The following is a 56,651-nucleotide window of genomic DNA, read 5'->3' as shown; positions in this document are numbered from 1 at the left end:
CGAGCGCCAGCGGCCCGCGGCATTGCGGCCCTGCGCCACGTCGTAGTTGACGCGCGAGGCGAAGAAGCCGGGGAAGCCGTCGCGCACGGCCTGGTGGTAGCGCCGGGCCTGGTCGATGGCCGTGCGCAGCGGCGTGCTCAGGTCGCGCGCGGCAAGCAGGTCGTCGAAGCCGCCGCGTGTCAGCATCAGGTCGGAACCGCCGTAGACCGCGAGCCCCGCGTTGTCGCGCGTCATGCGCTGGCGGCCGTGGTAGCTCACGGTGAGTTCGTCGACCACGACCTGGCCGACGCTGAAGGTGTCGGGATCGCGCAGGTTCTCCTCGAGCACCACGCCGTGGGCGGCGAGCTCCCCGGCGTCGAGCGCATCGAGCTGGCGGTCGAGCTCGGCCGTGTCGTGCGCCACGGTCTGGCCGCGGCCGCCCGTGGCACGCACCGGCTTGACCCGCACCGCGCCGGCCTCGAGCAGGCGCCGTCCGGCCCGGCGCGCCTCATCGGGCGAGAAGGCCGAGAAGCCCGCGAGCACCGCGCCGGCGACGGCAGCTCCGAATTGCGTCGACCATCCCGCGGGACGCGCGGCGCCGGCATCGGGCAACGGGTGCGTGATCGCCTTGGTGGCGACGAAGGCGAATTCGACGACACCGCCGAACAGGTCGTCCGCACCCGCGATACCCATCGCGCGGGCGCGAACGGGGTCTGTCACGGTGCCGCTCGGGACGAAATAGACATGCCCGCCATAGGTCCTTGGCGCGTCCGCGCGCAGGCTCGGCCCCGCGCGACCGCCGCAGTCGCCCGCGTAGGCATAGCCCTTGAGTGCGGCGAGCCGCCGCGCGAAATGAGCGCGCGTCTCGCGTTCGTGCGCGCTGCAGTAGGCGCCGGGCTCGACGTCCCACGTGACCACGCTGCCGAATGGAAGGCTCTCGAGGCTGGCCGCTGCCGCTGTCATGGACTCCATCGTGCGATGGCAGGCGGCGCGAAGCGTAGGACGATGGCACCGCCCGGCTGTCGGCATGGGCGCAATGGGAAGCGGCCATGGCGGAAGATTCGTGACGACCCACGGCTCGAGGAACCGCTGCCAGAGCGGGTGCCGAAGCGACCTCTACCAACGCCTGAGGACCGTCGACGCCAGTATCGGCCGCCAAACTTAAGCCGGCCTGAATGAATGGACGATCGCTCAGGAAGCCCGCTGCGAACGCACCGCGGTGGCGATGGCCTTGTCGAGCAGCTCGAGGCCGAGGTCGATCTCGCTGTCGCTGATGGTGAGCGGCGGCGCGATGCGGAACACGCCGCCCATCGAGGGCAGCTTCACGATGTTCATGCTCAGGCCCAGCTTCATGCATTCGCGCGTGACCGCTTCGCCGAGCTCGAAGGCCGGCTCGCGCGTGTCGCGGCTCTTGACCACTTCGAGGCCGAGCAGCAGGCCGCGCCCGCGCACGTCGCCGATGCATTCGTGGCGCGACTGCAGCCGGCGCAGCCCCTGCTGCAGCCGTTCGCCCGCGACGCGCGCGCGCTCGACCAGCCCGTCGCGCTCCACCACCTCGAGCACCTTCAGGCCGACCGCCGCGGGCAGCGGGTCGGAGACGTGCGTGGTGTAGAACAGGAAGCCGCGCGCATGGGCCTCGTCCTCGATCGCGGCCGTGGTCACCATCGCCGCCAGCGGCAGGCCCGCTCCCAGTGTCTTCGACAGGGTCAGGATGTCGGGCGCCACGCCGTCGCGGTCGCACGCGAACATCAGGCCGGTGCGGCCCACGCCGGTCTGCGCCTCGTCCACGATCAGCAGCATGCCGCGCTCCTCGCACTTCTTCTTGAGCGCCGCCATGTAGCCCGGCGGCAGCTCGAGGATGCCGCCGCTGCTGAGGATGGGCTCGGCGATGAAGGCCGCGAGCGCGCCGGTCGACTGGCGGTCGATCTGCTCGAAGCCGTCGTCGAGTTCGCGACGCCAGTCGAGCTCGCCCTCCTTCGTCGTGAAGCGCGGCCGGTAGGCATTGGGCGCCGGGATCGCGAACGAGCCGGCCGCCGCCGGGCCATAGCCCTTGCGGCCCGCGCTGTAGGTCGCGGCCGCCGCGCTGCCGGTCATGCCGTGCCACGACTGCGTGAAGGCCACCACCTCGTGGCCGCCGGTCACCAGCCTGGCCATGCGCAGCGCCGCCTCGTTCGATTCGGCGCCGGTGCTCAGCAGCAGGCAGCGTTCGAGCGCACCGGGCGCATGGCGCGCGATCTCGGCGGCCAATGCCACCACCGGGCGCGACAGCATGCCGCTGAACAGGTGGTCGAGCGTGCGCACGTGCTCCGACACCACCGAGACGATCTCTGGATGCGCATGCCCGAGCAGCGCGCTCATCTGGCCCGAGGTGAAGTCGAGGATGGCGCGACCGTCGGCGTCGTAGACGAAACAGCCTTGGGCGCGCTCGATGATCAGCGGCTCGAAGCTGCCGCCGTAGCGCACCAGGTGGCGCTGTGCCTGTTGCCAGAACTGGGGGTCGTCGTTCCTGCTCATGCCGATGGTTCCCGATCAAAATGCCCACGTTACGCGGCGCCGCGCGCGCATGGAAGCGAATTGTTTTGAGATCAGCTATCAAGGGAACTCATGCCGTGAGCCAATCGCTGGACATCGACCTGCTGCGCAGCTTCGTCGCCATCGCCGAGACCGGCGTTCTGGGCCAGGCCGCCCTGCGCGTGGGCCGCACGCAGTCGGCGCTGAGCATGCAGATGCGCAAGCTCGAGGGCATCGTCGCGCAGCCGCTGCTGCACCGCACCGGCCGTGGCGTGACGCTCACCGCGACCGGCGAGCGCCTGCTGGTGCGCGCGGGCGAGCTGCTGCGCCGGCACGACGAGGCACTGGCCGAACTGCGCGGCCAGCAGCTCTCGGGCGTGCTGCGCTTCAGCTGCCCCGACGACTACGCGGTCGTGTTCCTGCCCTTCCTGCTGCAGGGCTTCGCGAGCCTGCACCCGGGCGTGCAGCTCGAGGTGATGTGCGCGCCCACGCCGCGGCTGCACGAACTGCTGGCGCGGCATGCGGTCGATCTCGCGCTGGTGTCGGTGGCCGGCGATGCCGCGGGTGCCGACGCGATCCGGCACGAGCCGCTGGTGTGGGTCGCGCGGCGCGGCAGCACGGCCGTCGCCCTCGATCCGCTGCCGCTGGCGCTCGGCGCGCCCGATGCGCTCGACCACCAGTTGCCCCGGCGCGCGCTCGAGGCCGCGGGCCGCGCCTACCGGCTCGCCTATGCGAGCAGCAGCCTGTCGGGACTCGTGGGCATGGCGCGCTCGGGCCTGGCCGTCACCGTGCTCACGCGCACGGCCGTGCCCGAGGACCTGCAGATCCTCGGCGCGGACGATGGCTTTCCCGAGCTGCCGAGCGTGGGCGTCACGCTGGCCCTGGCGCGCGAGGCACCGACCGCCCTGACCGCGGCCTTCGCGGCGCATGTGCGGAAGTTTCTGCCCCTGGCCTGAACCGGCACGCCCCAAGCATTTCTACCAAAGTGGTTGAAGTTCAACCGATTTGGTTGAATAATCCGGTGCTCCCTCCAAGGAACACCGCATTGACCTTCCTCCTCGCCACCCGCTCGATCCTCAAACAGCACGGGAGAGCGCTCGCCGTGCTCGGTCTCGTGGTCGGCGGGCTGGCCGGGGTCGGCGTGTCCTTCGCGGCCTTCATGCCCGAGTTGCGCGTGTCGGTGAGCATGGGCTATGGCGTATTCGCGCCGAAGCTCAGCGGGATGATCGGCGGCCTGTGAGGCACCGCCCCGGAAGGGAAGGCTAGGCGCGCTTGCGTGCCGGGCGCTTCGGCTTGCCAGCGTGGCCGAGCGCATCCATGGCCGCCTCGACGATGGGGCCGCGCCATTCGCGCTGCAGTCCCACGTGGGCCGCGACCATCGCCGAAGCGCCGAGGCCCGAGAGCGCGCTCGTCACGCGCACGATGCGCTCCATGGTGGTGGCCTGCAGGTCGATGCCGAGCGCCTTGTAGACCATCAGCGCCATCTCGGTCAGCGCGGCATCGGTGCCCTTGCCGTTGTCGGCCAGCCGGTTCGCGAGCGCCGACACGCCGGGCCATTCGTAGGTCTGGTCGACCGAGGCCTCCACCACCACCCGTTCGCGCGCCGCGCCCGGCGGCAGGTGCTCGACGGCATCGAGCAGCGCCTGCGCCTGGTCGCGGCAGGTCTGCAGCGCCGCGTCGTAGATCGCCTGCTTGCTCGGGAAGTGATGCAGCAGCCCGGCCTTCGAATAGTTGACCGCATCGGCGATCTGCTGGAGCGAGGTGTGGTCGAAACCGTGCTTGGCGAACAGGCCGGCGGCGCGGTCGATGATTTCGGCGTCGATCTGGGAGCGGGTGGGCTTGGGCATCGGGTTGCAGTCTATCGCAGGCGCTTACCGGATCGGTCGATATTCGACTGAATCGGTCGAACCCAACCCAGGACGACAGCGCCCGCCGAATGGAAGGGTTGCCGACATTGCGCAGACGTCATCGGGCTGTGCGCCAACTGTTATTCGCGACACGGAGACTCGCCTTCATCGCCCAAGCGGCGGTCCTTCAAAAAGTCTTCATTCATTCCTTTTTTTTCGATCGGGAGATGTCGTGAAAAATCAGTGTCTTGCCTTCGCCGCATTGCTGGGTGCGGGAGTCGCCCAGGCCCAGTCTTCCGTCACGCTGTTCGGCGTGGTGGACATGGGCCTCAGCAACTACTCGTCCAAATCGCAGGATGCGGGCCGCGCCGCATTCGCCAATCCGTTCTACCTGAACCAGGGCACGCGCACCCTGAGCCAGAGCGCGCTGAGCTCGGGCAACTACTCCTCGAGCCGGCTGGGCTTTCGCGGCACCGAGGACCTCGGTGGCGGCCTCGCGGCCAGCTTCTGGCTCGAGGCGCCGATCAGCCCGGACGATGGCAGGACCGGCATCGCGAGCTTCCAGCGCCGCTCCACCCTCAGCCTGTCGGGCAACTTCGGCGAGATCCGCCTGGGCCGCGACTACACGCCCTCGGCCTGGAACGACATCGTGTTCGACCCCTTCGGCATCGTCGGCGTGGGCCGCAGCCTGATCTATACCGCCGCCAACACGAACACCGTGCCCGGCGGTTCCGGCGGCTTCGGTGGCGACCTCAACTACAACCGCGCCAGCAACTCGATCGGCTATTTCCTGCCGCCGAACCTCGGCGGGGTCTACGGCCAGTTCATGTATGCGCTGCACGAGAACACCAAGTACGACCCCGGCACCAGCACGCCGCCGGGCCTCAATGCCGTGGGCGCGCTCAATGCCGGCAACGTGGCCACGACGCGCGCGGGCCGCTACCTGGGCGGCCGGCTCGGCTATGCCACCGGCCCGTTCGACATCGCCGTCTCGTACGGCAACAGCACGGCGGCCGACAGCTTCTACGCGGGCACCACCGACTCGGTGAAGACTTTCAACCTCGGCAGTTCGTACGACTTCGGCCCGGTCAAGCTGTTCGGCGAGCTGTCGCGGATCAAGAGAACGCGCGACTACGCCACGGCGCCCGCCTTCGGCGGCGTTTCCGACACCGACCTGACCGGCTACCTGATCGGACTGACCGCGCCGGTCGGCCCGGGCCTGATCCGCGCCGCCTACTCGCAGGTCAAGTACGACCTCAATACCGCGAGCCTGCCGTTCGCCGCCAATGTCGCGGACCCGAAGGCCAACAAGCTGGCGCTGGGCTACATCCACAACCTCTCGAAGCGCACCGCGCTCTACGCCACCATCGCGCGGATCAGCAACAAGAACGGCGCCGCGCTCACCGTCGGCGGTCCCGCCTTCGTGAACAACGCGGTGTTCGTGCCCAAGACCTCGACGGGCTACGACTTCGGCCTGCGCCACTCCTTCTGACCGCGGCGCGGGCCCGCGGATGCGCGAACGGTCGGGGGCACCGCCGCCTGCGGTCGTTCCGATGTCTCCAGGGAGAGCCCGTCATGCGGGTTCGTTCGGTCCGCCTTCGCGCGGACCTTTTTTCGTGCATGCGCCGTTCGAGCGGCGCATGGCCCGGACCGCTACAGCCCCTGCCCGAGTTCGGAAATCAGGCGCGCCGACAGATAGAGCCGGCGCGGGATCGCCGAGATCTGCACGTATTCCGCGTCGCTGCTGTGATGGTTCGCACCGATCAGGCCCAGGCCCTCGACCACCGGCTTGCCCGAGAGCGCGGCCCATCCCGCATCCGATCCGCCGCCGGTGCGCATTTCCAGGATCGCCAGCTTGCCGCCGACCTCGGTGTAGATGGACATCGCCTTGTCCATCGCTGCACGGCTGGCGGGCGTTGCGTTGTAGGGCGGGATCAGGCGCGTGATCTGCAGATCGATGCTCGTGTCTTCCAGGCGCTTCTTCTGGACGCGTTCCCGCAGCGTGGCTTCGAAGGGCGCGAGATCTTCATTGCGACCGTAACGCATGTCGGCCGTGACCACCGTCAGATCGGGAATGATGTTGGGCGCTGTACCGCCCCGGATCACCGTCCAGTTGAACGCCCGCTCCTGCTTGCGGTCCTGCAGGTCCTGGGTGCGCAGGATCAGGTCGGCCGCCTCGGTCATCGTGTTCACCCCCTTTTCGGAGGACGTGCCGGCATGCGAAGCCTTGCCCCGGATCCGGGCTTCGACGAAGGCCACGCCCGAGGTTCCGGAGACGAACAGCTCGGTCCCTTCATAGATGCCGCCGGGCTCGTAGGACAGCACCACGTCGCTCTGGGATGCGAGCCTCTGGATCACTTCGTTCGACCCCAGCGAGCCTCTTTCCTCGTCGGGGTTGAACATCACGGTGATCGTGCCGAACTGCTGGAAGTTCTCCGCTTTCAGCAGCGCCAGCGCGTGGAGGATGGCGGCGACACCTCCCTTGGCATCGGCGATGCCGGCGCCGAAGACCTGGTCGCCCTCGATGCGGAACGGCGCCCTGACCAGCGAACCGCGTACATAGACCGTGTCCATGTGCGCCATCAGCAGGATGTTCCGGCCGCCACGACCCCTGAACTGACCGACGATGACGTCGCCGACCACGCCGCCCGTGGCGGGCGTCCTCGTGACCTCGGCACCGAGCGCCTTGAGGCGTCGTTCGAGGTAGTTGCCCATTTCGGGAATGCCGATGGCGTCATTGGTGCCAGTTTCGATATTGACCAACTCCTCCAAGGTCTTGAGCACCGCGGGCTGCTCGTCCTTCGCTCTCTGGTCCAGCGTGCTGCTGTAGAAGAACGCGCTTGCATTTCCATCCGAGCAGCCGCTCAGGACAATGGACAGCATCAACGCCAAATAGAAATGAAAAGATCGTGATTTCATTTACCCCCCTGATGAATAAACGCTACATCGAAATCGATCCAATAGCGGGGGCGATGCTATGAATGCCGCGTATCGGGGTCAATAATTATTGCGGGCTCATGAAAATTATTCTTTCCGATATTCGCAAGTGAAGTTCTCGGTTGATAACTGCCCAAATAGCGATCTCGCACTCACAACCGCGCGCCGGGCATTGCCGCGGAGATGGCGACAGCGACGACCGCTGCCGCTGCCGCTGCAAGCGGGAGCCCGCTCCAGCGCCCCGCCGGGCATCGCTCATGCCATGCCCGCGGAGAACGGCGCGCAGGCCACCGTCCAGATGCCGAGCAGCATGAACACCGCGATCGCATAGTGGGAAATCGGCCGCACGCTCCATGCGTCGCCCAACCGAAATGACGGGCCGGCACGAACACCGAGTCGACATGCGAGGCAATAAAGAAAGCCGGATGGATGCCCGATACCAGTTGCAGCACATCGAAGAGGTCCTCCTTCCTGCGCGTCTTCGGCAACCTCGACGACCGGATCACCGATTTCACCGCCGGCCGCATCGACGTCAGCTTCTGCAACGGCCGCCTGCCTGGGGAAATTCCTTAGACCGCACGACAACTGCATACAAGCGCGTCGCGCGACCGCTTCCTAGACTGATTCGGATGCATACGGCGTTGGATCGCCCGCAGCGCATTCCATTCAGTTCCAAGGAGATATCGATGCAGAGACAGATGACAGAATCCGGCACGCGATCGGCGCCATTCCATTGGAGTCCGAGGCTGGGCATTGTCGGCATGGCCGTCGGCGCGCTGATCGCGGGCTGCGGCGGCAGCGGCGGCTCCAGCAACGTGCCCTTCATTCCCCCGGTGCAGACACAACCGCAACCGCAGCCCGAGACGCAACCCGAGGTCGAACCGCAACCGGAAGCCACCACGTCGAAGGTGCCCAACCCGGTCGTGACGGGTCCCATCGCAAAGGGGGCGATGCCGGGCACGGCGCAGGGGCACAAGGAACACGACTATCCATGGCTGGCCACCATGCACAACCTGGCGGCCGTCGGTTACGTCGAAGAGGAATACTTCATCGAGGGCAACGCGAACACCTACAACTTTCCCGCGTCGTACAGCGCCGCGAACAGCGCCACGACGGTCGGCGTGCCGGCCACCGTGGCGACGACCGGCAACCGCTACAAGACGCGCATCCTCGTGCGCCGCCCGGCGTCGGCGGACAAGTTCAATGGCACGGTGATCGCCGAGTGGCAGAACGTCACCGCGGGCTACGACCTCGATGCCCTGTGGGGCTCCGGGTTCGAACACATGATTCGCGAGGGCTATGTCTATGTGGGCATCTCGGCCCAGCCCGTGGGCGTCAATCAGCTGAAGAAATGGAGCGCGAAGGCCGACGGCTTCAGCGGACGCTACGACTCGCTGGATGTGGGCGGCAGCTCCAGCACACTGGGCAATGCGATCTCGCACGACGTCTTCCTGCAGGCGCTGCAGGCCATCCGGTACCCCGGGAAGGGCATCAATCCCCTGGGCCCGCTGCGGGCCAAAAAAATGATCGTCACCGGCGTGTCGCAGTCGGGCGGCTACCTGCAGCGCATCATCAACAGCCTCGATCCGATCTATGGCAACGCACGCACGCCCGACAACAAGGGACCGATCGACTCCTACATGGTCTACATCGCGGGCGGCTACCTCAACCGGAACCTCACCGTCCCGGTCTGGAAGGTGATCTCCGAGACCGATGTCGCCGGCCAGGTGGCCTCTCGTCCGACGGGCACCGATGAAGCAGGCAACTACCGCAGTTGGGAAGTCGCTGGCGCCACCCACTCGGGACGACGCACCGCGCTGAATTCCCGGCCGCTCGCCGCACGCGACGACTGGCCGCTCACGGGTGTCGATTGCGTCTACCCGGTCCATCCGCGCGTGCCCGTGCAGCACGTGACCAATGCCGTCTACGACCATCTCGTCAAGTGGATGGACAACCCCTCCTACAACCCGCCGCGCATGCCGGCGATCCTCACCAGCGGCACCACGATCGTCCGCGACACCACCCCGGGCCACGAGGACAAGAACTCGCAAGGCGGCGTGCGCCTGCCCGAGATGCTGGTTCCCACCGCATGGAACGCCGGCACCGGCAACAGCGCCAGGCCCGGCGGCGAGGGCGGCACCTTCTGCAGCCTCTATGGCAGCTACTACCCCTTCTCTCCGGCCTACACGGAGCAGCTCTACCCGTCCCGCGGGCAATACACCGATCTGGTCTCGCTGGCGATCGATGACAGCGTGAAGGCCGGCATCCTGGTTCCCGAGGATGCCAGGCACACGAAATTCGTGGCGGACCGGCTGGAATTCGATGGCGGAACGACACGGCCGGAGAACACCGCGGCCTACATGGCCGCGCAGGATCTGCTGGAGATCACCTACTTCTACCTCTGGACCACCCCGGATCAGCTCGACGCCTACATGGATCAGGCGGCCCGCATCGCGAAGAACGTGGCACTCGCGGACAAGAGCAGCGGCTCGCAGTTCGTCTACGACTCGATCCGCAACGACTTGAAGAGCTATGCCGACGGCGTGGAGGCCTTGCGCAAGGCTGGCAAGGTCTCGGATGTCAGCGCCAAGGAGCTCGCGGACGGCGTGAAGCTGGTGATGGACGGGTTACCTGCCCTGTGACGCCGAGGCCGGCGACGGCCTTCGGCGGCCGGCCCCCTTCGTGGCGGGGGCCACGCCTGCCGGGTCTCCGATGGCGAACAGGCAAAAAAATAGCCCCTTGCGGGGCCATTTCTGGAGGAGAGGGAGGGATTCGAACCCTCGGTACTATCGCTAGTACGCCTGATTTCGAGTCAGGTACATTCGACCACTCTGCCACCTCTCCGGTCGCTCTGTCGAGCCTGCGATTATAGCCAGGAAAATCGACACAACCACGCCGTGCAGCGATTTCCCTGTCGTTTTTTCGTCAGCCGCGCAGCACCTCGGTGCCGCCCAGGTAGGGCCGCAGCGCCTTCGGCACGTTGATCGAGCCATCCTCGTTCTGGTGGTTCTCGAGCACCGCGACCAGGGTGCGGCCGACCGCCAGGCCCGAGCCGTTGAGGGTGTGCACCAGCTCGTTCTTGCCCTGGGCGTTCTTGAAGCGCGCCTGCAGGCGTCGCGCCTGGAAGGCCTCGCAGTTCGAGACCGAGCTGATCTCGCGGTAGGTGTCCTGCGCGGGCAGCCAGACCTCGAGGTCGTAGGTCTTGGTCGAGCCGAAGCCCATGTCGCCGGTGCACAGCAGCACGACGCGGTAGGGCAGCTCGAGCGCCTGCAGCACCACCTCGGCATGGCCGGTCATCTGCTCGAGCGCCTCGTAGCTCTTCTCGGGATGCACCACCTGCACCATCTCGACCTTGTCGAACTGGTGCTGGCGGATCATGCCGCGGGTGTCGCGGCCCGCGCTGCCGGCTTCCGAGCGGAAGCACGGGGTGTGGGCCGTGAGGCGGATCGGCAGCTGCGCCTCGGGCACGACCTCGTCGCGCACGAAGTTCGTGAGCGGCACCTCGGCGGTCGGGATCAGGTAGAGCGCCGACAGGTCGGGCGCGGGCTCGCCGTCCTGGCCGCCCTTCTTCGCGGCGAACAGGTCGCCCTCGAACTTGGGCAGTTGGCCGGTGCCGCTCAGGGTGGCGGCATTGACGATGTAGGGCACGTAGCACTCGGTGTAGCCGTGCTGCTGCGTCTGGATGTCGAGCATGAACTGGGCGAGCGCGCGGTGCAGCCGCGCGATCGGGCCCTTCATGACGGTGAAGCGCGAACCCGAGAGCTTGGCACCCATCTCGAAGTCGAGGCCGAGCGGCGCGCCCAGGTCGACGTGGTCCCTGGGCGTGAAGCCCAGCGGCGTGGCCGAGGCGCCGGCGCCGCCCTGCGGGCTCCAGCGGCGCTGCTCGACATTGCCGGTCTCGTCCTCGCCCAGCGGCACGCTGGCGTGCGGCAGGTTGGGCACGGCGAGCAGCAGCGCCTGCAGCTCGGGCTGGATCTCGTCGAGGCGCTTCGATTGCGATTCCTGCTCGGCCTTGAGCGCGTTGACCTCGGCCATCAGCGCGTCGACCGATTCGCCCTTGGCCTTGAGCGGGCCGATCTGCTTGTTGAGCGTGTTGCGGCGCGCCTGGATCTCCTCGGTGCGGGTCTGCAGCGTCTTGCGCTCGGCCTCGAGCGCGGTGAAGGCCGAGACGTCGAGGTAGGGCTGGTTCTTCTTGCGTTTTTCGAGGCCGGCCACGGCGGCGGCCAGGTCTTTGCGGAGCAGGGTGATGTCGAGCATCGCCCGATTTTAGGTGGGCGCGCCCGCACCCCGCCCCGCGCGGGGCTGGTTCAGCCGACGGTGGCCGGATCGACGTTCGCGCCGCAGACGATCAGGCAGACCTTCTCGCCCGCGCGCGGCACGTAGGCGCCGGTCTGCAGCGCGGCCAGCGGCAGCGCGGCGGCCGGTTCGACGGCCAGCTTCATCTCCTTCCACAGCCACTGCTGGGCGGCGCGGATCGCCTCGTCGGACAGCAGCAGCGCATCGGCGACGTGGCGCTGCGCGATGTCCCAGGCGATGGCGCCGATGCGGCGCGCGCCCAGCGAATCGGCCGCGATGCCGCCGACCTCGACATCGACCGGCGCGCCGGCCTCTCGGGCCCGGAACAGCGTGGGCGCGCCCTCGGGCTCGAGCGCGATCACGCGCGCGCGCTGCTCGAACCAGCCGGCGAGGCCGCCGATCAGCCCGCCGCCGCCCACGCTCACGAGCACGGCATCGGGCAGGCCGCCCTCGGCCTCGATCTCGCGGCCCAGCGTGCCGGCGCCGGCCACCACCTCGGGCTGGTCATAGGCATGGGTCAGCAGGGCGCCGGTTTCGGCCTGGCGCGCCAGGCAGGCGGCCAGTGCATCGGGATAGAGCTGGCCGACCACCACCACCTCGGCGCCCAGCGCGCGCAGGCGCGCGCGCTTGGCCTCGGGCGAGACGCCGGGCAGGTAGACCTCGCAGCGCACGCCGAGCGCGCGCGCCGCGGCGGCGGTGGCGATGCCGGCATTGCCGCCCGAGGCGACGATCACGCCGCTCTCGGGAATGGCGTTGGCCAGCAGCCGGTTCATCATGCCGCGCGCCTTGAAGCTGCCGCTGACCTGCAGGTGCTCGAGCTTGAGCCAGACCTCGGCCCCCGGCGCCGCGACGCCAAGCGCCGCCGCGGGCAGCTTCCACAGCGGGGTCTGGCGCAGGAAGTGGCCCGAGCGTTCGTTCAGGCGTTGCCAGGCGCTATCGATTTCGGAGCGCCATTGGGTAGGTACGGCAAGGGTCAAGAGATGTGTCCAGGAGGAGGAATGTCGGCCAGCTTGAGGCCCTTGGGCAGCGGGAACTTGATGGTTTCCTCGATGCCGTCCATCTTGCGCACCGAGACCGCGCCGAACGCGCGCACGCGCTCGATCACCTCGCGCACCAGCACCTCGGGCGCCGAGGCGCCGGCGGTCAGGCCGATGCGGGTCTTGCCCTCGAACCATTCGGGCTGGAGCTCGTCGGCCGAATCGACCATGTAGCTCTCGGTGCCCAGGCGCTGGGCCAGCTCGCGCAGACGGTTGCTGTTGGAGCTGGTGGGGCTGCCGACCACGATCACGAGGTCGACCTGCGGGCTCATGATCTTCACCGCGTCCTGGCGGTTCTGGGTGGCGTAGCAGATGTCCTGCTGCTTGGGCTCGCGCACGGCCGGAAAGCGCGCGCGCACCGCGGCGGCGATCTCGGCCGCGTCGTCCACGCTCAGCGTGGTCTGCGTGACCACCGCGAGCTTCTCGGTCTGGCCCGGCGCGACGCGCGCCACGTCCTCCACGTCTTCCACCAGGTGGATGCCGCTCGAGAGCTGGCCCATCGTGCCCTCGACCTCGGGATGCCCCTTGTGGCCGATCATGATGAACTCGTAGCCTTCCTTGGCGAGCTTGGCGACCTCGACGTGCACCTTGGTCACCAACGGGCAGGTGGCGTCGAAGATCTCGAAGCCGCGGTCGCGCGCCTCCTGCTCCACCGCCTTGCTCACGCCGTGCGCGCTGAACACCAGCGTGGCGCCGGGCGGCACGTCCGACAGTTCCTCGATGAAGATCGCGCCCTTGGCCTTGAGCTCGTTGACCACGTAGGTGTTGTGCACGATCTCGTGGCGCACGTAGATCGGCGCGCCGAACTTGGCGATGGCGCGCTCGACGATCTCGATCGCGCGGTCCACGCCCGCGCAGAAGCCGCGCGGCTCGGCGAGGATGACTTCCTCGATGCCTTCGTTCATCGTGCCTCCCCGGCCGCGGTGTCGCGGGCCATCACAACACCCCGATCAGTTGCACTTCGAAGGTCACGGGCTGGCCTGCGAGCGGATGGTTGAAATCGAAGCGCACGCCGGTCTCGTTGGACTCGATCACCGCGCCGGCATAGCTGCCGGTGCCGTCGGGCGTGGGGAACTGCACCACGTCGCCCACGGCGTACTGCTCGTCGGGGTCGCCGATCTGCGCCAGCAGCTTCTTCGCGACCCACTGCTGCATCTCGGGATTGCGCTCGCCGAAGGCCTCGCCGGCCGGCAGCTCGAAGGTGGCGTGCGCGCCCTCCTCGAGGCCCAGCAGGCGCTGCTCGACGGCGGGCGAGAGCTCGCCGGTGCCCAGCGACAGCGTGGCGGGCTTGTCGGCGAAGGTGTTGATGATGTCGCCCGCGGGCCCGGACAGCCGGTAGTGCAGGGTCAGGAAGGAGCCGGGGGTGACGACGTGGGGCGCTTGGGACATGGGGGCAGCAATGGTTGACAAAGACAAGACGGGTGTCCCGATAAACTGGGCTGCATTTTAAGGACGGGCGCTTCCACCCGCCCCGTTCAAGGTTTAGCAGGCTCTCCATGGCTTTCAAGGATCTCCCCGAACATGCCCGCCCGCGCGAGAAACTCATCGCGCGCGGCGCCGCCGCGCTGGCCGACACCGAGCTGCTCGCGCTGCTGCTGCGCACCGGCGTGGCCGGCAAGAACGTGCTGCAGCTCGCGCAGGAACTGCACGAGCGCTTCGGCGGCCTCGCGGGCCTGCTGCAGGCCAGTCCCGAGCAGCTGCGCGGCGTGCGCGGCATGGGCGGCGCCACCAAGCGCGCCGAGCTCGTCGCGGTGCTCGAGCTCGCGCGCCGCGCCATGGCCGAGCAACTCTCGCAGCGCGCCGTGTTCGACGCGCCCGAGGCCGTGCGGCAGTACGTGCAGATGCACATCGGCACGCGGCCGCACGAGGTGTTCGCGGTGCTGTTCCTCGATGCGCAGCACCGGCTGATCGTGCTCGAGGAGCTGTTCCGCGGCACCCTCACCCAGACCAGCGTCTATCCGCGCGAAGTGGTGCTGCGCGCGCTGCACCACCATGCGGCCGCGGTGGTGCTGGCCCACAACCATCCGAGCGGCAGCATCGAGCCCTCGCGCGCCGACGAAACGCTCACGCAGACGCTGCGCGCCGCGCTCTCGCTGGTCGACGTGCGTGTGCTCGACCACGTGATCGTGAGCACGGGCCGCAGCTTCTCGATGGCCGAACGGGGGTTGCTCTGATGGCCGCCGCACGTCCGCCCGCCACCAGGAGCCTGAAGAACCTGGCCGACCTCAAGCAGGTGCAGCGCCAGCTGGCCGAAACCCGCGAGCGCGAGGCGGCCGAGGCTGCCGAGCGCGCCGCGGCCGAGCGCAAGCGCGCGGCCGAAAAGGACCTGTTCGCGCGCGCCGTCGGCGCCACCGAGCCGCTGCGCCAGAAAACGCGCACCGTGCCGCTCGCGCCCGAGCCGCCGGCGCCGATCCCGGTGCAGCACCAGCTCGACGAGCAGCGCGTGCTGCGCGAATCGCTGTCCGACGAGTTCGACGTCACCACGCTGCTCGACGTCGACGACGCCATGAGTTTCCGCCGCCCCGGCATCGGCACCGACGTGACCGCGCGGCTGCGCAAGGGCGACTGGACGATCCAGGCCCAGGTCGACCTGCACGGCCTGCGCAGCGACGAGGCGCGCGAGGCGCTCGGCGGCTTCATCCGCAACGCGCACAAGCAGGGCCTGCGCTGCGTGCGCGTGGTGCATGGCAAGGGCCTGGGCTCGCCCGGCAAGCAGCCGGTGCTCAAGACCAAGACGCAGCGCTGGCTGATCCAGAAGAACGAGGTGCTGGCCTTCGTGCAGGCCAAGCCGGCCGAAGGCGGGGCCGGGGCGCTGGTGGTGCTGCTGGCCCCCGTCAGGCGCTGAGCGGCTCCCTCCGGCAGGAGGGAGCCACCCCCTCACTTGCCCAGATCGAGCTTGTAGACCGAGCGCCCCTTCCCGCTCCCGTCGTCCGCCGTCAGCAGCGAGACGTTGTCCAGCCCCGCCGCCGTCGCCGATGCGAGCTGGCCCTGCCCCGAGGTGAACACCACGTTGCCGGCCGTCGCGGCCTTGGTGAAGCGCCAGCTGCGCGCCGCGCCGTTGGCCGCGCGCGTGATGGACTTCTTCGCCTTCACGTAGGCGATCAGCACGTCGCGGTTGGCATCGGGCGAGGCGTAGATCGTCGCGCGGCCGTCGAGCGCCGGGATGAAGCTCGCGCCGCTGGTGGCGCGGTAGTTGTTGGTGGCGATCACGAACTCCTTGGCCGGATCGATGGCCGCGCCCAGATAGGTGAGGTTCCGGATGCGGCTGCCCACCTCCTGCGTCACGTCGATCTCGTACTGCACGTCGGGCGTGGTGAACATGTCGAAGTTGTAGCCCGGGAAGGTGCTGATCAGCTGCTGGTCGGCCGTGGCCGTGGTGCTGATCTTGTTGAAGCGCTTGGCCGCGGCCTCGAGCCAGGCCTTGATCTCGGCGCCCGTGACCTTCACCGCGTACACGGTGTTCGGGTACAGGTAGAGGTCGGCCGCGTTGAAGATCGCGAGGTTGCCCACGGCCACGTCGGTGTAGTCGCGGCCGCCCTCGTAGCCCGACTTGAAGGGCGCGCTGACCGACAGCACCGGCAGGCTCGCGTACTGCGGCAGGTTGGCCTGGATGTAGCTCTTCACGTAGTCGGCCTGGGCCTGGTTCACGATCTGGATCGCGCCCGGGTCGCCGACATCGGCGAAGTAGGTGTTCATGCGGAAGTCGGTGCTGCCGATCGGCGTCTTCACGTAGTCGATCGCGGCCTGGTGCTGGGTCTCGATCAGCGGCGCGATGGCCGGGTCGGCGTCGACGTAGACCGCCTTGCCCGCGTCGTCCTTGCCGGTCTGCGTGGAGCGCGCCTCGACCGCGGTCTTGCTCTTGTCGATGGCCCAGGCCTTGCCGTCCCACGACAGCTCGAGCTTGATCACGCCCAGCGCCTTGCCCCACGAGCTCGGCATCACGGCCGGCACGCCGTTCACGGTGCCGGCGGCGTTGTCCACGCCCGGCTGCTTGAAGCCGGGGCTGGCGCCGCGGTCGGGGAACACGCCGTGCTGGTGGCCCATCAGCAGCGCGTCGATGCCCGGCACCTTCGACAGGTGCAGGCCCGGGTTCTCCATGGTCGGCGTGTAGGCCGCGGCGTCGAGGCCGCCGTGCTGCAGCGCGACCACGATGTCGGCGCCCTTGGCGCGCAGCTCGGGGATGTAGCGCGTGGCGGCTTCCACCGCGCCCTCGGTGCGCAGCTTGCCCTCGAGATAGCGCTTGTCCCAGTTCATGATGCCCGGCGTGGTGAAGCCGATCACGCCGACCTTCAGCGGCACCGTCACGCGCGAGCCGTCGGGCGCGGTGGCGGTGAAGCTCTTGTTGACGATGGTGTAGGGCGCGAGCAGGGGCTTGCCGCTCTTCACGCTCTGCACGTTGGCCAGCACCAGCGGGAAGTTCGGGCCGGCGCACTTCTTCGTGCCATCCACGCCCTCGACGTCGAGGCCGCCGCCGATCGCCTGGTTGAGGAAATCGAGGCCGTAGTTGAACTCGTGGTTGCCCAGCGTGCCGGCGTCGAAGCCGGCGGCATTCATCGCCTTGTACATCGACAGCGGCTGGGTGCACGGGATGCGGCTCACCAGCGCCTCGTAGTCGGCCAGCGCGGTGCCCTGGATGGTGTCGCCGTTGTCGAACAGCAGCGTGTTCGCGAACTCCTTGCGCGCGGCCGCGATCAGCGTGGCGGTGCGCTCGTAGCCATAGGACTTGTCCTCGGCGAGCTTGAAGTAGTCGTAGCTGCGCACATTGAAGTGCAGGTCGGTGGTCTCGAGCAGCGCGACGGTGGCGCGCGTGCCGGCCGCGATCGGCGCGGGGGCGGGCGCCGGGGACGGCGCCGGCGCGGGCGGCGGCACCGGCAGGAACACGCCGCCGCCGCCATCCCCGCCGCCGCATGCGCTCAGCATGGCGGTGGCGATCAGTGCGGCACAGGCGGTCATGGACGCGGTGCGTGGAAAGTGGGTGTTTGCGAGTGGCTTCATCGAAAGGTCTCCCTCCTGTTCAAGGAAGACCAGTCTCCGAAGCCGAGGTGACAGTCCGGTGAATGAAGCCTGAAATGCAGCCGCGTTGCGACAAGCCGTGACCGGATGTTTACGCGAGGTGATTCTTAAGTGGTACCGAAGCGTCCGCGACCGCCGCGGGATCGGGGCTGCGGCCCGCGTCGAGCAGCTTGCGGCTCATCATGTGGTCGACCGGCGCGTTCACCGATTCCACGCACGCGAGCTGCCCGTCGACGTAATGGAACAGCGAGAAGGCATCGGGCTTCGGCCCCGCGCGGCGCACCGTGACATGGCCCGGCGTGCCCTCGGCCGGCACCAGCCCCACCATCTGCAGCCGCATGCCGCCCTGGTCGGACCAGAACCACGGCACCACGTCGTGCGCGCGCGCCGTGCCCAGCAGCGTGGCGACCGCGGTGCGCGCCTGGTCGTTGGCGTTCTGCACCGACTCGAGCCGCAGCGCGCGGCCCGCGCGCCGGTCGGGGAAGCGCGTGCAGTCGCCGACCGCGAGCACGCCGGCCGCGCTGGTTTGCATGTGCTCGTCGACCACGATGCCGTCGGCGCACTCGATGCCCGCGGCCTGCGCGAGCGCGGTCTCGGGCACCGCGCCGATGCCCAGCAGCAGCAGGTCGACCGGCTGCCGTGCGCCGTTCACGCGCAGCGACACCAGCCGGACGCCCTCGACCTCGAAGCCGTCGGCGGTCGCGCCCAGCACGATGTCGATGCCGGCGGCGCGGTGCGTGGCCAGCACGTGGTCCGAGAGCTCGGGCGAGACCGCGCGGCCCAGCAGGCGCGGCGCGCTCTCGATCACCTGCACCTCCTTGCCGAGCGCCTTGGCGGTGGCCGCGACCTCGAGGCCGATGAAGCCGCCGCCGAGCACCGTGACGCGCTGCGCCTCGGCCAGCCGCGCGCGCAGCCGATGCGCCTCGTCGGCCGCGCGCAGGCTCGCGACGTTGACCAGGTCGTGCGAGAGCGCGGCGATCCGGCGCGCGCGCGTGCCGGTGGCCAGCACCAGCGATTCCCACGGCAGCACCGCGCCCGAGCGCAGGGTCACGTTGCGCGCCTCGCGGTCGATGGCCACGGCCGCATCGCCAAGGTGCAGCGTGATGCCCGCCTCGCGGTACCAGTCGGCCGCCTTGTGCGGCTGCGTGGCTTCCTCGGCGCTCTTGAGGAAGGCCTTCGACAGCGGCGGACGGTGGTAGGGCTCGCAGGCCTCCTCGCAGACCAGGTGCACGCGCGCGCCCTGCCCCGCCTCGGCGAGGCCGGCGCACAGCTGGGCCGCCGCGTGGCCGCCGCCGATGATGACGATGGAATTCATGAAGTGAGTCTTTCGAAAATCGTTGTTCTCAGCCGCCGCGGTTGCGCATCCAGTCGGCGGTCTTGAAGAAGGAGTCGCGCAGCCGCGCGCGCAGGTCCTCGGGCACCTCGGTCTCGCCCATGGCCTGGTCCATGCACGCCAGCCACTGGTCGCGTTCCTTGATGCCGATGCTGTGGCCGCCGATGCTCTGCGGCAGGTGGCGCGCGCGCAGCATCGGATGGCCGAAGCGGTCGGTGTAGTACGCGGGGCCGCCGAGCCAGCCGCAGAGGAACCAGAACAGCCGCTGGCGCGCGTTGTCGAGGTCGCTGCCGTGCACCGCGCGCAGTTGCGCGTAGCCGGGCTCGAGGTCCATCAGGTCGTAGAAGCGCTCGACCAGCGCGCGCACTTTCTCCTCGCCGCCGATCCATTCGAAGGGCGTGTCGAAGGGCGGCTTGTCCTGGATCTGCATCGCTCAACCCACCTGCACGAGACCGGGGATCGGCACGTCGGGGTTGGCATCGGCCGCGTAGTCCACGTCCGCGATGCCGAAGCCGAACAGGCGCAGGAACTCGGCCTTGTAGCCCGCGAAGTCGGTCAGCGCCTGCAGGTTCTCGCTCGTGACCTGCGGCCACAGTTCGAGCACGCGCGCCTGCACCGCGGGCGCGAGCTCCTTGCGGTCGGCGCGCAGCCGGCCTTCCTCGTCGAGCGGCGGCGCGCTGCCGTAGAGGCCCTCGCGGAACAGGCCATCGACCTGCTCGATGCAGCCCTCGTGCGTGCCCTCTTCCTTCATCACCTTGAACAGCAGCGAGAGGTACAGCGGCATCATCGGGATCGCCGAGCTGGCCTGCGTGACCACCGCCTTGAGCACCGCCACGCGCGCATCGCCGCCGCCATGGGCCGCGAGCTTGGCGCGGATCGCGGGCACGGTGCGGTCGAGGTCCTTCTTGGCCGCGCCGATCGAGCCGTTCCAGTAGATGTCCTGCGTGATCTTCTCGCCGAGGTAGGTGAAGGCCGTGGTCTTCGCGCCCTCGGCCAGCACGCCGGCCTCGTGCAGCGCGTCGATCCACAGCTGCCAGTCCTCGCCGCCCATCACGGCCACCGTGTTGTCGATCTCCTCCTGCGTGGCGGGCTCGAGCACGGTCTCCTTGACCGTGCCGCTGTCGGTGTCGATGCCGCGCAGGCTCACCGCCTGGCCGATGGGCTTGAGGGTGGAGTTGAAGACCTGGCCGGTCTTCGGATGGGTGCGCCGCGGCGCCGCGAGGCTGTAGACCACGAGGTCGACCTGGCCCAGGTCCTGGCGGATGGTCTCGATCGTCTGTTGCTTCACGGCATCGGAGAAGCCGTCGCCGTTGATGCTCTTCGCATAGCGGCCCTCGGCCGTGGCGAGGCGCTCGAAGGCGGCCGTGTTGTACCAGCCGGGCGTGCCGGTCCTGGTGGCGCTTCCGGCGCGCTCGAAGAACACGCCCAGCGTGTCGGCGCCGCCGCCGAAGGCCGCGACGATGCGCGCCGCGAGGCCATAGCCGGTGGAGGCACCGATCACCAGCACCCGCTTCGGCGCGCCCGCGACCGGGCCCTGGGCCCGCACGTGCTCGATCTGTTGCCGGACATTGGCCTCGCAGCCGACGGGATGGGTCGTGACGCAGATGAAGCCACGCACGCGCGGTTGGATGATCATGGGGAGGAAGGCAGTCTGGGAAAGAAAAAGGACGGGTGGCGCGCGAGGCGCCGGGCACCGGTCTCTTGACGGGCGCGCGGGCGCGAATTTACCGCACGTTCATTCCCATGCGGCCATGTACATATATGGATTGACCATTTAATGAACCGAAGTTTTGTTGATAAGGTGCCGCCCTTGCATTCCCAGAAGGAGAAGAAACACATGCGCCCGAACATCCTCGCCGCGGCCCTCGCCGCCTCCGCCCTGCTCGCGGGCACCGTGGCCCACGCCGACCAGCTGGCCGACATCAAGAAGAAGGGCGAACTCGTGGTCGGCGTGCTCGGCACCGACGAGCCCGCCACCTTCATCGACCCCAAGACGCGCCAGATCGTGGGCTACGAGGTCGACCTCGCCAACGCCATCGCCAAGAAGATCGGCGTGAAGACCACGCTCAAGCAGATCGCCGTGGCCGCGCGCATTCCCGAGCTGCAGCAGGGCCACGTCGACCTGGTCGCGGCCGGCCTCACGCACAACAAGGAACGCGAGGCGCAGATCGATTTCTCGCTGACCACCTTCGTGACCGGCCAGAAGGCGATCGTGAAGAAGGACAGCGGTATCGCCGAGGTATCGCAACTCGGCGGCAAGAAGGTGCTGACCATCCGCGGCGGCACCCAGGAACCCAACATCCGCAAGGCCGTGCCCACGGCCGAGGTCGTGACCTTCGACACCAGCCAGCAGGCCTTCCAGGCGCTGCAGCAAGGCAAGGGCGTGGGCTACGTCGACGACGAGGCCGCGCTGCTGCGCAGCTACGCCAAGCTCGGCCCGCAGAAGGCCCAGTACGTGGTGCTCAAGCAGAACCTCAGCACCGAGGCGCTGGCCATCGGCATCAAGAAGGGCGAGAGCGGCCTGAAAGCGGTGGTGGACGACACGCTGCGCGAGCTCGAGAAGTCGGGCGAGGCCGAGAAGATCTTCGTGAAGTGGTACGGCCCGAACACCGCCTCGGGCTTCCAGACGCGCGACTTCAAGTTCGAGAGCGACAAGATCGACTGATCCCCGAAATCGGGATCGGGCAACCGGACGCAGAGGACGCGAAGGTTTCGCAAAGGACGCGAAAAAGAGAAAGAAGGAAAGTCTTCAAGGTTTTCTTTCGCGCTCTTCGCGTCACCTTCGCGTCCTCTGCGTCCGGATGTCCGCATTCGGCAGCCGCCCCATTGCCCGCCGCGCTCACGGGTAGCGCGCCGACTCCTCTCGCGGCAGCGATACTGTCGCCCCCATGCCCCTGTTCGACTATTCCTTGCTGCTGACCGGCAAGTACCACGACATGCTCGTCGCGGGCTTGTGGCTGTCGCTGCAGCTGCTCGCGGCCTCGCTGGTGTGTGCGCTGCCGATCGCGCTCGTGGTGGCCATGCTGCGCCTGTCGCCGCTGGCGCCGCTGCGCTGGCTCGGCTTCGCCTACGTGGAGTCGATCCGCAACATACCGTTGCTGGCCCACATGCTGTTCTGGTATTTCGGCGCGCCCGAGCTGCTGCCCGAAGGCTTCAAGCAATGGCTCTACGCGGGCCACATCGAGGCCTACAGCGCGATCGTCGCGCTGTCGCTCTACACGGCCGCCTTCATGGCCGAGGACATGCGCAGCGGCATCCGCTCGATCCCCGCGGTGCAGTTCGAGGCCGGCCGCGCGCTGGGCTTCGGCTGGCTCGCGACGATGCGCCGCGTGGTGCTGCCGCAGGCGCTGCGCGTGACCGTGCCGCCGCTGATCTCGCAGACCCTGAGCCTGTGGAAGAACACCTCGATCGCTACCGTGATCGGCGTGGCCGAACTCATGTACCAGGCCGGCCAGGTCGAGAGCGCGACCTTCCGCAGCTTCGAGTCCTTCGCGTTCGCGAGCGCGGCCTACCTCACGGTCTCGCTCGCGATCACGGCGCTCGCGAGCTGGTACCACCACCGCTTCCCGGTGAGGACGCTGTGATGCGCGCGGAGGCTTCGCGATGATCGAACTGATCCAGGACTACTGGCTCTACTTCCTGATCGGCCAGTACCCCAACGGCCCGCTCGGCGGGCTGGTGCTGACCCTGCTGCTGGCCTCGTGCGGGCTGGTGCTCGCGCTGCCGCTGGGCATCGTGCTCGGGCTGGCGCGCGTGAGCCCGTGGCGCTGGCTGCGCTGGCCGGTCAGCGGCTTCGTGTTCGTGGTGCGCGGGCTGCCGCTGTTGATGGTGATCTTCTGGGCCTACTTCTTCCTGCCCAGCGTCACCGGCGTGAAGACCGACCAGTTCGCCACCATGCTGATCGCGCTGGTGGTGTTCGACGCCGCCTACCTGGCCGAGATCGTGCGCGCCGGCATCCAGGGCCTGCCGCGCGGCCAGATGGAGACCGCGCGCGCGCTCGGCCTGAGCTGGAGCCGCGCGATGCGGCTGGTGGTGCTGCCGCAGGCGCTGCGCAGCATGCTGCCCTCGCTGGTGAACCAGTTCGTCTCGACCATCAAGGAGACCTCGCTGGGCTACATCATCGGCCTGGCCGAGGTCTCGTTCATCGCCACCCAGATCAACACCCAGGTGTTCACCAAGCCGGCCCAGGTCTTCGGCATCCTCGGGCTGACCTATTTCATCCTCTGCTTCGGCCTCTCGCGCTTCGCCTACTGGCTCGAGCGCCGCCTCGCGCGGCGCGGCCTGCCGGTGGTCGCGGTCACCGAGGGCCGGGCCGCCGCCCGCAAGGCTTCCGCATGATCGAACTCCAGAACGTCAACAAGTGGTACGGCAGCTATCACGCGCTCGTGGACGTGAGCGAAACCATCCACAAGGGCGAGGTGGTCGTGGTCTGCGGCCCCTCGGGCTCGGGCAAGTCCACGCTGATCCGCACCTTCAACCGGCTCGAGGCCATCCAGTCGGGCCGCATCCTGGTCGGGGGCAAGGACATCCACGCGCCGGGCACCGACGTGAACGCCTTCCGCTCGCGCATCGGCTTCGTGTTCCAGCAGTTCAACCTGTTCCCGCACCTCACGGTGCTGCAGAACTGCACCATGGCGCCGATGCAGCTGCACGGCCTCTCGCGCGCGCAGGCCGAGGAACGCGCCATGGCGCTGCTCACGCGCGTGGGCCTCGCGAACAAGGCCCGGGCCTGGCCCGGCGAGCTGTCGGGCGGCCAGCAGCAGCGCGTGGCGATCGCGCGCGCGCTCGCGATGCAGCCGCCGGTGATGCTGTTCGACGAACCCACGAGCGCGCTCGACCCCGAGATGGTCGGCGAGGTGCTGCTGGTGATGCGCGACCTGGTGCGCGACGGCATGACCATGGTCTGCGTGACGCACGAGATGGGCTTCGCGCGCGAGGTCGCCGACCGCGTGCTCTTCATGGACGAGGGCAAGGTGCTCGAGCGCGCCACGCCCGACGACTTCTTCAACCGCCCGCAGCATCCGCGCGCGCAGCAGTTCCTGTCCGACATCCGCTCGCCCTTCGCACGCATCCCATGACCCACACCGCTTCCCTCCAGACCCTGCCCGTGATCGACGTCGCGCCGCTGGTGGCCGGCGACGCGCCGGGCCGCGAGGCCGTGGCCGCGCGCATCGGCGAGGCCTGCCGCGCGCACGGCTTCTTCTACGTGACGGGGCATGGCGTCGACCCCGCGCTGGTGGCGCGGCTCGAGACCCTGAGCCACCGCTTCTTCGACCTGCCCGAGGCGACCAAGATGCAGTGGCGCATGGCGCTCGGCGGGCGCGCCTGGCGCGGCTACTTCCCGCTCGGCGGCGAACTGACCTCGGGCCGGCCCGACTGGAAGGAAGGGCTCTACCTCGGCACCGAGCTGCCAGCCTCGCACCCGCTGGTGCAGGCCAGGACGCCGGTGCACGGGCCCAACCTCTTTCCCGATGCGCCGGGCCTCGAGGACTTCCGCGACACCATCCTCGGCTACATGGCGGCCGTGACACAGCTGGGCCATCGGCTGATGGAAGGCATCGCGCTGAGCCTGGGCCTTGCGGCCGACTACTTCGCGGCGCGCTACACGGGCGATCCGCTGATCCTGTTCCGGCTCTTCGACTATCCCTCGCAGCCGGTGCCCGAGGGCCTCGACGTGCAATGGGGCGTGGGCGAGCACACCGACTACGGCCTGCTGACGATCCTGCACCAGGACAGCGTGGGCGGCCTCGCGGTGCACACGCCCGCGGGCTGGATCGATGCGCCGCCGATCGCGGGCTCCTTCGTCTGCAACATCGGCGACATGCTCGACCGCATGACCGGCGGCCTCTACAAGTCGACGCCGCACCGCGTGAAGCGCAACACCTCGGGCCGCAACCGGCTGTCGTTTCCGCTGTTCTTCGATCCGAACTTCGAGGCGCGCGTGCAGCGCATCGAGGGCCTCGCGGGCGCGGTGGCCGTGGACGACAGCGCCGAGCGCTGGGACCGCGCCAACGTGCACGCCTTCAGCGGCCGCTACGGCGACTACCTGCTGGCGAAGGTGTCGAAGGTGTTCCCGCAGCTGCGCGACGAAGTGCTCTGAGGCGTGCTCGCGGGAAGGTCGAGGAACTCGTCCTCCCAGCGCCCGACGTCCGCGCCGGGGTCGGAGATCGGCACCAGCTTGTCGCTGCGGCAGTAGAAGGTCCAGCCCTCGAACAGCACGTCGTAGTAGGTGCCGGGCAGGTAGCGCTCGCTCGGCGCTTCATAGGGCGCCGAGACCACCTCGACGATGCGGCCGACCGCGCGCTCGGTCATCGGCGACGCGAGGCAGCTGTCGAGCACGTGGCACAGGGTGCCGATCCTGATCACGGCCGCACCATCTCGCCGGGAAACCAGCGCGGCAGATGCGCGTTCGCGTCGTGCAGCGACTCGAGCACGTGGAAGGCCTGCTCGACGATCGCGGCCGGCGGGTGCTTGAGGTCCGGCACGATCACCACCCGCAGGCCCGCGGCCAGCGCCGCCTTGGCGCCGTTCTCGCTGTCCTCGAAGGCGATGCACTGCGTCGGGTCCACGCCCAGGCGCGAGGCCGCGAGCAGGTAGAGCGCCGGGTCGGGCTTGGCGCGCGGCACCTCGTCGCCGCCCGCGAAGGCCTCGAAGTGATGCAGCACGCCGAGGCTGCCGAGGCAGGCCTGGATCTGCCCGCTGGTCGAGGACGAGGCCACGGCGCAGCGCGTGCCGCGCGCGCGCAGGGCGCCCAGGAACTCGGCCGCGCCGGGCTTGATGGGGAACAGCGGCGTGCCGTCGGAGCGTTCGAGCGCCAGCGCCTGGCGCACGTGCTCGAGCGCATGGCGGAAAGCGGCCTGGCCGCCGAGCAGGCCCGAGAGGATGATCTCGGACTCGGCGGTGGCCAGGCCCACCACCTGCAGGTACTGGGCGTGGCTGAGCTCGACGTCGAGCGTGCGGGCGGCCGCCATCCAGGCGGCCATGATGGGCCGCTCGGAATCGATCAGCAGCCCGTCCATGTCGAAGATTGCGGCGGAGAACATCGACGCGATCCTACCCCCGAGCCCCGCCCCGAATGGCGAAGGGGCCGCAAGGGCCCCTTCTCGTGCACCGGATGCGACGGCGCGCGCTCAGTCGCGCACCAGCGCCCGGTTCAAGCCCAGCGCCGCGAGCGTTCCCGCCGCGCCCGACAGCAGGTACACGCTCACGTAGGCCAGCCCGAAGTGGGCCGACAGCCCCAGCGCGACCAGCGGCGCGAAGGCGGCGCCGATCAGCCAGGCCAGGTCGGTGGTCAGCGCGGCGCCGGTGTAGCGGTACTTGGCCTCGAAGTTGCCGGTGACGGCACCGGCCGCCTGGCCGTACGACAGGCCCAGCAGGATGAAGCCCAGCAGGATGAACACGTCCTGCCCGATCTTGCCGCCGTCGAGCAGCGTGGGCGCGAAGCCGCTGAACACGGCGATCAGCGCCGCCAGCCCGCCCAGCGTGAAGCGGCGGCCGATGCGGTCGGCGATCAGGCCCGAGGCCACGATGCCGCCGGCGCCGAGCACGGCGCCGATCATCTGGATCACCAGGAACTCGGTGATGGCCTGGTTCGAGTAGAGCGTGATCCACGACAGCGGGAACACGGTGATCAGGTGGAACAGCGCATAGCTGGCCAGCGCCGCGAAGGCGCCGATCAGCAGGTTCGAGCCCTGCGAGCGCACCAGCTCGACCACGCTGGTGGGCTGCAGCTCGCGCTCCTCGAGCAGGCGGGCGTACTCGTCGGCGGCCACCAGGCGCAGGCGCGCGAACAGCGCCACCACGTTGATCGCGAAGGCCACGTAGAAGGTGTAGCGCCAGCCCCAGTCGAGGAAGTCCTCGAGCGTCAGGCTCGAGTAGAGGTACGCGAACAGCGCGCTGGCCACGAAGAAGCCGATCGGCGCGCCGAGCTGGCCCAGCATGGCGTACCAGCCGCGGCGGTTGGCCGGGGCGTTGAGCGCCAGCAGCGAAGGCAGGCCGTCCCACGAGCCGCCGAAGGCCAGGCCCTGGCCGAAGCGGAAGATCGACAGCAGCACGATCGAGGTGAAGCCCAGGCTCGCATAACCCGGCAGGAAGGCAATGCCGGCGGTCGAGGTGCCGAGCACGAACAGCGCCAGCGTGAGCTTGGTCTCGCGGCCGAAACGTCGCTGGATCTCCATCGAGATGACAGTTCCGAACGGCCGTGCGATGAAGGCGAAGGAAAAGACCACGAAGGCCCAGAGGGTTCCCTCGAGCCGCTGCTCGAACGGGAAGAAGACCGCCGGGAACACCAGCACCGAGGCGATGCCGTAGACGAAGAAGTCGAAATATTCCGAGGCGCGGCCGATGACCACGCCGACGGCGATCTCGCCCGGATCGATGCGCGAGTGGTCGTCGTCCGGGGCGGCGGTGTCGGACGTGTGCGGCACGGGCGATGCGCCTTGCGGGCTGATGCTGGACGTCGTCATTGGGTTATGTAATTCGGTTGTCACGAAGCGTGACAAAGGTAGGCCATGAAACAGGTGCCAAGCGTCTCACCGAACGAGGATTCCCGCCATAGGACAAAACGTCCAATAGCCTGCGGGAACCTTTGGTCGTAGATTGTGGGGTCTTTCGCGCGGCCCTGGCCACCCTTCCGCCCTTCCGTCTCTCGGCATGCCCATCCTCCACACCCTTCGCCGATGGCTCCTGCTGTTGCCCCTCGCCTTCCTGGCGGGCTGCAACACGGTGCTCCTGAATCCCTCCGGCGACATCGCCAACCAGCAAGGACGGCTGATCGTCGTCTCGACCGTGCTGATGCTGATCATCATCATCCCGGTGATCGCGCTGACGGTCTTCTTCGCCTGGCGCTACCGCGCCTCGAACAAGGAAGCCATCTACAAGCCGAACTGGGACCACTCGACCCAGCTCGAGCTCGCGATCTGGGCCGCGCCGCTCCTGATCATCATCGCGCTCGGCGCGATCACCTGGATCAGCACCCACACGCTCGACCCCTACCGCCCGCTCAGCCGCATCGACGCGCAGCGCCCGATCACGGCCGACGTCAAGCCGCTGACCGTGGAAGTGGTGGCGCTCGACTGGAAGTGGCTGTTCATCTATCCCGAGCAGGGCTTCGCCACCGTGAACGAACTCGCGGCCCCGGTGGACCGTCCGATCACCTTCAAGATCACCGCCTCGTCGGTGATGAACTCCTTCTTCATCCCCGCGCTGGCCGGCCAGATCTACGCCATGCCCGGCATGGAGACCAAGCTGCACGCGGTCATCAACGCGCCCGGCGAGTTCGACGGCTTCTCGGCCAACTACAGCGGCGCCGGCTTCTCGGGCATGCGCTTCAAGTTCCACGGCCTGAGCAACGCCGACTTCGACCAGTGGGTGCAGAAGGTCAAGTCCAGCCCCGAAGGCGAACTCAGCCGCGAGCGCTACCAGAAGCTCGAAGTGCCGAGCGAGCGTGAGCCCGCCAGGCATTTCGCGAGCGTGTCGCCCGACCTCTACGGCGCCATCCTCAACCGCTGCGTCGACCGCAGCAAGATGTGCATGAGCCAGATGATGGCGATCGACGCCGACGGCGGCCTAGGCAAGCCCGGCGCCTACAACGTCGCGACCGCGCAGCCCTGGCAACCCGACGACATCAATTCGCCCAAGCGTGCGTACGGCAAGTACGTCACGGCGATGTGCACCACCGAAGAATGACGATGCTCCAGAACCTCGACCTGACGAAGCTCGTCTTCGGCCGCCTCACGTGGGAGGCGATCCCCTACCACGAACCGATCCTGCTGGTGACCTTCGCCGCCGTCGTGCTCGGCGGTGTCGCGCTGCTCGGCGCGATCACCTACTTCAAGCTGTGGAGCACGCTGTGGCACGACTGGATCACCAGCATCGACCACAAGAAGATCGGCATCATGTACATCGTGCTGGGCCTGGTGATGCTGCTGCGCGGCTTCGCCGACGCGCTGATGATGCGCGCCCAGCAGGCGGTGGCCTTCGGCGACAACGCGGGCTTCCTGCCGCCGCACCACTACGACCAGATCTTCACGGCCCACGGCGTGATCATGATCTTCTTCGTGGCGATGCCGCTGGTCACGGGCCTGATGAACTTCGTGGTGCCGCTGCAGATCGGCGCGCGCGACGTGGCCTTCCCGTTCCTGAACAACTTCAGCTTCTGGATGACCACCTTCGGCGCCGGCCTCGTGATGGCCTCGCTGTTCGTCGGCGAGTTCGCCAAGACCGGCTGGCTGGCCTACCCGCCGCTGTCGGGCATCCTCTTCAGCCCCGACGTGGGGGTCGACTACTACATCTGGTCGTTGCAGATCGCGGGGGTGGGCACATTGCTCTCGGGCGTGAACCTGCTGGCGACCATCGTGAAGATGCGCGCGCCCGGCATGACCATGATGAAGATGCCCGTCTTCACCTGGACCGCGCTGTGCACCAACGTGCTGATCGTGGCCGCCTTCCCGGTGCTGACCGCCGTGCTGGCCCTGCTGTCGCTCGACCGCTACGTCGGCACCAACTTCTTCACGAACGACCTCGGCGGCAACGCCATGATGTACGTGAACCTGATCTGGATCTGGGGCCACCCCGAGGTCTACATCCTGATCCTGCCGGCCTTCGGCATCTTCTCGGAGGTGGTCTCCACCTTCTCGGGCAAGCGCCTGTTCGGCTACGCCTCGATGGTCTACGCCACGGTCGTGATCACGATCCTGTCGTACCTGGTGTGGCTGCACCACTTCTTCACCATGGGCTCGGGCGCCAGCGTGAACTCCTTCTTCGGGATCACGACGATGATCATCTCGATCCCGACCGGGGCGAAGATCTTCAACTGGCTCTTCACCATGTACCGCGGCCGCATCCGCTTCGAGCTGCCGATGATGTGGACCATCGGCTTCATGATCACCTTCGTGATCGGCGGCATGACCGGCGTGCTGCTGGCCGTTCCCCCGGCCGACTTCGTGCTGCACAACAGCCTGTTCCTGATCGCCCACTTCCACAACGTGATCATCGGCGGCGTGCTGTTCGGCATGCTGGCGGGCATCACCTACTGGTTCCCGAAGGCCTTCGGCTACAAGCTCGACCCGTTCTGGGGCAAGTGCTCGTTCTGGTTCTGGATCGTCGGCTTCTGGTTCGCCTTCATGCCGCTGTACATCCTGGGCCTGATGGGCGTGACGCGCCGCATGAGCCACTTCCAGGACATGTCGCTGCAGATCTGGTTCCAGGTCGCCGCCTTCGGCGCCGTGCTGATCGCGCTGGGCATCGCCTCGTTCCTGATCCAGATCGTGGTGAGCTACATCCGACGCGACTCGCTGCGCGACACCACGGGCGACCCGTGGGACGGCCGCACGCTCGAGTGGTCGACCTCGTCGCCGCCGCCGGCCTACAACTTCGCGTTCACGCCGCGCATCCATGACAACGACGCCTGGTCCGACATGAAGGCACGCGGCTACCAGCGTCCGCTGGAAGGCTTCAGCCCGATCCACATGCCCAAGAACACGGCCGCCGGCTTCATCATCGCGGCGCTGAGCGCGGTGTTCGGCTTCGCCATGATCTGGCAGATGTGGCTGGTGGCCGGCGTGGGCTTCCTCGTGATGCTCGTGGCCATCATCGTCCACACCTTCAACTACAAGCGCGACTACCACATCCCCGCGGACGAAGTCGTCCGCACCGAAGACGCTCGCACGCGCCTCCTGGCCGCCCATGTCTAACAGTACCAGTACCGCCCTCCCCTCCAGCCCCGCCGGCACCCACACGGTGGGCAACGCATCGAGCGTGCCGACCTTCGAGCTGTTCAACGTCCGCAACGAGGACCACCATCCGGAGAACGGCACCCTGCTCGGGTTCTGGCTCTACCTGATGAGCGACTGCCTCATCTTCGCCTGCCTGTTCGCGGTGTACGGCGTGCTGGGCCGCAGCTACGCGGCCGGCCCCTCGGGCGCCGACCTGTTCGACCTGCCGCTGGTGGCGATCAACACCTCGCTGCTGCTGCTGTCGTCGATCACCTACGGCTTCGCGATGCTCGAGATGCAGAAGAAGCGCATGGGCGGCACGCTGGCCTGGCTGGCCATCACCGGCCTGCTGGGCGCGGGCTTCATCGGCCTCGAACTCTACGAATTCGCGCACCTGATCCACGAGGGCGCGGGCCCGCAGCGCAGCGCCTTCCTGTCCTCGTTCTTCGCGCTGGTCGGCACCCACGGCCTGCACGTCACCTTCGGCATCGTCTGGCTGGTCGTGCTGCTGTTCCAGCTGCCCAAGCACGGCTTCACCGCGGCCAACCGCCGCCGCCTGATGTGCCTGTCGATGTTCTGGCACTTCCTGGACGTCGTCTGGATCGGCGTCTTCACCTTCGTGTACCTGATGGGATCCATGGCATGAGCGCAGCACCCCACGACACCCATGGCCACGGCCATGACGACCACGGCCACGGCGATCACCACGACGACGGCCCGGTGAGCCACAGCACCTTCAAGGGCTACATGACCGGCTTCGTGCTGGCGGTGATCCTCACGGCCATTCCGTTCTGGCTCGTGATGGGCAAGGTGCTCGACAGCAAGAGCACGACCGCGCTGATCATCCTCGGCTTCGCCGTGGTGCAGATCGTGGTGCACATGGTGTACTTCCTGCACATGGACACCAAGTCCGAGGGCGGCTGGAACATGCTGGCGCTGATCTTCACGCTGGTGCTCGTGGTCATCACGCTGGCCGGTTCGCTGTGGGTCATGTACCACATGAACACCAACATGATGCCGCCGTCGATGCACGACATGAAGAACATGCCTTGAGCGCGCCGGCCACCGACCGCACGCCCACCGGCCGCCAGCGCTCCGCGGCCGGGCTCGTGGTGCTGGCGGTCCTCGGGGCCGTGCTGTTCGCCGCCTTCTTCGCGCTCGGTACCTGGCAGGTCGAGCGCCGGGCCTGGAAGCTGGCCCTGATCGAGCGCGTCGAGCAGCGCGTGCATGCCGTGCCGGTCGCGCCCCCGGCGCGCGCCGACTGGCCGCGCGTCAATGCCGCCGACGACGAATACCGCCACGTGCGGCTCTCGGGCACCTTCCTCCACGAGAAAGAAACGCTGGTGCAGGCCAGCACCACCCTCGGCGCCGGCTTCTGGGTGCTGACGCCGCTGCAGACCGCGCGCGGCGTGGTGATGGTCAACCGCGGCTTCGTGCCGCCCGAGGCACGCGAGCGCGCCGCGCGCACCGCACCCGAGCCGATGGGCGAGACCCAGGTGACGGGCCTGCTGCGCATCAGCGAGCCGCGCGGCGGCTTCCTGCGCAGCAACGACCCGGCCAGCGGACGCTGGTATTCGCGCGACGTGGCGGCGATCGCCGCGGCGCACGGCATCGCGGCCGACGCGGTGGCGCCCTACTTCATCGACGCCGAGGCCGAGCCCGGCATCCCGCGCGCGCTCGACGGCGCGCCCGCCTGGCCCGCGCCCGGCCTCACCGTCATCGCCTTCCACAACAGCCACCTGGTGTACGCGCTCACCTGGTACGGGCTGGCGCTGATGGTCGCCGCGGGCGCGGTCTTCGTCTGGCGCGACGAGCGCCGGCGCCGCGGCAGCGACAATGCGCGCCATGCCGACGGACAGCCGCACGCCGCCCCCGCTTCCCATCGCGATGCCGACCGCGGCTGACGCGGTCGCGGTCGCCGGCGCGCTGCAGGCCCCGCGCGCGGGCGTGGCCAGCCTGGACAACGCGACCGGCCACAAGAACATGCAGCAGCTGATCCAGCTGCGCTGGTTCGCCGTGGTGGGGCAGGTGGTGACGATCCTGGTGGTGCACTACGGCTACCGCATCCACCTGCCGCTCAACCAGATGCTGCAGGCGCTGACCTGCCTGGCGCTGTTCAACCTCGCGAGCCTGCTGCGCTGGCGCACCCACCGGCGCGTGACCAACGGCGAGCTGATGCTCGCGCTGCTGGTCGACGTGGCGATCCTGACCTCGCTGCTCTACCTGAGCGGCGGTGCCAGCAACCCCTTCGTCTTCCTCTACCTGCTGCAGGTGATCCTGGGCGCGGTGCTGCTCAAGCCCTGGTCGACCTGGACCGTGGTGGGCGTCACCACCCTGTGCTTCGCGGGGCTGGCCCTGTTCTCGCGCCCGCTCTCGCTGCCGCCCGACCACGACCGCGGCCTGTGGAGCCCCTACATCCAGGGCACGCTGGTGTGCTTCGCGCTCAACGCGGCGCTGCTGGTGGTGTTCATCACGCGCATCAGCGGCAACCTGCGCGAGCGCGACGCCAAGCTCGCGGGCCTGCGCCAGCGCGCCGCCGAGGAGGAGCACATCGTGCGCATGGGCCTGCTCGCCTCGGGCGCGGCGCACGAGCTCGGCACGCCGCTGGCCACGCTGGCGGTGATCCTCGGCGACTGGCGCCGGCTGCCGCACTTCAGCTCCGACCCCGAGCTGCTGCAGGAGGTCAGCGAGATGGAGATCCAGATCCAGCGCTGCAAGTCGATCGTCAGCGGCATCCTGCTGTCGGCCGGCGAGGCGCGCGGCGAGTCGTCGGAAGAGACCACGGTCAGCACCTTCCTCGACGACCTGGTCGAGGAGTGGCGCACCACGCGGCCGGTCGGCACCTTCGTCTACGACAACCGCTTCGGCCGCGACCTGCCGATGGTCTCCGACTCGGCGCTCAAGCAGATGATCTGCAACGTGCTCGACAATGCGCTCGAAGCCTCGCCGCACTGGGTGCGGCTCGAGGTGGCGCACGAGGGCGACGACCTGCAGCTGGTCGTCACCGATGCCGGCCCGGGCTTCGCGCCCGCGATGCTGGCGCAGTTCGGCAAGCCCTACCAGTCGAGCAAGGGCCGTCCCGGCGGCGGCCTCGGCCTGTTCCTGGTGGTCAACGTGGCGCGCACCGTGGGCGGCCGCGTGGCCGCGCGCAACCGGCCCGAGGGCGGCGCCGCGGTCACGCTGGCGCTGCCGCTCGCGGCCATCGTGCTGGAAGAAGAGGACGACGAGGAAGAGAACATCGGGATGCATGGGCATGACGGAATCCCCCACTGACACCGGCGCCGAGGCCGAGGCCGAACGCCAGCTGCTGATCGTCGAGGACGACGCGGCTTTCGCGCGCACGCTGGGCCGCTCGTTCGAGCGCCGCGGCTACACCGTGCTGCACGCGAGCAACCTCGAGGACGTGGAAGACCTGCTGCGCCACCATGCGCCGGGCTTCGCGGTGGTCGACCTCAAGCTCAACGGCGAGGCCTCGGGCCTGGCCTGCGTGCAGACGCTGCACCGGCACGACGCCAAGACGCTGATCGTGGTGCTGACCGGCTTCGCGAGCATCGCCACCGCGGTCGAGGCCATCAAGCTCGGCGCCTGCCACTACCTGGCCAAGCCCTCGAACACCGACGACATCGAGGCCGCCTTCGGCCGCGCGGTCGGCACCACCGAGGTCGAGCTGACCAACCGCTCGACCTCGATCAAGACCCTCGAATGGGAACGCATCCACGAGACCCTGGCCGAGACCGGCTTCAACATCTCCGAGACCGCGCGCCGGCTCGGCATGCACCGGCGAACGCTCGCGCGCAAGCTGGGCAAGCAGCAGGTCAAGTAGCGGCCCCGGCGGCGCGGCATCGAGGAACCCACGGCAAGCACCGACACTCTTTCTTGGGATGACCATGCACCCGACACCGACGCCCGCCCCTGTCGCCACCCGCCGTGCCGCGCCCGTGGTGCGCGACCAGACCACGCTCGAGGAGATCTTCAACGCGCTGAGCCACGGCCTCGGGCTGCTGCTGGCGATCGCCTCGCTGCCGATCCTGGTCTACAGCGCGGCGCAGAAGGGCACCGCGGCCGGCATCGTCGGTGCCAGCCTGTTCGCCGGCACCGCGATCGTGCTGTACCTGATCTCCACGCTCTACCACGCGCTGCCGATGGGCCGCGCCAAGGCCTGGTTCAACCGCTTCGACCATGCCGCGATCTATCTCTTCATCGCCGGCAGCTACATGCCCTTCGTGCTCGGCGTGCTGCGCGGCCCCTGGGGCTGGACGCTGTTCGGTGCGATCTGGGCCGCGGCGGCGCTGGGCGTGGGCGCCAAGCTGTTCGACCGGCTCAAGCATCCGCTGTGGTCCACCGGCCTCTACGTGGCAATGGGCTGGATGGCGCTGATGGCGGCGGTGCCGCTGGTGGAGCGCATGTCGGGCGCGGGCCTGGGCTGGCTGGTGGCCGGCGGGCTGTTCTACACCGCGGGCGCGGTGGTGTTCCTGTTCGATTCCAAGGTGCGCTTCGCCCACTTCGTCTGGCACCTGTTCGTGCTCGCGGGCAGCACCTGCCACTTCTTCGCCGTGCTCTGGCACGCGCACGGCTGAGCTGGCTTCGGCTTCAGTAGTGCGGCGGCAGCTCGTCGCGCAGGTTGCGCGGCGCGCCGCCCTGGCCCGCGGCCTGCACCTGCTCGCGCAGCTGCCCCAGCTGGGCCAGCAGGCCGTCGATCTGCTGCTGCTGGCGGTAGATCGTGAGGTTGAGCTGCTCGAGCAGGTCCTCGGCATAGCTGGCCTTGATCTCGAGCTCATTGAGCCGCTCGGCGACTTCGTGGGGCGAATGTTCCATGGCGCTATTGGACAGGAAGACCAGCCGCGGTTTCGTGACGATTCCAGGCACCGGCCTCGACCCCCACCAAGCTCAGCGCCGTACCTTCGCCTCGAGCAGGTCGGCCATGCCGATGCGGTGCGCGAACTCGATGCGCACGCGCTCCGACACCTCGAACACCTCGGCCGCGCCGTCGTTCACGAAGTCGATCACCGGCCGCATCGGCCGCTGGCCCGCGGGCAGGCCCACGATGCGCACGATCTCGTCGGCCACCGCCTGCGGATCGGCGTGCTCGGGCGTCAGCGCCGAGAGCTTCGCGCCGATCTGGTCCATCAGTCCGTCGTAGCGGCCATAGGCCGCGGCCGTGGCCGCGTCGGCCGGCTTGCCCGCGCTCGGGAAATGGTCGGTGCCGCGCGTGAACGCACCGGGCACCACGATCGAGGTCTCGATGCCGAAGCGCGCGATCTCGTAGGCCAGGGTCACGGCGAGCGAATCCATCGCCGCCTTGGCCGCGCCGTAGGGCCCCATGAACGGCGGGAAGCCGCCCTTGGTGGTGGTGCTGCTGATCCACAGCATCAGGCCCGATTCCTGCCGCCGCAGGTAGGGCAGCACCGCGCGGTTGACGCGCTGCGCGCCGAGCACGTTGGTGTCGAACACCTTGACGATCTCCTCGGGCGTGAAGGCTTCGGTCGGACCGACCACCAGGTGGCCGGCGTTCTGCATCACCACGTCGAGCTGGCCCTGCTCGCGCACGATCGTTGCCGCGGCGGCATCGGCCGAGTCCTGCGACAGCACGTCGAGTTCGAGCGGATGCAGCTCGAGCCCCTCGGCCGCCGCCAGCGCGCGCAGTTCGGCCGCGCGCGGCGCGTTGCGTCCCGCGATGTCGCGCATCGAGGCGTAGACGACGTGGCCCGCCTCGGCGAGCGACCGGGCGCTGAGCTTGCCGATGCCGGTGCCGGCGCCCGTGACGAGGATGATCTGCTTGTTCATGAGGGTTCTCCTTCGATGGATGGAAGGCTCAGGCCAGGCCGCCGTTGGCGCGCAGGATCTGGCCGTTGACCCAGCCGGCGTCGGGACCGGCGAGGAACGAGACCACCGAGGCGATGTCCCCGGGCTGGCCCAGGCGCTGCAGCGGCGGCATCCTGGCGAAGGCCTGGATTTGCTCCTCGGTCTTGCCGTCGAGGAACAGCGAGGTGGCGATCGGGCCCGGCGCGACCGCATTCACCGTCACGTTGCGGCCGCGCAGCTCCTTCGCGAACACGTGCGTGAAGGCTTCGACCGAGGCCTTGGTGGCGTTGTAGATCGCGTAGCCGGGCATGTTCAGCGCCAGCGTGGTGCTCGAGAAGTTGACGATGCGGCCGCCCTCGGCGAGGCGCTTGGCGGCTTCGCGCAGCGTGTTGAAGGTGCCGCGCACGTTGATGTCGAAGACCTGGTCGTAGAGCGCGTCGTCGTGCTCGGCCAGCGGCACGGTCTTGAGGATGCCGGCGTTGTTGACCAGCACGTCGACGCGGCCGAGCTGCTGCTCGACGGTGTCGAACATGCGGCGCACCTCGTCGGCGCTGGCGACGTCGGCGCGCACGGCGATGGCCCGGCCGCCCGCGGCCTGCAACTGGGCGACCAGCGCCTCGGCCAGCGCCGGGCTCGAGGCGTAGTTGACGGCGACGGCGAAACCGTCGGCCGACAGGCGCTGCGCGATGGCGGCGCCGATGCCGCGCGATGCGCCGGTGACGATCGCGACCTTGGGGTTGGAGGACTGGTTCATGGCGTGTTTCCTTGCGGTGGGTGGTTGGTGAGACGAATCTTCGATCGTTCCGCCAAAAAGAGAATCACCGCCAAATCGCCATTACTATTCCATTCACTTCAACAATAGACCGACGGCATCGCCATGGACCGCTTCCAGGAAATGCAGGCCTTCGTGCGCATCGCCGAGCGCCGGAGCTTCACCCAGGCCTCGGAAGACCTCCAGATTCCGCGCGCCACCGTCACCAACCTGATCAAGCGCGTCGAGCAGCGCATCGGCACCCGGCTGCTCGAGCGCACCACGCGCACCGTGCGGCTCACGCAGGATGGCGAGGCCTACTACCGCCGCTGCGTGCGCCTGCTGGCCGACATGGAAGAGGCAGAGGGGCTGTTCCGCGACACGGCGCCCAAGGGGCTGCTGCGCGTCAACCTGCAGGGCACGCTGGCGCGGCATTTCGTGGTGCCGGCGCTGCCGGACTTCCTGGCGCGCCATCCCGAGCTGACGCTGCACATCGGCGAGGACGACCGCCTCATCGACCTGGTGCGCGAGGGCGTCGACTGCGTGCTGCGCGCCGGTACGCTGCAGGACTCCTCGATGGTCGGGCGCCGCATCGCGCTGCTGCCGCAGGTCACGGTGGCGAGCCCCGCTTACCTGGCGCGGCATGGCGAACCGGCCGATCCCGCGGCGCTGGCCGCGCCCGGCTCGACGCACCGCGCGGTCGACTACCTCTCGAGCGCCACCGGCAAGCCGGTGCCGCTCGAATTCACCGTCGACGGCCGCGTGAGCACGCTGCAGCTGCCGGCCACCGTGTCGGTCACCGGCACCGACCTCTACACCGGTTCGGCCGTCGCGGGCCTGGGGCTGGTGCAGGTGCCGCGCTACCGCGTGGCCGCGGAGCTGGCCGACGGGCGGCTCCAGGTGGTGCTCGACGGCTTCGCGCCGCCGCCGATGCCGGTGTCGGTGCTCTATTCGCAGCACCGGCAGCTGTCGGCGCGCGTGCGCGTGTTCACGCAATGGCTGCGCGAGGTGTTCGAAGCCGCCGAACTGTGATCGGCATGTGAAGCGCGCGTGCGCGCCCCTTCGACTTTTGCACGCTCGGCACGGATTTGTGGCGCGCCACCGCGCGGGTTGACCGTTGTTTGCAGACCCGGCGCCGCGTGCCCCGCACACTGGCCCGACCGCTTCGCTCACCCAGGAAGTCGTCGATGCCACCACGCACCCTGCGGGTCCGTTCGCCCGCGATCCCTCTCGTTTCCGGTCGCCCCGCGCTGGAGCCCGTGCGCCTCGCGGGGCAGGAAGGCATCAACGGCCTGTTCGACTACGAGCTGCTGCTCGAGGCACCCGACGCGGCGGACCTCGAACTCGATGCCTTCATCGGCCGCGAACTCCATTGCGAGATCGCGCTCGACGACGGCCAGGGCGGCATCCGCGAGATCAACGCGCTGATCGCCGAGGCCGCCTGCCTGGGCGAATCGCAACGCCACGCGCGCTACCGGCTCGTGCTGCGCCCCTGGCTGCACCTCGCCACGCTGCGCAGCGACTGCCGCATCTTCCAGGACCTCGACGTGGTGCGGATCCTCGACCTGCTGCTCGAGCCCTATGGCTTTCCGATCGAGAAGCGCCTGTCGCAGCGCTATCCGGTGCGCGACTACCAGACCCAGTTCAACGAGAGCGACTTCGCATTCTTCAGCCGCCTGTGCCAGGAGTGGGGCATCAACTACCACTTCGCGCATGAGCGCGGCGCGCACCGGCTGGTGCTGTGCGACCACATGGGCGACCACGCGCGCTTCGCGAGCCCGGCCTGCGCCGAGGTCGAATACCACGCGCCCGGCTCGAAGCTCGATGCCGAGTACCTGCACAGCTTCGTGCCCGAACATCGCCTGACGAGCGGCCGCTACGCCACCCGCGACCACGACTACCTGCGGCCGCACGCCGACCTCGGCGCCGGCCAGCGCGACCCGCGCCCCACGGGCCAGGCCGACGGCGAGGTCTACCAGTGGCACGACGCCCGCGCCGGCAGCCATGTCGCGCAGCCCGGAGCGGGCGCCGCACCCGGCAACGATCCCTTCGATGAAGGCCGGCTGCTCGCGCGGCTGCGCATGCAGGCGCTGCGCACGCACGGTGCACGCGCGCGGGCCAGTGGCAACCTGCGCGGCATGGTGCCCGGATGCAGCTTCGGCCTGCGCAAGCATCCGCGCGCGGCCGCGAACGTCGAGTACCTGGTGCTCCATGCGCGCTTCCTGCTCGAGGACACGGGCCACGACAGCCAGAGCAACGCAGCGAACCCGCAGCGCTGGCGCGCCGAGGTCGAGCTGGTCGCGCATCCGATGGCCGAAACGCTGCGGCCCGTACCCACGCAGCCCAAGCCGCGCGCCGGCGGTCCGCAGGTGGCCACGGTGGTCGGCCCCGCGGGCGAGAACCTCTGGACCGATGCGCTGGGCCGCATCAAGGTGCAGTTCCCCTGGGACCGGCTCGGCACCCACGACGCCCACGGCAGTTGCTGGCTGCGCGTCTGCTCGCCGTGGGCCGGCAACCAGCTCGGCGCGATCCACGTGCCGCGCATCGGACAGGAGGTGCTCGTCGACTTCATCGGCGACGACCCCGACCTGCCGGTCTGCACCGGGCGCGTTCACAACGCGCTGAACCTGCCGCCCTGGGCCCTGCCCGCGCAGGGCGCGCTGAGCGGCTTGCGCAGCCTCGAGTTGGCACCGCGTGGCGGCAATGCCGCCGCGGGCCGCGGCAACCACCTGCTGATGGACGACAGCGAAGGCGAGATTCAGGCGCAGCTGCGCAGCGACCACTGTCATTCGAGCCTGGGCCTGGGCTTTCTCACGCGCGTGGAAGACAACGCCGGGCGCAAGGAAGCGCGCGGCCAGGGCTTCGAGCTGCGCACCGACGCGCAGGGCGTGTTGCGCGCGCAGGACGGCCTGCTCCTGAGCACCGAGGCGCGGCCCGATGCCGCGAAGCATGCCAAGCACATGGACGAGACGACGCGGCGGCTGGCGCGGGCCGCCGGCCGGGTCGAGGCGCTCGCGCTGGCCGCGCGCCATGCCGGCGCGCAGGACGGCGAGGACGACCAGGCCATCGTCGCGGCCGCGCTGCGGCAGCAGAACGATGCGCTGCGCGGCACGCGCGGCGACTTCCCCGAACTCGACGCGCCGCATCTGGTGCTCGCGAGCCCCGCCGGCATCGCCCTGAGCGCCGACCAGGGGCTGCACGGCCACAGCGGGACGCACATCCAGTTCAGCAGCGGCGGCCATGCCTCGATCGGCACCGGCCGGCGCCTGCTGGCCAGCGTCGCCGAGGGACTGCGTGTCTTCGCCAAGCGGCACGGGATCCGGGCCTTCGCCTCGGAAGGCGAAGTCCGTTTCGAGGCTCAGAGCGATGCCATCGAAACCACCGCATCGAAGGACATCGAGATCGTCAGCACCGAGGACACGGTCTACATCGTCGCCAAGAAGAAGGTCACGCTCGTGGGCGGCGCGAGCTTCAGCGAATGGAGCGAGGGAGGCCTCCGCCATGGCACGCCCGGCAGCTGGATCGAGCATGCGGCCCTGCATGCGACACCGGGGCCGGACACGCGGCCGACCGCCGAGGCCGCGAGCGTCTGCGAGGCCTGCATGGCACGCGCCCGCGCGCAGCGATCCGGCGTGGTGCCGCGCGAATGACGGCCATGGCATCGATCGAGGCGGCGCTGCTGCGGCGGCTGGCGGGCGACCTGCGCCATCTGCTGCACGCGGCGCCCGCGGGCGCCACCGTTCATGCCCTCGTGGAGGCGGCGCTCTGCGTGCCCGAAGGCGCGCTCGCGCGCTGGATCGCGTGCCACGGCCTCGCGGCGCACGCACTGCTCGACGGCACGCCCGAGGCGCGCTTCGCGAACGACGGCCCCTGGCTCGTGGCATTGCCGGCGCGCATGCCCGACATGGCCATCGACGAGCTGGCGCGCATCGCCGCGCTGCCGCAGGCCCTGCTGCTGCTCGGCAGCCCGCTGCCGATGCCGCGGCTCGCCAACCACCTGCGCAGCTGGCTCGATGCCGCCATGGTCGATGCGGAGGGCGGGCGCACCGGTCTGCTGCTGCGCTGTTTCGATGCCTGTACCGGCATGGCGATGGTCGACCTCTGGCCCGCGGCGGAACGCCAGGCCTTCGTGGGTGCCTTCGACGGCTGGTGGGGCTGGAATGCCCGCTTCGGCCTCGAACACCGCGCGGGCGCCGCACGGCCGGTGGCGGCGCCTCGCACCGAGCCGCTGGTGCTGGACGAAGCGCTGCTCGAGCGCATCGACGCCCTCAACCGCGCCGAACGCCTGCTGCACCTGGTGCTCGACGAGGACGTTGCGGCCGGCGAACTCGATGGCGTTCCGTGCTGGCTGCACCGTGCCATCTCCAGGCGGGCGCTGGCGCGTGCGCAAGCGCTGGGCCTCGCGGGCTGGCAGGACGAACGCATCGCGGTGGCGCTGTGCCTGCGCGTACATCCCGCGATCCTCGAGCAGCACTGGATGTGCGCGCTCGCGGCCGGCGCCCGCACGGGGAATGGCGGTCTCCTGCGCGCCGTTGCCGGCATCGCACCCGAGGTCCTCGACGCCGAGCGCCGGCGTCATGCGGCGCGCGTGCTGGAGGACATGGCGCGCGAGATCGCGGGCCGCGCGACCGGCCATGAGCTCACCGCCACCGTCTCGCCCCACTGAGCGCCCACGAAAGAAACCGCCCATGGACATCGCCAGCAGCCTCGCCAACGCCGGCAACGGCCAGCACGACCGCGGCGTCAGTTGCCATCCCTCCGAGGCCACGGCACGGGTCGCTGCCGTCATCCTCTACCCCAGCCTCGGCTGCCCGCTCGTGCTGGCACCGGGCCAGACCCGCGCGCGCCTCGTGATCGGCGTGAACGCCAACGACAGCCGCCGCTTCGCCGTCGACGCCACGACCGGAATCGCGCAGGCCGCGCATCCCTACATCGACCGCCATCTGCGCCTGTGCCCCATCGAGCGCAAGCCGGCCGACACCGACACGACGCAGGGCACGCTGTTCGACGATGGCCGGGCCTACGCGAAGGCACGCGCCGCGCTCACGACGCGCGCCCTCGGCCCCTTTCGCGCGCAGACGATCGTGCATTGCAGCGACGGCACGGCCTTCGGCATCTCGCCCGCGGGCATGCGGCTCTACCGCGAGTTCGAGGGCGGCACGTTCTACGAGATCGAGTTCGACCCGCGCACTGCGCCCTTCACGCGCATCGACGCCTCGGGCTTCCTGAGCTTCGCCTGGATGGTGGCGCTGACGCCGGCCGAGCAGAAGGCCTGGCCCGGCGGCGATGCGCCCTGCGCCGCGCACTACCAGGACCTGCTGGTCCAGCGCTTCCTGCAGGCGCAGCGCGGCACGCGCGGCGGAGCGATCGGCGACCTGCGCGAGTACGACGTCGATGCCATCGGCGCCACGCGCATCGGCGCGCCCGGTGCCGACCGGCCGCGGCTGCAGGCCTGGCACCCCGTGATCCGCGCGAGCACGCCGACGCTGCGGATCGCGCACCTGAGCGACGTGCACGTCAACCTGCGCCAGCAGGCGCTGGCCCGTTCGCGCGCGATCCTGCTCGAGGGCGCGGAAGGCGCCGGCCCGCTCGCCGAACCCTTCGCCGCGCGCACCCTGTGCAATGCCTTCCTGCACCTGCGCGGCCTGTTCGAGGCCGTCGCCCCGAGCCGCGAGCCCGACAGCGCCCTGCTGCTGACCGGCGACCTGATCGACTTCAACCGCAACATCGATCCCGCGCGCGCCGGCGCCACGCTGGGCGAGCAATGGCGCGCCTTCAACATCCTCGGCAACGCGCACGACGCCGATCTCTACGCGCGCTGGCAGGACGACATGCAGGTCTACAGCCTCGTGCGGCATGCCTATGCGCGGCTCAGGCTGCCGGTGTTCATGACCACCGGCAACCACGAGGCCTACGAGATGCCCTACGGCATCAGCCCGCGCGTGGGCGGCTGGGGCATGGCGCTCGGCGCGATGGAGAACGCCGGCCGGCATGCCGGCCCGTCGGTCGTGGAGCGCACCGATCCGGCCCTCGCGCGGCACCGCGGCCGGCTCGAGGAGGCCAGCCGCTTCTCGCCGACCCGCGCCAACGAAGGCATCGCGGCCGACCACAACCTCACGATCTACGAAGCCGCGCTCGCCTATGGCCCGACCTACGGCCAGACCTACACCTCGCTCAACTACGACGCCGCCAACTTCGATCTCTTCGGCGCGCTGTTCAATCCGCTCGGCGACTTCGTCGTCGGGTTCGGTGGCCCGCAGGGCGCGCGAACGGCCGGCCAGCTGCTCGTGGGGCTGGCCTGGGGCGAGCACGAGAACTTCCAGAACCTCGCGGGCGGCACCGGCAGCGTGGGCGTGGACCGCCAGGGCGCCATGATCCTGCCGCGCGCCGCGAGCAGCTTCAGTCCCGGCCAGCAGGCGCTGCTGCGGCATGCGCAGCAGCTCAAGGCCGCGAGCGGCGCATCGCTGCTCGTGGCGAGCCACTTCACCATCTTCAGCTACGACCAGGGCGTGCCCTTCTCGGCCGCCGATGCCGGCTTCACGCCGGCCGACACGCCCGATGGCCAGCTCCACAGCCCGGGCGGCCTCACCGCCTTCAACATGGGCACCTGCGAGCGCAGGCTGCGCTGGTACTTCGACCACCTGGTCCTCGGCGAAGGTCCGCGGGTCGACTGGCACTTCAGCGGCCACAGCCACCGCGCCGGGCTCTACCAGGCCGCGCGCAGCGCGCGCTCCAGGGGACGTGTCGAGGTCACGAGCGCCCGGGACCCGGGCCTCGATGGACCGCAGACGGGCGATGGCCGCGCCACGCGCTTCGTCGTGTCGAGCTGCGGCGGGCCCATCGGCTATCAGAACCTCGACGGCGAACTCGCGGGCTGGACCTTGCGCCCGCCCGCGGGCAGCGTGCTCGACCCGGTAAGCCATCGGCTCTCGCAGGTGCGAAGCGCGACGGGGACGGGGCGGCCTCGGCTGGCGGTGGCGCTGGACTATCTGCACCTCATGCATCCGAAGGATCCACCGCTGCGGTTCGTCTGGGCGCAGCGCACGGGGCTGCTGACATCGCGGCGGTCGCCGGAGGTCGAAGTGGTCTTGAGCGAGCGGATGGCGGTGCTGGATTGCGTCGCGGGGGTCAGGGTGTGGGTGTGCGAGATGGTTCAGGCCCGATACAGCAGTTCGCCAAGACCACGCCCCGTCTGGCATCGGCTGGCTCCATCGCTTCGGACGGAAGGCACAGGGATGCACCTCCACTTCTCCGAAACCGACATGCTGTTGCTGGATCGCGCGATGGCTCCGATCAAGCGCCCCGTCCCGCCACCTGGGCCATCGACGCCTGCCAGCAAGAGCACCGACAGGCGCATCACGCATCGTGTGCCGCAGGCGTTCCTCGCGATCGAGCTCCAGAAACCCCGTATCGGGAAGCACATGCCCGATTGGGCTGCCGACATGAATGTCGAAGACACGTGGCTGTTTCCGATGGACATCGGCACGGCGCTTCTAGGCGCCTCCATGGTCGATTTCATGCACCGCCGCTACGGAGAGCACGGCGAGATTCCGGACTGGAACTGGCTTCACTTTGCCTGGGGTCAGTCGCCAGCGCCATCGGGCAATCTCTACCCGGATCCCCGAAAAGTCATCCGGATGCAGCGTTAGTCCCATGCAACGTCGCCAGCTGTTCCGATCGCTAGCAGGTCTATCGATCTCCACCTCCACCGCACTCCTGATGGGTTGTCGCATGAGCACGAAGAAAGAGATCAAGAATTTCGGGAAGTCATTCCAGTATCTGCAGGACGACGCCCTGCGTCTGCGCGAAACCGGCAATGCCACGCTCGCGGTCAGCAACGCGTCCTTCCACGACTCGGAGTTCCATGGCCAGACCTGGCGCCGTCTGCAGTTCATCGACTGCGACTTCGATGGTGGCTATCGGATACGGCTCGAAGCCATGGAGAACGTCGAGTTCCGCAATTGCCATTTCTCCGGCGTCATCGAATTCGGCGTCATGACGAACGTGAGGTTCCACAACTGCCGCTCGAGCGGCAACTCGAACTGGGGAGGCCAGGCGGGCAGCACGAACGTGGTCTTCGAGAAATGCCGCTTCGTCGGGTCGAGCAGCGACAGGAATCGCCAAGGCGCGATCGGAACCTACGGAGAGGCGAGCTTCCTGAACTGCGTCGTCAAGTGGTTCGACATCAGCGCCGACGCAAAACTGGTCGCGAGGAATTGCGACTTCGACGATGTTTCCTACCACCCGGAAGGCGCCCACGTCCTCATCGAGAACTGCAGACTGCGGAACACGTTCAACATGGTGCCCGCGACTCTCGAATCCTTCACCATCCGGGACACGGTGCTCGACGATCTCGACTTCAATGGCGCCGCATTGCGCGGCGATCTCCTGATCGAACGCGTGCGTGGCGGCTCCTTGAGCGGATGGATCGACGGCGGTTCGAGCATCACCGTGAGGGACAGCCAGTTCAGTGCGTCCGGACAGTCGCACTTCGGCTTCGGGCTCGGCTCTGCCGACACGGCGCACGCGCTGATCGACAACGTCAGGATCCAGGGAGGCAGCAAGGCGGCAGGCCTCGTTTTCGGCACGGTCGGCTCCAAGGCCGAAGGCATCGCCCCCAAGGTCAACCAGACCTTCACCCTCCGCAACAGCCACATCGACCACCTCGACGCCACCTACCTGCGCAGCGCCCATGTGCGCTTCGAAGGCAACGAGTTCGGCCGCCTCGAGCTGCAGCACAGCCGCATCGGCACGCTGGAGCTGCTCGGCAACACCATCGTGCGCACGGTCGACCTCACGAACGTGGAAGCCGACGACGCCAAGGTGCAACCGCTGGGCGCCGGCCAGGCCCGGCTCGAGGGCTCGAACATCCGGCTCGACTGACGCGCGGGCGCCCCTCAGGACGCCGGACAGTTCAGCGCCGCCTCGGCGCCCTGGGCCTGTTCCTCGCCGCGCAGGAACGCGAACACCACCACCGACGTCAGCACCGTCACGGCCGCGAGCCCCAGCAGCAGCGCGGCGAAGGCGTCGCCATACACCTGCAGCACGGCGGCGCGGTCCAGGCCCGGCAGCAGCGTGAGCGGCTGCCGCAGGCCGCCGGTCGTGACCTGCTGCGCGGCCTGCGACGCGGCCGCTGCACCCGGCACGCCCGGCAGATGCGCCAGCCGCGCCCCCACCAGCGCCGTCAGCGCCGCCCCCACCAGCGCGAGCGCGATGCCCTCGCCCGCCACGCGCACGGTGTTGAAGATGCCCGAGGCCATGCCCGCGCGCTCGCGCGGCACGACGCCGACCGCGAGCCCGTCCATCAGGCCCCAGGGCAGGCCGATGCCGCCGCCGATCAGCAGCAGGGGCAGCAGCAGTTCGCGCGGTGCCGCGCCCGGTGCACAGCGGCCGAGCGCATAGAGGCCCACGGCGCAGACCAGCAGGCCCACGGCCGAGATGGCGCCGGCCGGGAAGCGGTGCGCGAGCCACGCGGCCAGGGTCGGCACGACGAGGATCGGCCCCGACAGCGCGAGCATCAGCCGGCCGGTCTCGGCCACGTCGCGCCCCTCGAGGCCGACGAAGCGGATCGGCAGCAGCACCAGCAGCACGACGAAGGCGTAGGCCGGCGCGCTCGCGAGCAGCTGCACGCCGACGAAGCGCGGATAGCGGAACAGCGTCAGGTCGAGCATCGGATGCGCGACGCGGCGCTCGATCGCGACGAAGACGACACCCAGCAGCACGGCGCCGGCCAGCGCGCCCATCACCCAGGGGCTGCCCCAGCCGCTGTCGGGCGCCTGCAGCACGCCCAGGGTCAGCAGGCTCAGCGCGCCCGTGAAGCTCAGGGTGCCGGGCACGTCGAGGCCCACGGCCTGCGGGTTGCGCGACTCGCGCATGCACGCCGCGGCGATCGCCAGCGCCGCGAGGCTCACGAGCGCGGGGCTCCACATCACGGCCTGCCAGCCGAAGCGCTCGCCGAGCCAGCCCGCGAGCAGCGCGCCCGAGGCGAGGCCGGCGCCGAACGAGGTGCCGATCAGGCTGAAGGCGCGCGTGCGCGCCGCACCGTCGAAGACCTGCGCCAGCGCGGCGGTGCCGGCGGCGAAGGCCGCGGCCGCACCGAGCCCCTGCGCGGCGCGCGCGAGGTCGAACCACACGATGCCCGGCGCGCACACCGCGAACAGGCTGCCCAGCAGGATCAGCAGCAGCCCGAGCACGAACACGCGCTTGCGCCCGCAGGCATCGGCCAACGCGCCGGCCGCCATCAGCGTGCCGCCGAAGCTCAGCATGAAGGCATTGGTGACCCAGTTGAGCTGAACCGGGCTGCCGCCCAGCGCGGCATGGATGGCGGGCAGCGCGACGGCCGGGCCGGTGAAGCTCAGCGGCATGCCGATCGCGGCCAGGCAGACGGCGGCGAGCAGCCAGTACGGGCGTGGCGCCGGGGAAGACGAAGACGGAAAAGAAGAAGACATGGACACCCTTCACGCAAGACCGAAGACAGGGCCGCGCGGCGCCGGCCCTGAAGCCCGGCCGACGCCCTCATCGGCGTGAAGAGAAGATAAAAATGATTGAATGCAAAGAGAATGGAGGCACAATTCCACTCACTCCCAACCTGAGGTTGCCAATCGATGGACAGTTTCAGCGGCCTCGAATCCTTCGTGCGGGCGGCCGACCTGCTGAGCTTCGCCAAGGCGGGGCGGCTGCTCGGCATCTCCGCCTCGGCGGTCGGCAAGAACGTGGCGCGGCTCGAGCAGCAGCTGGGCCTGCGGCTGTTCAACCGCACCACGCGCCAGGTGCGGCTCACGCAGGAAGGCGCGATGTTCCACGAGCGCTGCCGCCGCATCCTCGACGAGCTCGACGATGCGCGCGCGATGATGCAGGACGCCGTGGCCCAGCCGCGCGGCCGGCTGCGCGTGAGCCTGCCGACCATCGGCTACCGCTTCCTGCTGCCGATGCTGCCGGACTTCCAGGCCCGCTATCCGCAGATCGAGCTCGACCTCGACTTCAACGACCGGCTGGTCGACGTGATCGCCGAGGGCGTGGACGTGGCGATCCGCAGCGGCGAGCTGGTCGATTCGCGGCTGGTGGCGCGCGGGCTCGGGCCGTTCCGCTTCCTGCTGGTGGCCGCGCCGGCCTACCTCGCGCGCCATGGCGTGCCGCAGCAGCCGGCCGACCTCGCCGGCCATGCCTGCCTGCGCTACAAGTTCGTCACCGGCACGCGCATCGAGGACTGGACCCTGCCGGGCCTGCCCGAGCGGCTGCCCTGCACGATGCTGTGCAACAACATGGAGGCCATGCTCGGCGCCGCCATCGCCGGGCTCGGCATCGCCTTCATGCCCGACTTCCTCGCGCGCGATGCGCTGGCGCGCGGCGAGCTGCAGCGCGTGCTCGTGCCCCACGTCACGCACCGCGGCCAGTTCTCGGCGCTATGGCCGTCGAGCCGGCAGCTGTCGCCGAAGGTGCGGGCCTTCGTGGACTTCGCGGTCGAGCGGATGTTTCCGCCGCCGACCGACGAAGGCGACAGGCGCGACTGACTCAGGCGGCCACGGCGGCCACTGCCGCTTCGGCCACTGCGGCCGGTTCGGCTGACGCAGCCGACGGCTCCTGCGCCAGGTCGAACAGCGCGCCGATCCGCGCGTTGCCGCCGATCGCCGCCAGCTCGCGGCTGCTCAGCGTGGTGCCCGCGCCGCCCTCGAGCTGCGCGATCCGCACCGAGGCCTTGTCGCCGGCCGGCACCATGAAGGGCGAGTGCGTGGTGTAGACGATCTGCTGCGCGAAGTCCTGCTCGAAGTGCGCGAGCAGGTCGGCCTGCGAGCGCGGATGCAGGTGCAGGCCGGGCTCGTCGAGCAGCAGCACGATGCCGCCATCACCCTGCTCGCCGGCCTCGCCGCGCAAGCCCGCGAAGAAGGCCACGTGGAACGCGAAGAACCACTGGAAGCCACGGCTGCGCTCGTCGAGACCGACCTCGACCTCGTAGGCGCCGCCCGGGTCGGACACCAGCGTGTCGAACTCCTCGCCGTCGAGGTTGAAGCGCACCTTGAGCGGCCGGTCCTTCCACAGCCGGCGGATCTCGGCGGTCATCGCCGCGCCCGCGCGGTTCACGAGCTGGTTGCGCGTGGCCTGGTCGCCGCGTTCGTGCAGCGCATGCAGCTCGCGCGGGTCGAGGCCGGCGGCGCGGCACAGGGTGCCGAAGCTGCGCTGCGCGCTCGAGAGGTGGTCGCGCGCCTCGCTCGAGAGGTAGTCGGCGATGTTCTGGCGGCCCTGCAGCGCGGGGTACTCGTCGACGAACACGAAGCGCGGCAGCCGCGCGAGGATCCAGTCCTTGGCGCGCGCGAGCGCGGGCCCGTCGCTGACGATCGACAGCGACAGCTCCTCGAGCTCGGTCACCATCTGCGCGGGCTTGTCGGCCAGCTCGGCACCGGCCGCGGCCAATGCCTGGCGCAGCGCGGCCAGGGCGAGCTGCGCGCCCTCGGACCACTTGAGCAGGTCGGGGTTGAGGATCATCGCGCCATCGAAGGCATCGGCCGCCTGCTCGAGCGGCGCGCGCAGTTCGTCGGCCAGCTTCTCGGCCGCGGCCTTCACGGCCGGCACGATCTTGCGGATCTTGCCCTTGGCATCGCCGACATCGATCGACAGGTCGCCCAGGCCCTCGAGGCCGGCCCAGCGCGCCGGGCCATAGCCGCGGCCCGCGGTCACGTGGCTCACACCGGACGCGCGCGGCAGCAGGCGCACCAGCTCGGCCTGCTCCTGCGGCTCGAGGCGCCAGCGCGTGTGGACCACGGGCGTGTCGGCCGTGCATTCGCTCAGGCGGCGATGGCGCGGAAAGTTCTTGATCGGGCTCAGCGCGCTCACCGGCCCCTCGGCCGGGTTCAGGCTGTGCAGCGCGCGCAGCAGGTTGGATTTGCCGGTGTCGTTGCGGCCGAGGATCGTGGTGATCCGGGAGAGTTCGATGGGACCGCTGTCGTTGATCGAGCGAAAGTGGGTGATCTGGAAGGACGCCAGGCGCATGCGGGAAAGTCGATTCACAAAAAAGCAGGGCCGGGGAATGTAGTGCACTCCCGGCCCCTTTCCGATCGGCGCGCGAAAAAAATCGGCGCGCGATGCCTTGCTTGCGGCTCAGCTCATTCCGCCGCGCGCCGCAGCGTGTCGACCACGGGCCGGCGCAGCACCTCGCGCAGCCCCCACCAGCCCGCGCCCAGCGCGAGCACGGCCCCGGCGAGCGCGCCGGCCACCGGCACGATCGGCGAGGCGGTCCAGGTGAACTCGAACACGAAGCGCGCCAGGCCCCAGCCGATCACCGAGGCCACGATGCTCGCGAGGAAGCCCGCGAGCAAGCCCACGCCCGCGAGCTCGGCGCGCTGCACCTGGCGCAGCAGGCTGGCGCGCGCGCCCACCGCGCGCATCACGGCGAATTCGCGCGCGCGCTCCTCGCGCGTGGCGGTGACGGCCGCGAACAACACCACCAACCCGGCCGCGAGCGTGAAGCCGAACAGGAATTCGACCGCGCGGATCACCTGGTCGAGCACCGTCTGCACCTGGTTGATGGTGGCGCTCATGTCGACGTTGGTCACGTTCGGGAAGGCGCGCACCAGCGCGTTGTCGAAGCCCCGGGTCTCGGGTGCGCGGAAGGCGCCCATGTAGGTGGTGGGCACGTCGGCCAGCGTGGGCACCGTGTACATCACGAAGAAGTTGGCGTGCAGCGAGCCCCAGTCGACCTTGCGCAGCGAGGTGATGCGCGCGTCGTTCTGCATGCCGCCGATGTCGAAGCGCAGGCTGTCGCCGAGCTTCAGGCCCAGGGTCTCGGCCAGGCCCTCCTCCACGCTCACCTCGCCCTGCGCGCCGGGCGTCCAGCGGCCGGCCACGATGCTGTTGTGCGCGGGCGCCTCGGCGCTGTTGCTGAGGTTGAACTCGCGGTCCACCAGCCGCTTGGCGCGGTCCTCGGTGTAGTCGTCGGGCGTCACGGGCTTGTCGTTGATCGCAATCAGGCGGCCGCGGATCATCGGGTACCAGTCGAACTTGTCGACGCCGCCGCCGCGCAGCGCCTTCTGGAAGGCCTCGCTCTGGTCGGGCATCACGTTGATGACGAAGCGGTTGGGCGCATCGGGCGGCGTGGCCTTGCGCCAGCTCGCCACCAGGTCGGTGCGCAGCAGCACCAGCAGCACCAGCGCCAGCAGACCGACCGCGAGCGCGCTGACCTGCACCACCGCATAGGCCGGCCGCGCCGAGATCTGGCGCGTGGCCAGCACCAGCCAGCGCGGCGCCGTGGTCTCGTTGACGCTGCGCCGCAGCAGCTTGACCGCGAGCCAGCTCAAGAGCGCGAACACCGCCACCGCGCCCGCGAAGCCGCCGACCGCGATCAGGCCCAGCTTGATGTCGCTGCTGGCCGCCATCAGCAGCGCCGCGAAGCCCGCCACGCCGATGCCCAGCACCGCCAGCGAAGCCGGCTTGAGCCCGCCCACGTCGCGCCGGATCACGCGCAGCGGCGGCACGCGCGCGAGCTGCAGCACCGGCGGCAGCCCGAAGGCGAACAGCAGCGTGAGACCCATGCCCAGGCCGAAGGCCGCGGGCCACAGCGTGGCCGAGGGCAGCGCGGTCTCGACCAGGCCCGCCAGCAGCAGCACGAACACGTAGTGCACGCCGAAGCCGATCGCCACGCCGAGCGCGCTGGCCACCAGCCCGACCACCGCGAACTCGAAGGCATAGGCCCAGGCGATGGTGCGCTGGCTCTGGCCCAGCACGCGCAGCATCGCGCAGTCGTCGAGGTGGTTGGCCGCGAAGCCGCGCGCGGCCAGCGCCACCGCCACCGCCGACAGCAGCGCCGCCAGCAGCGCCACCAGGCTCAGGAATTTCTCGGCGCGGTCCAGCGTCTGGCGCATCTCGGGCCGGCCGCTCTCGAAGGAGTCGAGCCGCACGCCGCGCAGCTCGCCTTTCTTGATCTGCGCCTCGGACCAGTCGACGAAGCGCTTCACCGCCGCATCGGGCCCCGCCACCGCGAGCCGGTAGCCCACGCGGCTGGCCGGCTGCACGAGGCCGGTGCGCGGCACGTCGGCCTGGTTGAGCATCACGCGCGGCGAGAAGCTCATGAAGCCCGCGCCGCGATCGGGCTCGAGCGTGATGACGCGGCCCACGCGCAGGCCGGTGTCGCCCAAGAGCAGCGTGTCGCCGACCTTGAGCGCGAGCGAGTCCAGCAGCGAGGCATCGACCCAGACCTCGCCCGGCGCCGGCACGTCGCGCGTGACCGCGCCCGGCGCGCCGAGAGCGGTGGCGGTCTGCACATTGCCGCGCAGCGGATAGCCCTCGGCCACCGCCTTCAGCGCCACCAGCTTGCTCGCGCCGCCCTGCGCGTCGTCGGCCCGCGCCATGGTCGGAAATCCGTAGGTGCCCGCGGACTGCAGCCCCAGCGAGCGCGCCTGCGCCACGAAAGCCTCGGGCGTCGGGTTGTCGCTGACGATCACCGCGTCGCCGCCCAGCAGCTGGCGCGCATCGCGCTTCAGGCCGCCCTGCAACCGGTCGGCGAAGAAGCCGACGGCAGTGAGCGCGGCCACGGCCAGCAGCACGGCGACGATCAACAGGCGCAGCTCGCCGGCGCGCAGGTCGCGCCAGAGCGTGCGCCAACCCAGGCGGAGGGAGGCGTTCATGGCCGCGACGATAGCCGAGCGACCCGGCGGGCCGCGCATCCGAGGGTTATTGCGGCCCTCTCCTACCCGCCGCGGCCTTGATCGCGGACAGTTGCTGAAGCATGATGCAACAAACATCCAGCCTCCACGGACCGGCAATGGCGCCAGGTCCGGGCCGGCCGGAACAAGAAGAATCCATCGCCGGACCCCCTTTCCCCAAGGAGTCTCGATGACACGATGTCAGCGTCTGCCCACTCTCGCCCTGTGCCTCGCGCTCGGCGTTCTGCTGGCCGCCTGCGATCCCAAGCCGAGCGCGAGTGCCGCCTCCGGCGGCGCCGGCTCCGGTGCCAGTCCCACGGGCGTCACGCCTGCCGCGTCGGGCGATGCGGTCGATGCCTCCTCCGCCCACAAGGGCCCGTCCGAAGGCGGCGCGGCCATCGGCGGCATGAGCGGCCAGGGTGGCGGCTCGTCCGGGGGTGCCCCGCCCCCGACGGGCGGCGACGGCGCCGCGCCCAAATAAGAAGTTCCATTCCGTTCCCAGCCCCACAGAAGAAGACCACGATGAAACGACAACCCACTTCAGCGCCGCCGGAGGTTCCGTCATGGACATGAACCGCCGGCAATTCTTCCGCGTGAGCAGCGCGGGGCTGGTCGGCTCCAGCATCGCGGCGCTCGGCTTCTCGCCGACCGCCGCGCTGGCCGAGGCCCGCAACTTCAAGCTCGCGCGCACCACCGAGACGCGCAACACCTGCCCCTACTGCTCGGTGGGCTGCGGGCTCATCATGTACAGCCTGGGCGACAAGGCGAAGAACGTGGTGTCCGACATCCTCCACATCGAGGGCGATGCCGACCACCCCGTGAATCGCGGCACGCTGTGCCCCAAGGGCGCGGGCCTGCTCGACTTCGTGCACAGCCCGATGCGCCTGAAGTACCCCGAGGTGCGCGAGCCCGGCGGCACCGAGTGGAAGCGCATCGGCTGGGGCGAGGCGCTGGACCGCATCGCGAAGCTGCTCAAGGCCGACCGCGACGCCAACTTCCAGACCACCAACGCCGACGGCAAGACCGTCAACCGATGGACCAGCTCCGGCATGCTCTGTGCCTCGGCCTCGTCCAACGAAACCGGCTACATCACGCACAAGGCATTCCGCTCGACCGGAATGCTGGTGTTCGACAACCAGGCACGCGTCTGACACGGACCGACGGTGGCCAGTCTGGCCCCGACGTTCGGCAGAGGCGCGATGACCAACCATTGGCAGGACATCCAGAACGCGGACGTCGTGCTGATCATGGGCGGCAATGCCGCGGAGGCGCATCCGTGCGGCTTCAAGTGGGTCATCGAAGCCAAGAAACAGAACAAGGCCCGCCTGGTGGTGGTCGACCCGCGCTTCACGCGCTCGGCCGCGATGGCCGACTACTACGCGCCGGTGCGCGCGGGGTCCGACATCGCCTTCCTCGCCGGGGTCATCAACTACCTGCTGAGCAACGACAAGATCCAGACCGAGTACGTCCGCAACTACACCAACGCGCCCTTTATCGTCGGCCCCGACTACAAGTTCGAGGACGGCCTGTTCAGCGGCTACAACGCCGAGAAGCGCAACTACGACCCGAAGTCGTGGGGCTATGCGCTCGACGAGGCCGGCATGGCCAAGGTCGACATGAGCATGCAGGACCCGAACTGCGTGCTGCAGGTGATGAAGCGGCATTACTCGCGCTACACGCCCGAGCTGGTGAGCCGCATCACGGGCACGCCGCAGGACAAGTTCCTCAAGGTCTGCGAGTACATCGCGAGCACCAGCGTGCCCACGCGCACCATGACCATCATGTACGCGCTGGGCTGGACGCAGCACAGCCAGGGCTCGCAGATGATCCGCACCGGCGCCATCGTGCAGCTGCTGCTGGGCAACATCGGCGTGCCGGGCGGCGGCATGAACGCGCTGCGCGGCCACAGCAACATCCAGGGCCTGACCGACCTGGGGCTGCTGTCGAACTCGCTGCCGGGCTACATGTCGCTCGCGCGTGACAGCGAGCAGAACCTGCCCGACTACTACAAGACCCGCGCGCTCAAGGCACTGCGGCCCAACCAGATGAGCTTCTGGCAGAACTACCCCAAGTTCTTCGTCAGCATGCAGAAATCGTGGTGGGGCGACGCGGCCACGGCCGACAACGAGTGGGCCTTCCACTACCTGCCGAAGATCGACAAGCTCTACGACGTGCTGCAGGCCTTCGAGCTCATGAACCAGGGCAAGCTCAACGGCTACATCTGCCAGGGCTTCAACCCGGTGGGCTCGTTCCCCGACAAGAAGAAGATCGTCGACGGGCTCTCGAAGCTCAAGTTCCTGGTCACCATCGATCCGCTGCAGACCGAGACCAGCGAATTCTGGCGCAACTTCGGCGAGTTCAACGACGTCAAGACCGCCGACATCCAGACCACGGTGTTCCGCCTGCCTTCCACCTGCTTCGCGGAGGAGGACGGCTCGCTCACCAACTCCAGCCGCTGGCTGCAGTGGCACTGGAAGGGCGCGGAGCCGCCGGGCGAGGCCAAGGGCGACATCGAGATCGTGGCGGGCATCTTCAACCGCATGCGCCAGGCCTACATCAAGGACGGCGGCGCCTTCCCCGATCCGATCATCAAGCTGACCTGGCCCTACAAGATTCCGCACTCGCCGTCCGCGCAGGAACTGGCGATGGAATACAACGGCCGCGCGCTGACCGACCTGCTCGATCCGAAGGACCCGACCAAGCCGCCGACGGCCAAGGCCGGCGAGCAGCTCGCGGGCTTCGGCCTGCTGCGCGACGACGGCAGCACCGCCAGCGGCTGCTGGATCTACGCGGGCGCCTGGACCCAGGCCGGCAACCAGATGGCGCGGCGCGACAACGCCGATCCCTTCGGCATCGGCATGGTGCAGAACTGGGCCTGGGCCTGGCCCGCGAACCGGCGCATCCTCTACAACGGTGCCTCCACCGACCCGGCCACCGGCAAGCCCTGGATCGCCAAGCGGCCGCTGGTCGCCTGGAACGGCAAGCAGTGGACCGGCGCCGACGTGCCCGACATCCGCCCCGACGCCAACCCGATGGAGGCCGACGCGGTGCGGCCCTTCATCATGACGGCCGAGGGCGTGGCACGGCTGTTCGCGCCCACCGGCATGGCCGAGGGCCCGCTGCCCGAGCACTACGAGCCCTTCGAGTCGCCGCTGGTCAACAACCTGCTGCACCCGAACAACGAGAAGGCGCGCGCCAACCCGGCCGCGCGCATCTTCAAGGGCGACCTCGAGCGACTCGGCGTGCCGAAGGACTTCCCGTACGTGGCCACCAGCTACCGGCTCACCGAGCACTTCCACTACTGGACCAAGAACGTGCGCACCTCGGCCATCATCCAGCCGCAGCAGTTCGTCGAGATCGGCGAGGAGCTCGCGAAGGAGAAGGGCATCGGCCATGGCGACATGGTCAAGGTGTCGAGCAAGCGCGGCTTCATCAAGGCCGTGGCCGTCGTCACCAAGCGCATCGTCGGGCTGCAGGTCGACGGCCGCACGGTCCATACCGTGGGGCTGCCGAACCACTGGGGCTTCGTCGGCATCGCGAAGCCCGGGTATCTGGTGAACACGCTGACCCCGTTCGTGGGCGATGCGAACACGCAGACGCCCGAGTACAAGTCCTTCACAGTGAACATCGAGAAGGCCTGACCGATGTCCTCTCTTCAAACCCTAGACATCCTCGCCCGCTCGGCCACCACCACGCCCTCGCCCGAGGTCCGCAACCGCCCGCAGGTCCAGCAGGTGGCGAAGCTGATCGACGTGTCGACCTGCATCGGCTGCAAGGCCTGCCAGGTCGCGTGCATGCA

The 56,651-nt window shown here is 69.3% G+C and carries 50 protein-coding genes and 1 tRNA gene (2 of these 51 cut by a window edge); 29 read left to right on the top strand and 22 right to left on the bottom strand.

The window, feature by feature from the left end:
- Window positions 1–942: the 5' portion of a DUF3182 family protein gene (locus ACODT0_RS17585; protein WP_489041832.1), read on the bottom strand. Its footprint begins 234 nt before the window's first position; 942 of the gene's 1,176 nt are visible here — the first part of the coding sequence; the start codon lies at window positions 940–942; the stop codon falls past the left edge of the window.
- 228 nt (window positions 943–1,170) lie between these two features.
- A complete protein-coding gene (locus tag ACODT0_RS17580; protein WP_489041831.1) occupies window positions 1,171–2,493 on the bottom strand; it encodes an aspartate aminotransferase family protein in 1,323 nt (440 codons plus the stop codon).
- Between the two features lie 95 nt (window positions 2,494–2,588).
- On the opposite strand from ACODT0_RS17580, the gene ACODT0_RS17575 reads away from it, so the two are divergent.
- Together ACODT0_RS17575 and ACODT0_RS17570 are read left to right on the top strand one after the other, a co-directional pair.
- On the top strand, window positions 2,589–3,446 hold the full coding sequence (locus tag ACODT0_RS17575) for a LysR family transcriptional regulator (RefSeq protein ID WP_057594756.1): 858 nt from the start codon (window positions 2,589–2,591) through the stop codon (window positions 3,444–3,446).
- 89 nt (window positions 3,447–3,535) lie between these two features.
- Window positions 3,536–3,730: a hypothetical protein gene (locus ACODT0_RS17570; RefSeq protein ID WP_489041830.1), complete on the top strand. Its 195-nt coding sequence runs from the start codon at window positions 3,536–3,538 to the stop codon at window positions 3,728–3,730.
- Between the two features lie 22 nt (window positions 3,731–3,752).
- Here the strand turns inward: ACODT0_RS17570 and ACODT0_RS17565 are convergent, their stop codons facing one another.
- On the bottom strand, window positions 3,753–4,337 hold the full coding sequence (locus tag ACODT0_RS17565; protein WP_489041829.1) for a TetR/AcrR family transcriptional regulator: 585 nt from the start codon (window positions 4,335–4,337) through the stop codon (window positions 3,753–3,755).
- 232 nt (window positions 4,338–4,569) lie between these two features.
- Here ACODT0_RS17565 and ACODT0_RS17560 point away from each other — a divergent pair, with 232 nt between their 5' ends.
- A complete protein-coding gene (locus ACODT0_RS17560) occupies window positions 4,570–5,829 on the top strand; it encodes a porin (protein WP_489041828.1) in 1,260 nt (419 codons plus the stop codon).
- A gap of 161 nt (window positions 5,830–5,990) precedes the next feature.
- Here ACODT0_RS17560 and ACODT0_RS17555 read toward each other — a convergent pair whose 3' ends face one another.
- Window positions 5,991–7,256: a glutamate carboxypeptidase gene (locus tag ACODT0_RS17555; RefSeq protein WP_489041826.1), complete on the bottom strand. Its 1,266-nt coding sequence runs from the start codon at window positions 7,254–7,256 to the stop codon at window positions 5,991–5,993.
- A 447-nt stretch (window positions 7,257–7,703) separates the two neighbouring features.
- Between ACODT0_RS17555 and ACODT0_RS17550 the strand changes: the two genes are divergently transcribed.
- Window positions 7,704–7,847, top strand: coding sequence for a hypothetical protein (locus ACODT0_RS17550; RefSeq protein WP_489041825.1), 144 nt, complete (start codon window positions 7,704–7,706; stop codon window positions 7,845–7,847).
- 113 nt (window positions 7,848–7,960) lie between these two features.
- On the top strand, window positions 7,961–9,916 hold the full coding sequence (locus ACODT0_RS17545; RefSeq protein ID WP_489041824.1) for an alpha/beta hydrolase domain-containing protein: 1,956 nt from the start codon (window positions 7,961–7,963) through the stop codon (window positions 9,914–9,916).
- A 112-nt stretch (window positions 9,917–10,028) separates the two neighbouring features.
- Here the strand turns inward: ACODT0_RS17545 and ACODT0_RS17540 are convergent.
- The 5 genes from ACODT0_RS17540 to ACODT0_RS17520 form a co-directional block, all read right to left on the bottom strand.
- A tRNA-Ser gene (locus ACODT0_RS17540) sits at window positions 10,029–10,118 on the bottom strand.
- A gap of 81 nt (window positions 10,119–10,199) precedes the next feature.
- On the bottom strand, window positions 10,200–11,531 hold the full coding sequence (gene serS, locus ACODT0_RS17535) for a serine--tRNA ligase (RefSeq protein ID WP_296728714.1): 1,332 nt from the start codon (window positions 11,529–11,531) through the stop codon (window positions 10,200–10,202).
- Between the two features lie 50 nt (window positions 11,532–11,581).
- Window positions 11,582–12,511, bottom strand: a complete 930-nt coding sequence (locus ACODT0_RS17530; RefSeq protein WP_489041834.1) for a threonine/serine dehydratase — start codon at window positions 12,509–12,511, stop codon at window positions 11,582–11,584.
- A gap of 32 nt (window positions 12,512–12,543) precedes the next feature.
- Window positions 12,544–13,512, bottom strand: a complete 969-nt coding sequence (ispH, locus tag ACODT0_RS17525; RefSeq protein WP_479670668.1) for a 4-hydroxy-3-methylbut-2-enyl diphosphate reductase — start codon at window positions 13,510–13,512, stop codon at window positions 12,544–12,546.
- A 31-nt stretch (window positions 13,513–13,543) separates the two neighbouring features.
- Window positions 13,544–13,996, bottom strand: coding sequence for an FKBP-type peptidyl-prolyl cis-trans isomerase (locus ACODT0_RS17520; protein WP_057597301.1), 453 nt, complete (start codon window positions 13,994–13,996; stop codon window positions 13,544–13,546).
- Between the two features lie 107 nt (window positions 13,997–14,103).
- Between ACODT0_RS17520 and radC the strand changes: the two genes are divergently transcribed.
- On the top strand, window positions 14,104–14,781 hold the full coding sequence (gene radC / locus ACODT0_RS17515) for a RadC family protein (protein WP_057597302.1): 678 nt from the start codon (window positions 14,104–14,106) through the stop codon (window positions 14,779–14,781).
- A complete protein-coding gene (locus ACODT0_RS17510; RefSeq protein ID WP_057597303.1) occupies window positions 14,781–15,452 on the top strand; it encodes a Smr/MutS family protein in 672 nt (223 codons plus the stop codon). The genes radC and ACODT0_RS17510 overlap by 1 nt, the downstream gene beginning before the upstream one ends.
- A gap of 32 nt (window positions 15,453–15,484) precedes the next feature.
- Here ACODT0_RS17510 and ACODT0_RS17505 read toward each other — a convergent pair whose 3' ends face one another.
- The 4 genes from ACODT0_RS17505 to fabV form a co-directional block, all read right to left on the bottom strand.
- Complete coding sequence (locus tag ACODT0_RS17505; protein WP_489041823.1) at window positions 15,485–17,602, bottom strand: bifunctional 2',3'-cyclic-nucleotide 2'-phosphodiesterase/3'-nucleotidase; 2,118 nt, start codon at window positions 17,600–17,602, stop codon at window positions 15,485–15,487.
- Window positions 17,603–17,711: 109 nt separating this feature from the next.
- Window positions 17,712–18,935, bottom strand: coding sequence for an NAD(P)/FAD-dependent oxidoreductase (locus tag ACODT0_RS17500; protein ID WP_489041822.1), 1,224 nt, complete (start codon window positions 18,933–18,935; stop codon window positions 17,712–17,714).
- Between the two features lie 28 nt (window positions 18,936–18,963).
- A complete protein-coding gene (locus ACODT0_RS17495) occupies window positions 18,964–19,383 on the bottom strand; it encodes a group II truncated hemoglobin (RefSeq protein ID WP_208509388.1) in 420 nt (139 codons plus the stop codon).
- A gap of 3 nt (window positions 19,384–19,386) precedes the next feature.
- Window positions 19,387–20,589, bottom strand: coding sequence for an enoyl-ACP reductase FabV (gene fabV, locus ACODT0_RS17490; protein WP_489041821.1), 1,203 nt, complete (start codon window positions 20,587–20,589; stop codon window positions 19,387–19,389).
- Between the two features lie 201 nt (window positions 20,590–20,790).
- Between fabV and ACODT0_RS17485 the strand changes: the two genes are divergently transcribed.
- The 5 genes from ACODT0_RS17485 (at window position 20,791) to ACODT0_RS17465 (ending at window position 25,053) form a co-directional block, all read left to right on the top strand.
- Window positions 20,791–21,618: an ABC transporter substrate-binding protein gene (locus tag ACODT0_RS17485; protein WP_261214807.1), complete on the top strand. Its 828-nt coding sequence runs from the start codon at window positions 20,791–20,793 to the stop codon at window positions 21,616–21,618.
- A gap of 223 nt (window positions 21,619–21,841) precedes the next feature.
- A complete protein-coding gene (locus ACODT0_RS17480; RefSeq protein WP_057592992.1) occupies window positions 21,842–22,537 on the top strand; it encodes an amino acid ABC transporter permease in 696 nt (231 codons plus the stop codon).
- A 19-nt stretch (window positions 22,538–22,556) separates the two neighbouring features.
- On the top strand, window positions 22,557–23,291 hold the full coding sequence (locus ACODT0_RS17475; RefSeq protein ID WP_093340827.1) for an amino acid ABC transporter permease: 735 nt from the start codon (window positions 22,557–22,559) through the stop codon (window positions 23,289–23,291).
- The gene (locus tag ACODT0_RS17470; protein ID WP_489041820.1) at window positions 23,288–24,031 is read left to right on the top strand and encodes an amino acid ABC transporter ATP-binding protein; all 744 of its coding nucleotides are present in this window, start codon (window positions 23,288–23,290) and stop codon (window positions 24,029–24,031) included. The genes ACODT0_RS17475 and ACODT0_RS17470 overlap by 4 nt, the downstream gene beginning before the upstream one ends.
- Window positions 24,028–25,053, top strand: a complete 1,026-nt coding sequence (locus ACODT0_RS17465) for an isopenicillin N synthase family dioxygenase (RefSeq protein ID WP_489041819.1) — start codon at window positions 24,028–24,030, stop codon at window positions 25,051–25,053. The genes ACODT0_RS17470 and ACODT0_RS17465 overlap by 4 nt, the downstream gene beginning before the upstream one ends.
- Here the strand turns inward: ACODT0_RS17465 and ACODT0_RS17460 are convergent.
- The 3 genes from ACODT0_RS17460 to ACODT0_RS17450 form a co-directional block, all read right to left on the bottom strand.
- Window positions 24,996–25,319: a hypothetical protein gene (locus ACODT0_RS17460; protein ID WP_209541674.1), complete on the bottom strand. Its 324-nt coding sequence runs from the start codon at window positions 25,317–25,319 to the stop codon at window positions 24,996–24,998. The genes ACODT0_RS17465 and ACODT0_RS17460 overlap by 58 nt on opposite strands.
- A complete protein-coding gene (locus ACODT0_RS17455; RefSeq protein ID WP_093340835.1) occupies window positions 25,316–25,996 on the bottom strand; it encodes an HAD family hydrolase in 681 nt (226 codons plus the stop codon). Before ACODT0_RS17455 ends, ACODT0_RS17460 begins: the two co-directional genes overlap by 4 nt.
- An 87-nt stretch (window positions 25,997–26,083) precedes the next feature.
- Entirely contained in the window at window positions 26,084–27,418 is a 1,335-nt protein-coding gene (locus tag ACODT0_RS17450) for an MFS transporter (RefSeq protein WP_057592982.1), read from the bottom strand.
- Between the two features lie 187 nt (window positions 27,419–27,605).
- Between ACODT0_RS17450 and cyoA the strand changes: the two genes are divergently transcribed.
- From cyoA to trhA, 8 genes are all read left to right on the top strand, one after another.
- Window positions 27,606–28,640: a ubiquinol oxidase subunit II gene (gene cyoA / locus ACODT0_RS17445; protein ID WP_057592981.1), complete on the top strand. Its 1,035-nt coding sequence runs from the start codon at window positions 27,606–27,608 to the stop codon at window positions 28,638–28,640.
- A 2-nt stretch (window positions 28,641–28,642) separates the two neighbouring features.
- Window positions 28,643–30,646, top strand: coding sequence for a cytochrome o ubiquinol oxidase subunit I (gene cyoB, locus ACODT0_RS17440; RefSeq protein WP_489041818.1), 2,004 nt, complete (start codon window positions 28,643–28,645; stop codon window positions 30,644–30,646).
- Window positions 30,639–31,313, top strand: coding sequence for a cytochrome o ubiquinol oxidase subunit III (gene cyoC, locus ACODT0_RS17435; protein WP_489041817.1), 675 nt, complete (start codon window positions 30,639–30,641; stop codon window positions 31,311–31,313). The genes cyoB and cyoC overlap by 8 nt, the downstream gene beginning before the upstream one ends.
- On the top strand, window positions 31,310–31,720 hold the full coding sequence (cyoD, locus tag ACODT0_RS17430) for a cytochrome o ubiquinol oxidase subunit IV (protein WP_057592976.1): 411 nt from the start codon (window positions 31,310–31,312) through the stop codon (window positions 31,718–31,720). Before cyoC ends, cyoD begins: the two co-directional genes overlap by 4 nt.
- Window positions 31,717–32,571 carry an SURF1 family protein gene (locus ACODT0_RS17425; RefSeq protein WP_261214830.1) on the top strand — a complete coding sequence of 285 codons (855 nt, stop codon included), beginning with the start codon at window positions 31,717–31,719 and terminating at the stop codon, window positions 32,569–32,571. The genes cyoD and ACODT0_RS17425 overlap by 4 nt, the downstream gene beginning before the upstream one ends.
- Window positions 32,555–33,940, top strand: a complete 1,386-nt coding sequence (locus tag ACODT0_RS17420; RefSeq protein WP_057593001.1) for an ATP-binding protein — start codon at window positions 32,555–32,557, stop codon at window positions 33,938–33,940. Before ACODT0_RS17425 ends, ACODT0_RS17420 begins: the two co-directional genes overlap by 17 nt.
- A complete protein-coding gene (locus ACODT0_RS17415) occupies window positions 33,921–34,490 on the top strand; it encodes a response regulator transcription factor (protein ID WP_296728771.1) in 570 nt (189 codons plus the stop codon). The genes ACODT0_RS17420 and ACODT0_RS17415 overlap by 20 nt, the downstream gene beginning before the upstream one ends.
- Window positions 34,491–34,554: 64 nt before the next feature.
- On the top strand, window positions 34,555–35,244 hold the full coding sequence (gene trhA, locus ACODT0_RS17410; RefSeq protein ID WP_057592997.1) for a PAQR family membrane homeostasis protein TrhA: 690 nt from the start codon (window positions 34,555–34,557) through the stop codon (window positions 35,242–35,244).
- Window positions 35,245–35,257: 13 nt separating this feature from the next.
- On the opposite strand, the gene ACODT0_RS17405 is transcribed toward trhA, so the two are convergent.
- The 3 genes from ACODT0_RS17405 to ACODT0_RS17395 form a co-directional block, all read right to left on the bottom strand.
- On the bottom strand, window positions 35,258–35,482 hold the full coding sequence (locus ACODT0_RS17405; RefSeq protein WP_057592973.1) for a SlyX family protein: 225 nt from the start codon (window positions 35,480–35,482) through the stop codon (window positions 35,258–35,260).
- A gap of 72 nt (window positions 35,483–35,554) precedes the next feature.
- Complete coding sequence (locus ACODT0_RS17400) at window positions 35,555–36,451, bottom strand: SDR family NAD(P)-dependent oxidoreductase (RefSeq protein ID WP_057592971.1); 897 nt, start codon at window positions 36,449–36,451, stop codon at window positions 35,555–35,557.
- Window positions 36,452–36,479: 28 nt separating this feature from the next.
- Window positions 36,480–37,223, bottom strand: a complete 744-nt coding sequence (locus tag ACODT0_RS17395; protein WP_057592969.1) for an SDR family oxidoreductase — start codon at window positions 37,221–37,223, stop codon at window positions 36,480–36,482.
- A gap of 123 nt (window positions 37,224–37,346) precedes the next feature.
- Here ACODT0_RS17395 and ACODT0_RS17390 point away from each other — a divergent pair, with 123 nt between their 5' ends.
- The 5 genes from ACODT0_RS17390 (at window position 37,347) to ACODT0_RS17370 (ending at window position 46,103) form a co-directional block, all read left to right on the top strand.
- Window positions 37,347–38,252, top strand: coding sequence for a LysR family transcriptional regulator (locus ACODT0_RS17390; RefSeq protein WP_489041816.1), 906 nt, complete (start codon window positions 37,347–37,349; stop codon window positions 38,250–38,252).
- Window positions 38,253–38,407: 155 nt separating this feature from the next.
- Window positions 38,408–40,870, top strand: a complete 2,463-nt coding sequence (locus ACODT0_RS17385; RefSeq protein WP_489041815.1) for a type VI secretion system Vgr family protein — start codon at window positions 38,408–38,410, stop codon at window positions 40,868–40,870.
- Window positions 40,871–40,875: 5 nt separating this feature from the next.
- Entirely contained in the window at window positions 40,876–41,886 is a 1,011-nt protein-coding gene (locus ACODT0_RS17380) for a DUF4123 domain-containing protein (protein ID WP_489041814.1), read from the top strand.
- A 22-nt stretch (window positions 41,887–41,908) separates the two neighbouring features.
- Window positions 41,909–44,869: a metallophosphoesterase gene (locus ACODT0_RS17375; protein ID WP_489041813.1), complete on the top strand. Its 2,961-nt coding sequence runs from the start codon at window positions 41,909–41,911 to the stop codon at window positions 44,867–44,869.
- An 82-nt stretch (window positions 44,870–44,951) separates the two neighbouring features.
- Complete coding sequence (locus ACODT0_RS17370; RefSeq protein ID WP_489041812.1) at window positions 44,952–46,103, top strand: hypothetical protein; 1,152 nt, start codon at window positions 44,952–44,954, stop codon at window positions 46,101–46,103.
- 14 nt (window positions 46,104–46,117) lie between these two features.
- On the opposite strand, the gene ACODT0_RS17365 is transcribed toward ACODT0_RS17370, so the two are convergent.
- Window positions 46,118–47,668 carry an MFS transporter gene (locus ACODT0_RS17365; RefSeq protein WP_489041811.1) on the bottom strand — a complete coding sequence of 517 codons (1,551 nt, stop codon included), beginning with the start codon at window positions 47,666–47,668 and terminating at the stop codon, window positions 46,118–46,120.
- Between the two features lie 156 nt (window positions 47,669–47,824).
- Here ACODT0_RS17365 and ACODT0_RS17360 point away from each other — a divergent pair, with 156 nt between their 5' ends.
- Window positions 47,825–48,730, top strand: coding sequence for a LysR family transcriptional regulator (locus ACODT0_RS17360; RefSeq protein ID WP_489041809.1), 906 nt, complete (start codon window positions 47,825–47,827; stop codon window positions 48,728–48,730).
- Between the two features lies 1 nt (window position 48,731).
- On the opposite strand, the gene ACODT0_RS17355 is transcribed toward ACODT0_RS17360, so the two are convergent.
- Both ACODT0_RS17355 and ACODT0_RS17350 read right to left on the bottom strand, forming a co-directional pair.
- A complete protein-coding gene (locus tag ACODT0_RS17355) occupies window positions 48,732–50,204 on the bottom strand; it encodes an AAA family ATPase (protein ID WP_489041808.1) in 1,473 nt (490 codons plus the stop codon).
- A gap of 113 nt (window positions 50,205–50,317) precedes the next feature.
- Window positions 50,318–52,834, bottom strand: coding sequence for an ABC transporter permease (locus ACODT0_RS17350; protein ID WP_489041807.1), 2,517 nt, complete (start codon window positions 52,832–52,834; stop codon window positions 50,318–50,320).
- 208 nt (window positions 52,835–53,042) lie between these two features.
- Between ACODT0_RS17350 and ACODT0_RS17345 the strand changes: the two genes are divergently transcribed.
- The 3 genes from ACODT0_RS17345 to fdxH all read left to right on the top strand — a co-directional run.
- Window positions 53,043–53,333: a hypothetical protein gene (locus ACODT0_RS17345; RefSeq protein ID WP_082321945.1), complete on the top strand. Its 291-nt coding sequence runs from the start codon at window positions 53,043–53,045 to the stop codon at window positions 53,331–53,333.
- An 82-nt stretch (window positions 53,334–53,415) separates the two neighbouring features.
- The gene (fdnG, locus tag ACODT0_RS17340) at window positions 53,416–56,493 is read left to right on the top strand and encodes a formate dehydrogenase-N subunit alpha (protein WP_489041806.1); all 3,078 of its coding nucleotides are present in this window, start codon (window positions 53,416–53,418) and stop codon (window positions 56,491–56,493) included.
- A 3-nt stretch (window positions 56,494–56,496) separates the two neighbouring features.
- A protein-coding gene (gene fdxH / locus ACODT0_RS17335) for a formate dehydrogenase subunit beta (RefSeq protein ID WP_489041805.1) crosses the window boundary here: on the top strand, window positions 56,497–56,651 show its 5' portion. Its footprint extends 811 nt past the window's final position; the window shows 155 of its 966 coding nt (coding positions 1–155); it begins with the start codon at window positions 56,497–56,499; the stop codon falls past the right edge of the window.

The organism is Variovorax sp. FG153 (assembly GCF_057809595.1).
The sequence above is the reverse complement of the archived record's forward strand: the minus strand, read 5'-3'. Positions and strand labels throughout refer to the sequence as shown.

Excerpts from the sequence above, each read along its gene's own strand:
- ACODT0_RS17500 (WP_489041822.1), bottom strand. The coding sequence starts at position 18,935 with ATGAATTCCATCGTCATCATCGGCGGCGGCCACGCGGCGGCCCAGCTG.
- ACODT0_RS17390 (WP_489041816.1), top strand. The coding sequence starts at position 37,347 with ATGGACCGCTTCCAGGAAATGCAGGCCTTCGTGCGCATCGCCGAGCGC.
- ACODT0_RS17470 (WP_489041820.1), top strand. The coding sequence starts at position 23,288 with ATGATCGAACTCCAGAACGTCAACAAGTGGTACGGCAGCTATCACGCG.
- ACODT0_RS17415 (WP_296728771.1), top strand. The coding sequence starts at position 33,921 with ATGACGGAATCCCCCACTGACACCGGCGCCGAGGCCGAGGCCGAACGC.
- ACODT0_RS17345 (WP_082321945.1), top strand. The coding sequence starts at position 53,043 with ATGACACGATGTCAGCGTCTGCCCACTCTCGCCCTGTGCCTCGCGCTC.
- ACODT0_RS17480 (WP_057592992.1), top strand. The coding sequence starts at position 21,842 with ATGCCCCTGTTCGACTATTCCTTGCTGCTGACCGGCAAGTACCACGAC.
- serS (WP_296728714.1), bottom strand. The coding sequence starts at position 11,531 with ATGCTCGACATCACCCTGCTCCGCAAAGACCTGGCCGCCGCCGTGGCC.
- ACODT0_RS17550 (WP_489041825.1), top strand. The coding sequence starts at position 7,704 with ATGCCCGATACCAGTTGCAGCACATCGAAGAGGTCCTCCTTCCTGCGC.
- ACODT0_RS17395 (WP_057592969.1), bottom strand. The coding sequence starts at position 37,223 with ATGAACCAGTCCTCCAACCCCAAGGTCGCGATCGTCACCGGCGCATCG.
- ACODT0_RS17355 (WP_489041808.1), bottom strand. The coding sequence starts at position 50,204 with ATGCGCCTGGCGTCCTTCCAGATCACCCACTTTCGCTCGATCAACGAC.
- ACODT0_RS17380 (WP_489041814.1), top strand. The coding sequence starts at position 40,876 with ATGGCATCGATCGAGGCGGCGCTGCTGCGGCGGCTGGCGGGCGACCTG.
- ACODT0_RS17475 (WP_093340827.1), top strand. The coding sequence starts at position 22,557 with ATGATCGAACTGATCCAGGACTACTGGCTCTACTTCCTGATCGGCCAG.
- ACODT0_RS17360 (WP_489041809.1), top strand. The coding sequence starts at position 47,825 with ATGGACAGTTTCAGCGGCCTCGAATCCTTCGTGCGGGCGGCCGACCTG.
- ACODT0_RS17580 (WP_489041831.1), bottom strand. The coding sequence starts at position 2,493 with ATGAGCAGGAACGACGACCCCCAGTTCTGGCAACAGGCACAGCGCCAC.
- ACODT0_RS17375 (WP_489041813.1), top strand. The coding sequence starts at position 41,909 with ATGGACATCGCCAGCAGCCTCGCCAACGCCGGCAACGGCCAGCACGAC.
- ACODT0_RS17455 (WP_093340835.1), bottom strand. The coding sequence starts at position 25,996 with ATGTTCTCCGCCGCAATCTTCGACATGGACGGGCTGCTGATCGATTCC.
- cyoC (WP_489041817.1), top strand. The coding sequence starts at position 30,639 with ATGTCTAACAGTACCAGTACCGCCCTCCCCTCCAGCCCCGCCGGCACC.
- ACODT0_RS17450 (WP_057592982.1), bottom strand. The coding sequence starts at position 27,418 with ATGACGACGTCCAGCATCAGCCCGCAAGGCGCATCGCCCGTGCCGCAC.
- trhA (WP_057592997.1), top strand. The coding sequence starts at position 34,555 with ATGCACCCGACACCGACGCCCGCCCCTGTCGCCACCCGCCGTGCCGCG.
- ACODT0_RS17555 (WP_489041826.1), bottom strand. The coding sequence starts at position 7,256 with ATGAAATCACGATCTTTTCATTTCTATTTGGCGTTGATGCTGTCCATT.
- ACODT0_RS17465 (WP_489041819.1), top strand. The coding sequence starts at position 24,028 with ATGACCCACACCGCTTCCCTCCAGACCCTGCCCGTGATCGACGTCGCG.
- ACODT0_RS17495 (WP_208509388.1), bottom strand. The coding sequence starts at position 19,383 with ATGCAGATCCAGGACAAGCCGCCCTTCGACACGCCCTTCGAATGGATC.
- ispH (WP_479670668.1), bottom strand. The coding sequence starts at position 13,512 with ATGAACGAAGGCATCGAGGAAGTCATCCTCGCCGAGCCGCGCGGCTTC.
- ACODT0_RS17565 (WP_489041829.1), bottom strand. The coding sequence starts at position 4,337 with ATGCCCAAGCCCACCCGCTCCCAGATCGACGCCGAAATCATCGACCGC.
- cyoB (WP_489041818.1), top strand. The coding sequence starts at position 28,643 with ATGCTCCAGAACCTCGACCTGACGAAGCTCGTCTTCGGCCGCCTCACG.
- ACODT0_RS17520 (WP_057597301.1), bottom strand. The coding sequence starts at position 13,996 with ATGTCCCAAGCGCCCCACGTCGTCACCCCCGGCTCCTTCCTGACCCTG.
- ACODT0_RS17400 (WP_057592971.1), bottom strand. The coding sequence starts at position 36,451 with ATGAACAAGCAGATCATCCTCGTCACGGGCGCCGGCACCGGCATCGGC.
- ACODT0_RS17365 (WP_489041811.1), bottom strand. The coding sequence starts at position 47,668 with ATGTCTTCTTCTTTTCCGTCTTCGTCTTCCCCGGCGCCACGCCCGTAC.
- ACODT0_RS17420 (WP_057593001.1), top strand. The coding sequence starts at position 32,555 with ATGCCGACCGCGGCTGACGCGGTCGCGGTCGCCGGCGCGCTGCAGGCC.
- cyoA (WP_057592981.1), top strand. The coding sequence starts at position 27,606 with ATGCCCATCCTCCACACCCTTCGCCGATGGCTCCTGCTGTTGCCCCTC.
- ACODT0_RS17405 (WP_057592973.1), bottom strand. The coding sequence starts at position 35,482 with ATGGAACATTCGCCCCACGAAGTCGCCGAGCGGCTCAATGAGCTCGAG.
- cyoD (WP_057592976.1), top strand. The coding sequence starts at position 31,310 with ATGAGCGCAGCACCCCACGACACCCATGGCCACGGCCATGACGACCAC.
- ACODT0_RS17370 (WP_489041812.1), top strand. The coding sequence starts at position 44,952 with ATGAGCACGAAGAAAGAGATCAAGAATTTCGGGAAGTCATTCCAGTAT.
- ACODT0_RS17350 (WP_489041807.1), bottom strand. The coding sequence starts at position 52,834 with ATGAACGCCTCCCTCCGCCTGGGTTGGCGCACGCTCTGGCGCGACCTG.
- ACODT0_RS17510 (WP_057597303.1), top strand. The coding sequence starts at position 14,781 with ATGGCCGCCGCACGTCCGCCCGCCACCAGGAGCCTGAAGAACCTGGCC.
- ACODT0_RS17505 (WP_489041823.1), bottom strand. The coding sequence starts at position 17,602 with ATGAAGCCACTCGCAAACACCCACTTTCCACGCACCGCGTCCATGACC.
- ACODT0_RS17485 (WP_261214807.1), top strand. The coding sequence starts at position 20,791 with ATGCGCCCGAACATCCTCGCCGCGGCCCTCGCCGCCTCCGCCCTGCTC.
- ACODT0_RS17545 (WP_489041824.1), top strand. The coding sequence starts at position 7,961 with ATGCAGAGACAGATGACAGAATCCGGCACGCGATCGGCGCCATTCCAT.
- radC (WP_057597302.1), top strand. The coding sequence starts at position 14,104 with ATGGCTTTCAAGGATCTCCCCGAACATGCCCGCCCGCGCGAGAAACTC.
- fabV (WP_489041821.1), bottom strand. The coding sequence starts at position 20,589 with ATGATCATCCAACCGCGCGTGCGTGGCTTCATCTGCGTCACGACCCAT.
- ACODT0_RS17385 (WP_489041815.1), top strand. The coding sequence starts at position 38,408 with ATGCCACCACGCACCCTGCGGGTCCGTTCGCCCGCGATCCCTCTCGTT.